General features: G+C 66.3%; 47 protein-coding genes, 1 tRNA gene and 1 pseudogene. 26 read left to right on the top strand and 23 right to left on the bottom strand.

All coding sequences use genetic code 11. The annotated features are described in order from the left end of the window. Positions 1 to 291: 291 nt before the first annotated feature. From M9979_RS02575 to M9979_RS02585, 3 genes are all read right to left on the bottom strand, one after another. Entirely contained in the window at positions 292 to 702 is a 411-nt protein-coding gene (locus M9979_RS02575) for a Rossmann-fold NAD(P)-binding domain-containing protein (protein WP_254287779.1), read from the bottom strand. 205 nt (positions 703 to 907) lie between these two features. After that, the gene (locus M9979_RS02580) at positions 908 to 1360 is read right to left on the bottom strand and encodes a hypothetical protein (RefSeq protein WP_254287780.1); all 453 of its coding nucleotides are present in this window, start codon (positions 1358 to 1360) and stop codon (positions 908 to 910) included. 205 nt (positions 1361 to 1565) lie between these two features. After that, on the bottom strand, positions 1566 to 4040 hold the full coding sequence (locus M9979_RS02585) for a PhoX family protein (RefSeq protein ID WP_254287781.1): 2475 nt from the start codon (positions 4038 to 4040) through the stop codon (positions 1566 to 1568). Between the two features lie 627 nt (positions 4041 to 4667). Here M9979_RS02585 and rplJ point away from each other — a divergent pair. Next, a complete protein-coding gene (gene rplJ, locus M9979_RS02590) occupies positions 4668 to 5183 on the top strand; it encodes a 50S ribosomal protein L10 (RefSeq protein WP_254287782.1) in 516 nt (171 codons plus the stop codon). Positions 5184 to 5258: 75 nt separating this feature from the next. After that, positions 5259 to 5633, top strand: a complete 375-nt coding sequence (gene rplL, locus M9979_RS02595) for a 50S ribosomal protein L7/L12 (RefSeq protein ID WP_254287783.1) — start codon at positions 5259 to 5261, stop codon at positions 5631 to 5633. Between the two features lie 281 nt (positions 5634 to 5914). Here the strand turns inward: rplL and M9979_RS02600 are convergent, their stop codons facing one another. After that, positions 5915 to 7036, bottom strand: a complete 1122-nt coding sequence (locus tag M9979_RS02600; protein WP_254287993.1) for a hypothetical protein — start codon at positions 7034 to 7036, stop codon at positions 5915 to 5917. A gap of 380 nt (positions 7037 to 7416) precedes the next feature. Here M9979_RS02600 and rpoB point away from each other — a divergent pair, with 380 nt between their 5' ends. From rpoB to M9979_RS02625, 5 genes are all read left to right on the top strand, one after another. Next, complete coding sequence (rpoB, locus tag M9979_RS02605) at positions 7417 to 11571, top strand: DNA-directed RNA polymerase subunit beta (RefSeq protein WP_254287784.1); 4155 nt, start codon at positions 7417 to 7419, stop codon at positions 11569 to 11571. A 200-nt stretch (positions 11572 to 11771) separates the two neighbouring features. Further along, positions 11772 to 16061: a DNA-directed RNA polymerase subunit beta' gene (gene rpoC, locus M9979_RS02610; RefSeq protein WP_254287785.1), complete on the top strand. Its 4290-nt coding sequence runs from the start codon at positions 11772 to 11774 to the stop codon at positions 16059 to 16061. A 357-nt stretch (positions 16062 to 16418) separates the two neighbouring features. Beyond that, positions 16419 to 16943 carry a DUF2975 domain-containing protein gene (locus M9979_RS02615; protein ID WP_254287786.1) on the top strand — a complete coding sequence of 175 codons (525 nt, stop codon included), beginning with the start codon at positions 16419 to 16421 and terminating at the stop codon, positions 16941 to 16943. Further along, entirely contained in the window at positions 16943 to 17155 is a 213-nt protein-coding gene (locus M9979_RS02620) for a helix-turn-helix domain-containing protein (protein WP_254287787.1), read from the top strand. The genes M9979_RS02615 and M9979_RS02620 overlap by 1 nt, the downstream gene beginning before the upstream one ends. Next, entirely contained in the window at positions 17152 to 17925 is a 774-nt protein-coding gene (locus M9979_RS02625; protein ID WP_254287788.1) for a hypothetical protein, read from the top strand. Before M9979_RS02620 ends, M9979_RS02625 begins: the two co-directional genes overlap by 4 nt. Here M9979_RS02625 and M9979_RS02630 read toward each other — a convergent pair. After that, a complete protein-coding gene (locus M9979_RS02630) occupies positions 17891 to 18673 on the bottom strand; it encodes a metallophosphoesterase family protein (protein WP_254287789.1) in 783 nt (260 codons plus the stop codon). The genes M9979_RS02625 and M9979_RS02630 overlap by 35 nt on opposite strands. Positions 18674 to 18693: 20 nt before the next feature. Then, positions 18694 to 19788: a catalase family protein gene (locus M9979_RS02635; RefSeq protein ID WP_254287790.1), complete on the bottom strand. Its 1095-nt coding sequence runs from the start codon at positions 19786 to 19788 to the stop codon at positions 18694 to 18696. Positions 19789 to 19939: 151 nt separating this feature from the next. Here M9979_RS02635 and M9979_RS02640 point away from each other — a divergent pair, with 151 nt between their 5' ends. Together M9979_RS02640 and M9979_RS02645 are read left to right on the top strand one after the other, a co-directional pair. After that, positions 19940 to 22114 (top strand): histidine kinase dimerization/phosphoacceptor domain -containing protein, encoded by a 2175-nt coding sequence (locus M9979_RS02640; protein WP_254287791.1) that lies wholly within the window; start codon positions 19940 to 19942, stop codon positions 22112 to 22114. A gap of 127 nt (positions 22115 to 22241) precedes the next feature. Further along, positions 22242 to 23435, top strand: coding sequence for a GGDEF domain-containing protein (locus M9979_RS02645; protein ID WP_254287792.1), 1194 nt, complete (start codon positions 22242 to 22244; stop codon positions 23433 to 23435). Here M9979_RS02645 and M9979_RS02650 read toward each other — a convergent pair. Further along, entirely contained in the window at positions 23415 to 24317 is a 903-nt protein-coding gene (locus tag M9979_RS02650; RefSeq protein WP_254287793.1) for a DeoR/GlpR family DNA-binding transcription regulator, read from the bottom strand. The genes M9979_RS02645 and M9979_RS02650 overlap by 21 nt on opposite strands. Before the next feature lie 72 nt (positions 24318 to 24389). Continuing rightward, the gene (locus tag M9979_RS02655) at positions 24390 to 24974 is read right to left on the bottom strand and encodes a biliverdin-producing heme oxygenase (RefSeq protein WP_254287794.1); all 585 of its coding nucleotides are present in this window, start codon (positions 24972 to 24974) and stop codon (positions 24390 to 24392) included. Between the two features lie 211 nt (positions 24975 to 25185). Here M9979_RS02655 and M9979_RS02660 point away from each other — a divergent pair. The 3 genes and pseudogenes from M9979_RS02660 to M9979_RS02670 form a co-directional block, all read left to right on the top strand. Beyond that, positions 25186 to 25830: pseudogene (locus tag M9979_RS02660) on the top strand (DUF47 domain-containing protein); the annotation flags it as partial. Continuing rightward, positions 25830 to 26831 (top strand): inorganic phosphate transporter, encoded by a 1002-nt coding sequence (locus M9979_RS02665; RefSeq protein ID WP_254287795.1) that lies wholly within the window; start codon positions 25830 to 25832, stop codon positions 26829 to 26831. The pseudogene M9979_RS02660 and the gene M9979_RS02665, both read left to right, overlap by 1 nt. Before the next feature lie 69 nt (positions 26832 to 26900). Continuing rightward, complete coding sequence (locus tag M9979_RS02670) at positions 26901 to 27530, top strand: hypothetical protein (protein WP_254287796.1); 630 nt, start codon at positions 26901 to 26903, stop codon at positions 27528 to 27530. Positions 27531 to 27702: 172 nt separating this feature from the next. Here the strand turns inward: M9979_RS02670 and M9979_RS02675 are convergent, their stop codons facing one another. The 3 genes from M9979_RS02675 to M9979_RS02685 all read right to left on the bottom strand — a co-directional run bounded on the left by M9979_RS02675 (position 27703) and on the right by M9979_RS02685 (position 33236). Continuing rightward, entirely contained in the window at positions 27703 to 29322 is a 1620-nt protein-coding gene (locus tag M9979_RS02675; protein WP_254287797.1) for an amidohydrolase, read from the bottom strand. A gap of 54 nt (positions 29323 to 29376) precedes the next feature. Then, positions 29377 to 32478 carry a TonB-dependent receptor plug domain-containing protein gene (locus tag M9979_RS02680; protein ID WP_254287798.1) on the bottom strand — a complete coding sequence of 1034 codons (3102 nt, stop codon included), beginning with the start codon at positions 32476 to 32478 and terminating at the stop codon, positions 29377 to 29379. A gap of 263 nt (positions 32479 to 32741) precedes the next feature. Next, the gene (locus M9979_RS02685) at positions 32742 to 33236 is read right to left on the bottom strand and encodes an Lrp/AsnC family transcriptional regulator (RefSeq protein ID WP_254287799.1); all 495 of its coding nucleotides are present in this window, start codon (positions 33234 to 33236) and stop codon (positions 32742 to 32744) included. Between the two features lie 53 nt (positions 33237 to 33289). On the opposite strand from M9979_RS02685, the gene M9979_RS02690 reads away from it, so the two are divergent. Continuing rightward, positions 33290 to 33505, top strand: coding sequence for a hypothetical protein (locus M9979_RS02690; RefSeq protein ID WP_254287800.1), 216 nt, complete (start codon positions 33290 to 33292; stop codon positions 33503 to 33505). Here the strand turns inward: M9979_RS02690 and M9979_RS02695 are convergent. After that, positions 33471 to 33544, bottom strand: a tRNA-Gly gene (locus M9979_RS02695). The two genes, M9979_RS02690 and M9979_RS02695, sit on opposite strands and share 35 nt — an antisense overlap. Positions 33545 to 33610: 66 nt before the next feature. Next, on the bottom strand, positions 33611 to 34369 hold the full coding sequence (locus M9979_RS02700; RefSeq protein WP_254287801.1) for a competence/damage-inducible protein A: 759 nt from the start codon (positions 34367 to 34369) through the stop codon (positions 33611 to 33613). A gap of 50 nt (positions 34370 to 34419) precedes the next feature. Here M9979_RS02700 and map point away from each other — a divergent pair, with 50 nt between their 5' ends. Then, positions 34420 to 35247, top strand: coding sequence for a type I methionyl aminopeptidase (gene map / locus M9979_RS02705; RefSeq protein ID WP_254287802.1), 828 nt, complete (start codon positions 34420 to 34422; stop codon positions 35245 to 35247). Between the two features lie 270 nt (positions 35248 to 35517). Here the strand turns inward: map and M9979_RS02710 are convergent, their stop codons facing one another. Together M9979_RS02710 and M9979_RS02715 are read right to left on the bottom strand one after the other, a co-directional pair. Further along, entirely contained in the window at positions 35518 to 37077 is a 1560-nt protein-coding gene (locus M9979_RS02710; protein WP_254287803.1) for an alpha-N-arabinofuranosidase, read from the bottom strand. A gap of 87 nt (positions 37078 to 37164) precedes the next feature. Next, complete coding sequence (locus M9979_RS02715) at positions 37165 to 37605, bottom strand: hypothetical protein (RefSeq protein ID WP_254287804.1); 441 nt, start codon at positions 37603 to 37605, stop codon at positions 37165 to 37167. Between the two features lie 305 nt (positions 37606 to 37910). Here M9979_RS02715 and M9979_RS02720 point away from each other — a divergent pair, with 305 nt between their 5' ends. Beyond that, positions 37911 to 38156 (top strand): hypothetical protein, encoded by a 246-nt coding sequence (locus tag M9979_RS02720; protein WP_254287805.1) that lies wholly within the window; start codon positions 37911 to 37913, stop codon positions 38154 to 38156. Positions 38157 to 38356: 200 nt separating this feature from the next. Here M9979_RS02720 and M9979_RS02725 read toward each other — a convergent pair whose 3' ends face one another. Both M9979_RS02725 and eno read right to left on the bottom strand, forming a co-directional pair. Further along, positions 38357 to 38692, bottom strand: coding sequence for an FtsB family cell division protein (locus tag M9979_RS02725; protein ID WP_254287806.1), 336 nt, complete (start codon positions 38690 to 38692; stop codon positions 38357 to 38359). Positions 38693 to 38723: 31 nt separating this feature from the next. Further along, complete coding sequence (gene eno, locus M9979_RS02730) at positions 38724 to 40001, bottom strand: phosphopyruvate hydratase (RefSeq protein ID WP_254287807.1); 1278 nt, start codon at positions 39999 to 40001, stop codon at positions 38724 to 38726. Between the two features lie 138 nt (positions 40002 to 40139). Here eno and M9979_RS02735 point away from each other — a divergent pair, with 138 nt between their 5' ends. From M9979_RS02735 to M9979_RS02755, 5 genes are all read left to right on the top strand, one after another. After that, positions 40140 to 40649, top strand: a complete 510-nt coding sequence (locus tag M9979_RS02735; protein WP_254287808.1) for a hypothetical protein — start codon at positions 40140 to 40142, stop codon at positions 40647 to 40649. Positions 40650 to 40657: 8 nt separating this feature from the next. Continuing rightward, positions 40658 to 41005 carry a phage holin family protein gene (locus M9979_RS02740; protein WP_254287809.1) on the top strand — a complete coding sequence of 116 codons (348 nt, stop codon included), beginning with the start codon at positions 40658 to 40660 and terminating at the stop codon, positions 41003 to 41005. Continuing rightward, complete coding sequence (locus M9979_RS02745; RefSeq protein WP_254287810.1) at positions 41002 to 41331, top strand: DUF3618 domain-containing protein; 330 nt, start codon at positions 41002 to 41004, stop codon at positions 41329 to 41331. The genes M9979_RS02740 and M9979_RS02745 overlap by 4 nt, the downstream gene beginning before the upstream one ends. A 20-nt stretch (positions 41332 to 41351) precedes the next feature. Next, on the top strand, positions 41352 to 41747 hold the full coding sequence (locus M9979_RS02750) for a hypothetical protein (protein ID WP_254287811.1): 396 nt from the start codon (positions 41352 to 41354) through the stop codon (positions 41745 to 41747). Between the two features lie 196 nt (positions 41748 to 41943). Beyond that, the gene (locus M9979_RS02755) at positions 41944 to 42174 is read left to right on the top strand and encodes a DUF4170 domain-containing protein (protein WP_254287812.1); all 231 of its coding nucleotides are present in this window, start codon (positions 41944 to 41946) and stop codon (positions 42172 to 42174) included. A gap of 231 nt (positions 42175 to 42405) precedes the next feature. Here M9979_RS02755 and greA read toward each other — a convergent pair whose 3' ends face one another. The 5 genes from greA to carA all read right to left on the bottom strand — a co-directional run bounded on the left by greA (position 42406) and on the right by carA (position 48203). Further along, on the bottom strand, positions 42406 to 42882 hold the full coding sequence (gene greA / locus M9979_RS02760) for a transcription elongation factor GreA (RefSeq protein ID WP_254287813.1): 477 nt from the start codon (positions 42880 to 42882) through the stop codon (positions 42406 to 42408). Between the two features lie 73 nt (positions 42883 to 42955). After that, a complete protein-coding gene (gene carB / locus M9979_RS02765; protein ID WP_254287814.1) occupies positions 42956 to 46279 on the bottom strand; it encodes a carbamoyl-phosphate synthase large subunit in 3324 nt (1107 codons plus the stop codon). Beyond that, the gene (locus tag M9979_RS02770) at positions 46279 to 46641 is read right to left on the bottom strand and encodes a hypothetical protein (RefSeq protein ID WP_254287815.1); all 363 of its coding nucleotides are present in this window, start codon (positions 46639 to 46641) and stop codon (positions 46279 to 46281) included. Before M9979_RS02770 ends, carB begins: the two co-directional genes overlap by 1 nt. Then, a complete protein-coding gene (locus M9979_RS02775) occupies positions 46634 to 47017 on the bottom strand; it encodes a hypothetical protein (protein WP_254287816.1) in 384 nt (127 codons plus the stop codon). Before M9979_RS02775 ends, M9979_RS02770 begins: the two co-directional genes overlap by 8 nt. Beyond that, on the bottom strand, positions 47010 to 48203 hold the full coding sequence (carA, locus tag M9979_RS02780; protein WP_254287817.1) for a glutamine-hydrolyzing carbamoyl-phosphate synthase small subunit: 1194 nt from the start codon (positions 48201 to 48203) through the stop codon (positions 47010 to 47012). Before carA ends, M9979_RS02775 begins: the two co-directional genes overlap by 8 nt. Positions 48204 to 48347: 144 nt before the next feature. Between carA and M9979_RS02785 the strand changes: the two genes are divergently transcribed. The 6 genes from M9979_RS02785 (at position 48348) to M9979_RS02810 (ending at position 55196) form a co-directional block, all read left to right on the top strand. Then, positions 48348 to 48800, top strand: a complete 453-nt coding sequence (locus M9979_RS02785; protein WP_254287818.1) for a GatB/YqeY domain-containing protein — start codon at positions 48348 to 48350, stop codon at positions 48798 to 48800. A gap of 49 nt (positions 48801 to 48849) precedes the next feature. Continuing rightward, entirely contained in the window at positions 48850 to 49224 is a 375-nt protein-coding gene (locus M9979_RS02790; RefSeq protein ID WP_254287819.1) for an endonuclease domain-containing protein, read from the top strand. Then, positions 49221 to 51071, top strand: a complete 1851-nt coding sequence (gene dnaG / locus M9979_RS02795) for a DNA primase (protein ID WP_254287820.1) — start codon at positions 49221 to 49223, stop codon at positions 51069 to 51071. Before M9979_RS02790 ends, dnaG begins: the two co-directional genes overlap by 4 nt. Next, on the top strand, positions 51071 to 53107 hold the full coding sequence (gene rpoD / locus M9979_RS02800) for an RNA polymerase sigma factor RpoD (RefSeq protein ID WP_254287821.1): 2037 nt from the start codon (positions 51071 to 51073) through the stop codon (positions 53105 to 53107). The genes dnaG and rpoD overlap by 1 nt, the downstream gene beginning before the upstream one ends. A gap of 116 nt (positions 53108 to 53223) precedes the next feature. Beyond that, the gene (locus M9979_RS02805; RefSeq protein ID WP_254287822.1) at positions 53224 to 54864 is read left to right on the top strand and encodes a Na+/H+ antiporter; all 1641 of its coding nucleotides are present in this window, start codon (positions 53224 to 53226) and stop codon (positions 54862 to 54864) included. Positions 54865 to 54887: 23 nt separating this feature from the next. Further along, positions 54888 to 55196 (top strand): hypothetical protein, encoded by a 309-nt coding sequence (locus M9979_RS02810; protein ID WP_254287823.1) that lies wholly within the window; start codon positions 54888 to 54890, stop codon positions 55194 to 55196. Positions 55197 to 55202: 6 nt separating this feature from the next. Here the strand turns inward: M9979_RS02810 and M9979_RS02815 are convergent, their stop codons facing one another. Beyond that, positions 55203 to 56612 (bottom strand): glycoside hydrolase family 47 protein, encoded by a 1410-nt coding sequence (locus M9979_RS02815; RefSeq protein WP_254287824.1) that lies wholly within the window; start codon positions 56610 to 56612, stop codon positions 55203 to 55205. Between the last annotated feature and the right edge of the window lie 459 nt (positions 56613 to 57071).

Here is a 57071-nt window from a genome sequence, read left to right on the forward strand (position 1 = left end):
GTTCCCCAGGGAACCGGACGAACCCGATCCGACAGCCGGCCGCCGGGGTGGGGGTGGCCACCCCCACCCCGGCTCCGCATCCTACGCGGCAAACCAACTCTACGTCATTCCACTAAGACGAGGACGAACGGTGGAGCGGTGGGTCGCGCCGACCTCCCATTCCGCCGTCACCCCGGACTTGTTCCGGGGTCCACCCCTCCTTGCGCGCATAGCTCGAACCTATTGCCGTTACGCTCGCCGCACGGTGGACCCCGGAACAAGTCCGGGGTGACGAGGGAGCGAGACACCCCCCTATCCCGAAAAATCCGCCCCCAGCGATTGCTCCCGCCGGCCCTCGATCTCCGCCAGCCGCTCCTTGAGCTTGGCGGTGACCGTCTCGAACCCGAACTTCCCCAGCACCAGATGCCGGGGCGGGTTGGGCTCCTGCGTCACCGCGATGATCGCCTCGCCCGCGCGCACCGGATCGCCGGGCTGTTTGCCGCTGTAGCCCTTCGTACTCGCCAGCCGCTTCCCCGCCGTCTCGGCATAGTCGGTGATCCGCACCGGCGTCTGCTGGAGCGAACGCCCTGCCCAGTCGGTGCGGAACGGCCCCGGCTCGACGCAGGTCACCGCGATGCCGAGCGGCCCGACCTCGGCGGCGAGCGCGTCCGACCAGCCCTCGACCGCATGCTTTCGCCAGCGCCAGCGCGTGATCCTGCGCACCCTCGACCAGATCGGTGACACGATCCGCATCGCGCGCGGTAACGACCACGCGCCAGCCGCGCTGCCGGACCGGCCGGGCGAGGTCGCGGCCGAAGCCGGTGGAACAGCCGGTGACGAACCATACCGGCGAATCGGGAAGCGCCATGATCGACAGCCTTGCAGGGAGGAATATCCGCTGCAATGCGGCGAGCCGGTGCGGGTTCCGTCAGTTGCCGTCCAGCTTGGCGCCGATCGTCGCGAACGGCCGCGACAACAGGCCGAATACGCCTTCCGCCACGAACACCGCGCTTCCCCCCAGGACAAGGGCCATTACCACGAACTGGAAACGGGCGGCGAAACGGCGACTGCGCGCCTCGCGCTCGGCGATCGGGACGACGCGCCGTTCGCCGCGCCGATCCGGCCCGGTCGCGCCGGGTTCGCTGCCCGGCTTGTGCGCCGGCGGCTTGGCGGACACGACGCCGTCGATATCGATGCGGTCCTGCGTCCGGACGCCGAAATAGGGGCCCTTCTGCCACACCACCCGGCCGACGATGATATGGTGGATGCGGCGGATCTCGATGATCGTGCCCGTCGGCTGTTCGGTGTCCGCGGTCGCCAGCAGTCCGCGCGACGACATGTTGTGGATCAGCACGTCGCCCCAGTCCGCGCCCGACCGCATGCGGGCCCTCACCAGCACCTTTCGCCGCGGCTCGCGCTGCTTCACCATGAGCGGTACGGACACGCTGGCAGGAGGACCGGAGGCTTCATTCCACCGTCCTGCCCGATCAACGTTAAGAGTCGGTAATTGACCGATCTTGACCGGTCGCCGTGCACGCGAATGCCGGCGGCCCTCACCGCCGGCACTCGCGTGCATCGACCGACGGTTACAGGCCGACGATGCCGCCGTCCGTCTTGGTGATGACGATCGTCGCCGAGCGCGGACGGCCGCTGCCGGTGCCCGTCGCCTGGCTCTGCGGCCAGTTGCTGGTGATGCTGGCGGGGCTGCCATTCTCGCCGGGATGCTGGATGTTGACGAAGATCGCGCGGCCGTCCGGCGTCGAATCGATGCCGGTGATCTCGCATTCCTTGGGCCCCACGAGGAAGCGTTTGAGCGTCGTGCCCGGCGCCTTGCCGATCCGCGTCGTCTGGCTGGCGGTGGCGCCGCCCAGGCTGTTGGTGATCGTACGCGCGGCCCCGTCGCCGACGCTGCCCGGGATCGCCGCGAGCAGCATGCAGTTGGTGACGTCGGTGTAAGCGCCGTCGTCGGTCTCGATCCACATCAGCGGCGTCCCCTGCCCCGCGACGTTGCTCGGCCGCGCGAACCACAAGCCGTCGGGCGAGGAGAAGTCGTTGGTCGCGTCGAGATTCGACAGGTTGATGTTGGCGGGGTTGAGGTCGCTGCCCGCGCCGAAGGCGTAGATGTCCCAGGTGAAGGTCAGCGATTCGCTGCTGTCGCCGGTCTCGCGGAAGCGGATGATGTGGCCGTTGGCATTGCCGTTGGTGGCGCCGCCGGTGGTCTTGGGATCGGTATAGGCGCGCGGGTTGGCGGCGTCGGTGGTGGCGACGGTGCGCGACGCATTGTTGGTCAGCGTCAGGTACATTTCGCCGTTGACCGGATTGACCGCGGTCCATTCGGGGCGGTCCATCCTGGTCGCGCCGAGCGCGTCGCCGGCGAGCCGCGCATGCGTCAGCACGTCGGCCTGGCTGGCGAAGGCATAGGTCGCGTTGCTCGCGGCCAGCGGCCCCTGCCCGAACACCAATGGCAGCCACTGGCCGCTGCCGTCGGCGTCGAGCTTCGCGACATAGAGCGTTCCGGTGTCGAGATATTTGTCGCCGATCGCGAGGCGGTTGGTCGCGGTCGCATCCGCCGCCGCCCAGGTCGCCGACGAGACGAACTTGTAGACGTACTCGTTCTGCGCGTCGTCGCCCATGTAGAAGGCAGGACGGACGCCGGGAACCGTGCGGCCGACGACGCAGCCTTCATGGTTCATGCGGCCGAGCGCGGTGCGCTTGCGCGGGACCGAGGCGGCGTCGAACGGGTCGATCTCGACCACCCAGCCGTACTGGTTGGGTTCGTTACGGAAATCCTCGATGCCGTTCGCCGCCTTGGTCGGATCGATCGTCGCGTTGAACTTGGCGATGCGCGTGTCCCCGGCGGCCGGCGCGGCGGCCGTCGTCCAGCCGTAATTGCCGGTGCGCTCGCTTAGGCCGTAGCGGGCGAAGGCGACGGTCGACTTGGCGCCGACCGCGGCGGTGCGGCGCGCGTTGTCGCCGGTGTCGCGGCGGAAATAGCCCGCCCAATTCTCTTCGTTGGTCAGATACGTGTTCCACGGCATCGTGCCGTTGGCGCAGTTGTTGATCGTGCCGCGCCCGGCGACGCCGGTCGGCGAATAGGCGGTGAACAGCAGCGAACTGCCCGCGACCGGCCCCGAGAAGCTGGTCGGCGTGAACGGCGTGATGCGGCGGTTGAGGCTGCCGGTAGCGACGTAGCTCCAGCTGCCGGTGCCGCGCGTGATCTCGATCACGCTGACGCCGTGGCATTCCATTTCCTTCAGCACCTCGGCAGTCGGGCGGACGCCGCCGCTGCTCGTCGCGCCGTTCGGGTGGAGATAGGCCTGGGTGATGTTCTCGTGGTTGAGCACCAATAGCCCCCGGCTGCTGTTGCCGGCGTCGGGCGCGTTGCCGCTGGCGGCGAGGCCGAAATAGCTCATGCCGTCGTGGTGGTCGCCGGCACGCGCCGAATAGGTCGTGTCGGTGCCGTCGTTGGCGAAGGCGCCGACGGTGCCGTTGATCGGATCGCCGAGCCGGTACAGCACGGTCACCTGATAACCCGACGGCACGGCGACGACGTCGGCGAGGCTCTTGGGCACCGCGGTGAAGTCGAGCGTCGCGGGGGTGACGGTGACGGTCGTGTCGGCGACCGAGCGGAGGCCGTCGGTCGAGGTGCTGGTGAACTGGAAGCCGAGCACGGTCGAGGCGGTCACCGCAGGCGCGGTGAAGCTGGCCGTGGTGGTGGCGGCATTGGCGAGGCTGACTATCGGGCCGCTGGTCTGCGTCCACACGGTCGCGCTGGCGGCGGCGCCCGTCACGGTGCCGTTGAGCGTCACGGTCTTGCCGGTCGAGGTGGTGACCGCGCCACCCGCGGTGACGGTGGCGGCGCGGCGCGTATCGTCCTTGTCGCAAGCCGTCAGCATCGCGCCCCCGAACACCGCCGCGGTCATCGCCGACAACCCGCCGCGCAGCGTCTGCCGCCGCGAATAGCGCGACGCGATCAGGTCGCCGATGTGCGGATTGCCGCTGGTGTTGGTGTCGATGTCGCCATCGTCGTAGCCGATCGTGGACAGGCTCTGGATCGTCATGCGTGTTCCCCCCGGGTAGGCGGCTACCGCGCCGCGATGCGCCGGCTTTGGCGGGGAAAAGCGGCAGCGGGGTTGCAGCGGAGTGACGGGGGGATGAAAGCCGCATGACGGAATGAAGTCGGGCGTTGGGGGGTGCTGCGCTTTCCCCAATATATCCGTCACCCCGGACTTGTTCCGGGGTCCACCGGGCCGCAAGCGTCGCGCTCGTGCCTCCAACCTTGCGCCTCGCCGCAGAGTGGACCCCGGAACAAGTCCGGGGTGACGGAGTATGTGAGGCGGTGGCGTACTCCGCATCACCCGCCACCGCCCGCCATTGACTCCACCCCCCGTTCCGCTATGAGCGCGCCCTTGCCGGCGGGTCCGCCCGCCGTGCATCCGTCCGAGACAGCAGGTGCCGCGGGATTCGCCCCGGCTTAATGTCCTGCCGAGACGGGGACAGGAATTCGAACGATCGGTTCGCGTCAGCGCGCCAGTCTGCCGCCCTTCACGGGTGCCTTCCCCATCGATGGACAACCCCGGCGGGGTTTTCCCCTCCGGTTTGTAACCGGACACGGCGTTTACGCGCCATGTTCATCCGGGTCCCATCAAAGTATTACTTTGATGGGTGCCCTAAACGTGGAGAATGGCATGGATCGTGCTCAAAAGGCCGCGGCCGTTGCCGAGTTGAATCGCACCTTTTCCGAAGTCGGCGTGGTAGTCGTTACCCGCAACAACGGAATGACGGTTGCCCAGTCGACCCGACTGCGCAACGCGATGCGGGACGCCGGCGCGACCTACAAGGTCTCGAAGAACAAGCTTGCCAAGATCGCACTCGATGGCACCGATTACGGCTCTGTGGGCGACATGCTCACCGGTCCGGTCGGCCTCGCCACCTCGATCGACCCGGTCGCCGCAGCGAAGGTTGCGGTCGAATTCGCGAAGACGAACGACAAGTTCGAAATCGTGGGCGGTGCGATGGGTGCGACCGCTCTCGACGTCGCCGGCGTGCAAGCGCTCGCCACCCTGCCCTCGCTGGATGAACTCCGGGCGAAGATCGTCGGCCTCATCGTGGCTCCCGCCACGAAGCTCGCGACCATCACCCAGGCTCCCGCGGCGCAGATCGCGCGCGTGCTGTCGGCCTACGCCGAGAAGGAAGCCGCCTGACCTTCAGGCGCGCTTGGACAAGCGAATTTCAACTGACACTGTGGGGCGCCTGCCCCGACATATGAAGGAAGTACCATGGCAGACCTGAACGCGCTCGTTGAGAGCCTGAGCGAACTGACCGTCCTCGAAGCCGCCGAGCTGTCGAAGCTGCTCGAAGAGAAGTGGGGCGTTTCGGCCGCCGCTGCCGTCGCCGCTGCCCCGGCAGCCGGTGGCGCCGCTGCGCCGGCCGCCGAAGAGAAGACCGAGTTCGACGTGATCCTGACCGGCGACGGTGGCAAGAAGATCAACGTCATCAAGGAAGTCCGCGCGATCACCGGCCTGGGCCTGACCGAAGCGAAGGCTCTCGTCGAGGGCGCGCCGAAGGCCGTCAAGGAAGGCGTGAACAAGGACGAGGCCGAGAAGGTCAAGAAGCAGCTCGAAGAAGCCGGCGCGACCGTCGAGCTGAAGTAAGCCGCAGGATCGGGCCCGCTTGCGCGGCCCCGATCCAAGGCCGGCCGGCGCGGCCATAAGCCGCGTCCGACGTCATGGGCTTCGCCCATGACCGGCCCGGTTCAAGCGACAAGAGAAAGGGCGGCTCCCCGCGAGGGAAGCCGCCCTTTTTCGTGCGCGAGACCTACGCAACTCACGTCACCCTCACCCTTCCACGCCTGCGGCGCTCCCTCCCTCTCCCGTCGGGAGAGGGAAAAGACGCCGAAGGCGGCGAAGGGTGAGGGTGCGCGCGATGGCCCTGCCTAGCGCTCGATCGCCGTCCCATACGGCCGCACGCCGAGTTGCTCGTGCATCCGCGCCGGCTGGTCGAGCCAGAAGGGCGCGAGCTTGGCGCTGTCGACGCGCTCGACGCCCACCGCGAACGCCGCGGCGCTCTGGCCCGGAACGTCCGTGCCCACTTCGTAGAGCGCGTTGACCGCGACGACCGGCACGAACATCGCCCGGCCACCGGCGGCGAGCGGCGCGATGTCGGTACGCGGCAGCGCGACGACGAGGCGGACGCGGCGTTCCTCGCCGGGCGCGAGCGCGAACGGCGGCGTCGCCGGGCGCACGACCGGTTGCGCGAACAGCGGCGCGACATCGCCCCCCTGCCCCGCCGCGGCGCCGATCAGCGCCGCACCGATGCGGATCGCGGCGGCGGGCGCCGACCCATCGTTGCGGACCAGCAGTTCCGCCTCCACCGTCGCGCTGAGCAGGTTCAGGCCGGCCCGCCGCGGCGACAGCGCCAGCGTCAACCGCCCCCGCTCGCCGACGACCGGCGCGGGATCGGGCAACACTGGCGGCGCGGGCGCGGGCACCGGACGCGGGACGGCGGCGACCGGCACCGGCTCTTCGCGATCGTCCGTTTCGTCCGGACGGCGGCGACGCCACCACCACAGCCCCGCGCCGCCGGCGATCGCGACGAGCACCGCGCCGATCGTCCAGCCGTCTCCCCATCCGTTATCCGCCGATGGCGTGGTCGATACCGCTGTCGGTGCCGGTGTCGGCGTCACGACCGGTGCCGGCGCGAGGGTCGGCGTAGCGACGGGAGTGGTGGTCGCGGTCGGGCTCGGCGCCGGTGTGGCCGTTTCGACCGGCGTCGGCGTCGCCCGTGGGGTCGGGGTTGCCTGCGGGGTCGGCGTCGCCCGTGGCCGCGGAGTCGCGCTGGCCGCAGGGGTCGGCGTCGCGGTCGGCACTATGACGGGCACCGGCGTCGGTGTCGGCACGGGCGTCGGCCGCGACGACGGCAGGCTAAAGTTGTCGAGCCCCGGCAGCGTCTGCGGCACCGTCGTATTGCCCGTCTGGGCGGCGGCGGGCAGCGTCGCGGTGCCGGCCAGCAAAAGCGCGACCGCGCCGAACCGCGCGCGCGGCGATATGTTCGTCAACCTTGTTCTCACCCGGAAAGCCTTGCGCGCTCCTGCGTGAACCGTCTACGACCGCCACCCGCGCTGCGACGAACCGCCCCGTCGCGGCGGCGGGGCGAAGCGGGCGGCGGGCGCAATCGCTGTTGGAGCGGGGCTGGCGCCTGCCCCTTTGACAGGAAGCGACGGCTGTCCTATATCGGCGCCTCACCACAGCTTTCGGGACATGATGCGCCGTCGCGCAGCGCATCGTACGAATAGGGGGCTGCGGTTTCATAGACGCTCAAGGCCGACGCACGAAGGTTGCGATCGGCTTTTTTGCGTCGCTTCTCGCGTCCCGCTCCGGGGGTTCCCGGGCACGACATTCGGCTGACGCCAGCCGCGACTGAGGGCAGATAACGATCATGGCCACCAAGGCGATCCAGGGCAGCACCGCCAAGCGGCGCATCCGCAAGATCTTCGGGGACATCCACGAAGTCATCCAGATGCCGAACCTGATCGAGGTTCAGCGCGAGAGCTACGAGCAGTTCCTGCGCTCGGACAAGAGCACCGGCCACGTGTCGGGCCTCGAAAAGACGCTGCGTAGCGTCTTCCCGATCCAGGATTTCGCCGGCACCGCCTATCTCGACTTCGACGATTACGTGCTCGAGCCGCCGAAGTTCGACGTCGAGGAATGCCGCCAGCGGGGCATCACCTATGCCGCGCCGATGCGCGTCACGCTGCGCCTGACCGCGTTCGAGGTCGATCCCGATACCGAGGCCAAGTCGGTCATCGATATCAAGGAGCAGGACGTCTACATGGGCGACATGCCGCTCATGACCGAGAACGGCACCTTCTTCATCAACGGCACCGAGCGCGTCATCGTCAGCCAGATGCACCGGTCGCCGGGCGTCCTCTTCGACCACGACCGCGGCAAGACGCATGCCTCGGGCAAGTATCTCTTCGCCGCGCGCGTCATCCCGTATCGCGGCTCGTGGCTCGACTTCGAGTTCGACGCCAAGGACATCGTCAACGTCCGCATCGACCGCAAGCGCAAGCTGCCGGTGACGGCGCTGCTCTACGCGCTGGGCATGACGAGCGAGGACATCCTCAACTATTTCTACAACCGCGTGACCTATGTCCGCGGTCAGGGCGGCTGGATCATCCCGTTCGCCGCGGAGAACTGGCGCGGCGTCAAGCCGCTGTTCGACATCGTCGATGCCTCGTCGGGCGAAGTCGTGTTCGCCGCGCAGCAGAAGATCAGCCCGCGCGCCGCGAACAAGGCAGCGAAGGACGGCCTCACCCAGCTGCTGATCCCGACCGAGGAGATCTTCGGCCGTTACTCGGCGTACGACCTCATCAACGAGACGACGGGCGAGATCTACGTCGAGGCCGGTGACGAAATCGGGCCTGACAACCTCGAGGCGCTCGACAAGGCGGGCATCGACACGATCGAGCTGCTCGACATCGACCACGTCTCGACCGGCGCCTGGATCCGCAACACGCTGAAGGCCGACAAGGCCGAAGAGCGCGAGCAGGCCCTCAGCGACATCTATCGCGTCATGCGCCCCGGCGAGCCGCCGACGCTGGAGACGGCGGAGGCGCTGTTCGCCGGCCTGTTCTTCGATCCCGACCGCTACGACCTGTCGGCCGTCGGCCGCGTCAAGCTGAACATGCGCCTCGACCTCGATGCCGAGGATACGGTGACGACGCTGCGCAGCGAGGACATCCTCGCGGTCATCAAGACGCTGGTCGGCCTGAAGGACGGCAAGGGCGAGATCGACGACATCGACAACCTCGGAAACCGCCGCGTGCGGTCGGTGGGCGAGCTGCTGGAGAACCAGTATCGCGTCGGCTTGCTGCGCATGGAACGCGCCGTGAAGGAACGCATGTCGAGTGTCGACGTGTCGACGGTCATGCCGAACGACCTCATCAACGCCAAGCCCGCGGTGGCCGCGGTGCGCGAGTTCTTCGGCTCGTCGCAGCTGTCGCAGTTCATGGATCAGACCAACCCGCTGTCCGAAGTGACGCACAAGCGTCGCGTGTCGGCGCTCGGGCCGGGCGGACTTACTCGGGAAAGGGCTGGCTTCGAAGTCCGCGACGTCCACCCGACCCACTACGGCCGCATCTGCCCGATCGAGACGCCGGAAGGCCCGAACATCGGTCTCATCAACTCGCTGGCGTCGTTCAGCCGGGTCAACAAGTACGGCTTCATCGAGACGCCGTACCGCAAGGTCGTCGACCACAAGGTCACCGACGACGTCGTCTATCTGTCGGCGATGGAAGAGGCCAAGCACACGATCGCGCAGGCGTCGGCCGAGCTGACCGCAGACGGCGGCTTCGCGGAGGAGCTGGTGTCGTCGCGTCAGGCGGGCGAGTTCCTGATGGCGCTGCCCGACAACATCACGCTGATGGACGTCAGCCCGAAGCAGCTGGTGTCGGTCGCCGCGTCGCTCATCCCGTTCCTGGAGAACGACGACGCCAACCGCGCGCTGATGGGTTCGAACATGCAGCGTCAGGCGGTGCCGCTGGTCCGCGCCGAGGCGCCGTTCGTCGGCACCGGCATGGAAGAGACGGTCGCGCGCGATTCGGGCGCGGCGATCTCGGCCAAGCGTGCCGGCATCGTCGACCAGGTCGACGCCAGCCGCATCGTCGTGCGCGCCACCGGTGAGGTCGATTCGGCCAAGTCGGGCGTCGACATCTACACGCTGATGAAGTTCCAGCGGTCGAACCAGTCGACCTGCATCAACCAGCGTCCGCTGGTGAAGGTGGGCGACGTGGTCAACGCGGGCGACGTCATCGCCGACGGCCCGTCGACCGAGTTCGGCGAGCTGGCGCTGGGCCGCAACGCGCTCGTCGCGTTCATGCCCTGGAACGGCTACAATTACGAAGACTCGATCCTCATCAGCGAGCGGATCGTTAAGGACGACGTGTTCACGTCGATCCACATCGACGAGTTCGAGGTGATGGCCCGCGACACGAAGCTCGGGCCGGAGGACATCACGCGCGACATTCCCAACGTCGGCGAGGAAGCCCTGCGCAACCTCGACGAGGCGGGCATCGTATACGTTGGTGCCGAGGTCGAGCCGGGCGACATCCTCGTCGGCAAGATCACGCCGAAGGGCGAAAGCCCGATGACGCCGGAAGAAAAGCTGCTCCGCGCGATCTTCGGCGAGAAGGCCAGCGACGTGCGCGACACCTCGCTGCGTCTGCCGCCGGGCGTTGCCGGCACGATCGTCGACGTCCGCGTCTTCAATCGCCACGGCATCGACAAGGACGAGCGCGCGATGGCGATCGAGCGCGAGGAGATCGAGCGGCTGAAGAAGGATTCGGACGACGAGCGCACCATCCTCAACCGCGCGACCTGGTCGCGTCTGCGCGAGATGCTGCTCGATCAGGTCGCCACGGCGGTGCCGAAGGGCCTGAAGAAGGGCGCGACGATCGACATGGACCTGCTCGACAGCGTCGACCGCCACGAATGGTGGAAGTTCGCGGTTGCCGACGACAAGGTCCAGGGCGATCTGGAAGCCGTCAAGCAGCAGTATGACGAGGCCGCCAAGCGGATCACGGACAAGTTCCACGACCGTCGCGAGAAGCTGGAGCGGGGCGACGAGCTGCCGCCGGGCGTGCTCAAGATGGTCAAGGTCTTCGTCGCGGTGAAGCGCAAGCTGCAGCCCGGCGACAAGATGGCCGGCCGTCACGGCAACAAGGGCGTCATCAGTCGCATCCTGCCGCAGGAGGACATGCCGTTCCTCGCCGACGGGACGCCGGTCGATCTGGTGCTCAACCCGCTGGGCGTGCCAAGCCGCATGAACGTCGGGCAGATCTTCGAAACGCATCTCGGCTGGGCCGCCCGCAATCTGGGCATGCAGGTCGCAAGCGCGCTCGAGGACTGGCGCGAGGCCAATCCGGACGCCAAGGCGGGCGAAATGCCCGACGCGGTCAAGGCGCGCCTCGTCGAGGTCTATGGCGATCATTATGCCGAGGACATCCAGAGCCGCGAGCCCGAGGAGATCGTCGAGCTGGTGCACAACATCCGCACCGGCATCCCGATGGGCACCCCCGTGTTCGACGGCGCGCGCGAAGCCGACGTGTCGGCGATGCTGGAGCTGGCGGGTCTCGACACGTCGGGCCAGTCGGAGCTGTTCGACGGACGCACCGGCGACAAGTTCGACCGCAAGGTGACGGTGGGCATTATCTACATGCTCAAGCTGCACCACCTCGTGGATGACAAGATCCACGCGCGTTCGATCGGGCCGTATTCGTTGGTCACCCAGCAGCCGCTGGGCGGCAAGGCGCAGTTCGGCGGCCAGCGCTTCGGCGAGATGGAGGTCTGGGCCTTGCAGGCCTATGGCGCCGCCTACACCTTGCAGGAAATGCTGACGGTGAAGTCCGACGACGTCGTCGGCCGCACCAAGGTCTACGAGGCGATCGTCAAGGGCGACGACACGTTCGAGGCCGGCATCCCCGAGAGCTTCAACGTGCTCGTCAAGGAAATGCGCAGCCTCGGCCTCAACGTCGACCTCAAGACCATGCAGGACGTGGACGACGAGGGCGGCATCGCGATCGCCGCGGAGTAAGCCACCACTCTCCCTCTCCCAAAGGGTTCCCATCAAAGTATTACTTTGATGGGTTCCCTGGGAGAGGGAGGGAGCGGCCGAAGGCCGCGGAAGGGTGAGGGTGATCCGTCACTCGCCCTCACCTTCCCACTCGGCTTCGCCGAGCGGGCCCCTTCCTCTCCCAGCGGGAGAGGAGAAAGATTTGAAAGAGGTTCATCCCCATGAACGAACTGACCAACTTCGCGAACCCGATCGCCAAGCCCGAGACTTTCGACCAGATTCAGATCGGCATCGCATCGCCCGACAAGATCCGTTCGTGGTCGTTCGGCGAGATCAAGAAGCCCGAGACGATCAACTATCGCACGTTCAAGCCCGAGCGTGACGGCCTGTTCTGCGCGCGCATCTTCGGTCCGATCAAGGATTACGAGTGCCTGTGCGGCAAGTACAAGCGCATGAAGTACAAGGGCATCGTCTGCGAGAAGTGCGGCGTCGAGGTCACCGTGTCGAAGGTCCGCCGCGAGCGGATGGGCCATATCGAGCTCGCCGCCCCGGTCGCGCACATCTGGTTCCTGAAGTCGCTGCCGAGCCGCATCGGCCTGCTGCTCGACATGCAGCTGAAGCAGCTGGAGCGCGTGCTGTACTTCGAGGCGTATATCGTCATCGAGCCGGGCCTGACCCCGCTCGAGAAGTTCCAGCTGATGACCGAGGACGAGCTCCTCGAGGCGCAGGACCAATATGGTGAGGACGCGTTCTCGGCCGGGATCGGCGCCGAGGCCGTGCGCATCATGCTCGAAAGCCTCGATCTCGAAGGCGAGAAGGTCGCGCTGCTCGAAGAGCTGGCGACGACCAAGTCGGAACTGAAGCCCAAGAAGATCATCAAGCGCCTGAAGGTCGTCGAGAGCTTCCTGGAATCGGGCAACCGTCCCGAATGGATGATCCTCGAAGTCGTGCCGGTCATCCCGCCCGAGCTGCGCCCGCTGGTGCCGCTCGACGGTGGCCGCTTCGCGACGTCGGATCTCAACGACCTGTATCGCCGCGTCATCAACCGCAACAACCGCCTGAAGCGGCTGATGGAGCTGCGCGCGCCGGACATCATCGTCCGCAACGAAAAGCGCATGCTGCAGGAAGCGGTCGACGCGCTGTTCGACAACGGTCGTCGTGGCCGCACGATCACCGGCGCCAACAAGCGTCCGCTGAAGTCGCTGTCCGACATGCTGAAGGGCAAGCAGGGCCGCTTCCGCCAGAATTTGCTCGGCAAGCGCGTCGACTATTCGGGCCGTTCGGTCATCGTGACCGGGCCGGAACTCAAGCTGCACCAGTGCGGCCTGCCGAAGAAGATGGCGCTCGAGCTGTTCAAGCCGTTCATCTACGCGCGCCTCGACGCCAAGGGCCTCAGCATGACCCTGAAGCAGGCGAAGAAGTGGGTCGAGAAGGAGCGCAAGGAGGTCTGGGACATCCTGGACGAGGTGATCCGCGAGCATCCCGTGATGCTCAACCGCGCCCCGACGCTCCACCGCCTCGGCATCCAGGCGTTCGAGCCGGTGCTGATCGAGGGCAAGGCGATCCAGCTCCACCCGCTGGTCTGCTCGGCGTTCAACGCCGACTTCGACGGCGACCAGATGGCCGTGCACGTCCCGCTGAGCCTCGAGGCGCAGCTGGAAGCGCGCGTCCTGATGATGTCGACCAACAACATCCTGAGCCCTGCGAACGGCAAGCCGATCATCGTGCCGTCGCAGGACATGGTGCTGGGCCTCTATTATCTGTCGATGCTCAAGGAAGGCGAGCCGGGCGAAGGCATGCTGCTCGGCGACATGGCGGAAGTGCATCAGGCGCTCGAAGCCAAGGCGGTGACGCTGCACACCAAGATCATCAGCCGCGTTCCGCAGACCGATGAGGCGGGCAAGCAGTACCTCAAGCGCTACGAGACGACGCCGGGCCGCATGCTGCTCGGCGAGACGCTGCCGAAGTCGTCGAAGGTCCCGTTCGAGACCGTCAACCGCCTCCTCACCAAGAAGGACGTGGGCGACGTGATCGACGAGGTCTATCGTCACACCGGCCAGAAGGAGACCGTGCTGTTCGCCGACGCGATCATGGCACTGGGCTTCCGTCACGCCTTCCGCGCCGGCATCTCGTTCGGCAAGGACGACATGATCATCGCGCCCGACAAGGACGTGCTGGTCGACGAGACGCGTGATCAGGTGAAGGACTTCGAGCAGCAGTATCAGGACGGCCTGATCACGCAGCAGGAGAAGTACAACAAGGTGATCGACGCCTGGAGCCGTTGCGGCGACCAGGTCGCGAACTCGATGATGAACGAGATCAAGGCTGTCCGTCATTACGAGGACGGTCCCAACAAGGGCCGCGAGAAGGACATCAACTCGATCTACATGATGGCCCACTCGGGTGCCCGCGGTTCGCAGGCACAGATCAAGCAGCTCGCCGGCATGCGCGGCCTGATGGCCAAGCCGTCGGGCGAGATCATCGAGACGCCGATCATCTCGAACTTCAAGGAAGGCCTGACCGTCCTCGAATATTTCAACTCGACCCATGGTGCTCGTAAGGGTCTTGCGGACACCGCGTTGAAGACGGCGAACTCGGGGTATCTCACCCGCCGTCTCGTCGACGTGTCGCAGGACTGCGTCATCGTCGAAGAGGATTGCGGCACCGAGCGCGCGCTGGAGATGAAGGCGATCGTGCAGGGCGGTTCGACGATCGCCAGCCTCGGCGAGCGTATCCTCGGCCGCACGACGGCAGAGGACGTGGTCGACGCCAAGACCGGCAAGGTCATCATCCCGACGGGCACGCTGCTCGACGAGCCGATGATCGCGCAGATCGAGGGCCTGGGCATCCAGGGAATGAAGATCCGCTCGCCGCTGGTCTGCGAGAGCAAGATCGGCGTCTGCGGCAAGTGCTACGGGCGTGACCTCGCCCGCGGTACGCCGGTCAACATCGGCGAGGCGGTCGGCGTCATCGCCGCGCAGTCGATCGGCGAGCCGGGTACGCAGCTGACGATGCGCACGTTCCACATCGGTGGCGCGGCGCAGCTCAACGAGCAGTCGAACCTGGAGGCGCCGGTCGACGGCACCGCCGAGTTCCGCGACCTGCGCCTGATCGTCGACCAGCGTGGCCGCCGCGTGGTGCTGTCGCGTTCGGGCGAGATCGCGATCGTCGACATGGACGGCCGCGAACTCTCGACGCACCGCATCCCCTACGGCGCCTATGTGATGTTCGACGACGGCCATATGCTGTCGAAGGGCGATCGCATGGCCGAATGGGACCCGTTCACCATGCCGGTGATCACGGAAAACTCGGGTATCGTGAAGTACGTCGATCTGACCGAGGGCAAGACGCTCACCGAGCAGACCGACGAAGCGACCGGTATCGCCCAGCGCGTCGTCATCGAATATCGCACCTCGACCAAGTCGAAGGAGGATCTGCGTCCGCGCCTGACCCTCACCACGACCGAGGACGGCGAGGCGGCCCGCTACATGCTGACGACCGGCGCGGTGCTGTCGGTGGACGACAATGCGCAGGTCCAGGCCGGCGACGTTCTCGCCCGCGTCAGCCGCGAGTCCGCCAAGACCCGCGACATCACCGGCGGTCTGCCGCGCGTCGCCGAACTGTTCGAAGCGCGCATCCCCAAGGAAGCGGCGATCATCGCCAAGGTTTCCGGCCGGGTCGTGTTCGGCAAGGACTATAAGGCGAAGCGCAAGATCGGCATCCAGCCCGAGGACGGCGGCGACGTCGTCGAGTATCTGGTGCCGAAGTCGAAGGTGATCGACGTTCAGGAAGGCGACTACGTCAAGCGTGGCGACAACCTGATCGGCGGTTCGCCCAACCCGCACGACATTCTGGAAACGATGGGGATCGAGCCGCTGGCCGAATATCTCGTCAGCGAAATTCAGGAAGTCTATCGACTGCAGGGCGTGAAGATCAACGACAAGCACATCGAGACGATCGTTCGTCAGATGCTGCAGAAGGTCGAGATCACCGACGGCGGCGACACCACGCTGCTGAAGGGCGAACAGGTCGATCGCGAGGAGATGGACGCGACCAACGAGAAGCTGGAGAAGAACCAGCAGCCTGCGCACGGCAAGCCCGTCCTGCTCGGCATCACCAAGGCGTCGCTGCAGACCCGCAGCTTCATCTCGGCGGCGTCGTTCCAGGAGACCACCCGCGTCCTCACCGAGGCAGCGGTCCAGGGCAAGCAGGACACGCTGATGGGCCTGAAGGAGAACGTCATCGTCGGCCGCCTGATCCCGGCGGGCACCGGCGCGGGCATGAACCGCCTGCGCGTCGCGGCCTCCAGCCGCGATGCGGCGCTGCGCGCGCAGCAGCGTTCGCTGGCGGCGGCGATCGTCGCCCCCGCCTCGGCCGCGGAACTCCGCGCCGCCGAGGAGCAGCGCTCGAAGCGCGAGGACACCGGCACGGGTTCCGACCCGCTCGCCGAGGTCGTCCCCTCGGGCGACGGCAGCGACGAGGCCGCGGGCGAGTATCTGAACCAGGAGTGATCCTCCGGTTCGGGTTCAGGCCCGATGAGATGAAGAGCCGCCGTCCGGGTCACCGGGCGGCGGTTTTTCGTTGGGCGGAGGCGGCGCGGCGATGGTCGCTCCCGGCTCCCTCGTCATTCCCGCCACCTCACTAGTCATCCCATGCCAAGTCGCCCGTCTTCCTGCCCCCTCCCCTCGTCATCCCCGCGAAGGCGGGGATCCATAGTCCTCGACGTTCATGGGACCCATGACCCTTCGTGATTATGGATCCCCGCCTTCGCGGGGATGACGAAGGTTGCGCGACAATATCGAATAACAACGAATCACTTGCCGTTTATCAATAATTCTATACATCTCCCACCCATGGGAGGACCACGCATGACCCGCTCCGATCGGCTGCTCAAAGCCTCCATCCTGGTGGTGCAGGCATTCCGCATCGCCAATGCCGCCGCGGTGTTCCTGTTCGTCGCGGCGCTGATCGCCACGCTCCCCGGCGCCGAATGGGTCGAGGCCGCGCTGCTGCGCAAATACCATCACAGCGTTGATCCGGGCGCCGTCATCGCTTTCATGCAGGTGACGATGCTGTTGTCGCTGCCGGTCGGCTATGCGATCGAGCGGCTGCTGGCGGCGCTGCGTGCGATGCTGCGTACCGTGCAGGACGGCGAACCGTTCGTCGGCACCAACGCCGCGCGGCTGCGCACGATCGGCTGGATGCTGCTCGTCGTCCAGTTCGCCGATCTCGCACTCGGCGGCGTCACCGCGGTCGCCGGCATGCTCCACATCGAGTTCCTGCCATGGCAGCCGAGCTTCACCGGCTGGATCGCGGTGCTGATCGCCTTCGTGCTGGCACAGGTGTTCGAGCGCGGCGCGGCGCTGCAGGCCGATCTGGACGGCACCGTCTGATGCCCGTCCGCGTCCATCTCGACGATGTGCTCCACGCGCGCCGCATGACGCTGACCGAGCTCAGCGAGCGCGTCGACATCACGCTCGCCAACCTGTCGATCCTCAAGACCGGCAAGGCCAAGGCGATCCGCTTTTCGACGCTGGAGGCGATCTGCACCGCGCTCGCCTGCCAGCCGGGCGACATCCTCAGCTTCGATCAGGAGACGTTATGATGCGGGCCATTCGCCGGTTCCTTGCCGATCTGTTCGGCGCCTATGCCGACGGCGCGCGCGTCGTCGCGGGCCTGCCGCTGCTGTTCGGCGCGATCATCGCATGGGAGTTCGCGCAGCACGTCGTCGAATATCGCATCGGCTTCTTCGACAGCAAGGAAATCGCCAAGGCGGTGTCGCTCGATCCGTCGCGTATGGCGCTCGGCTGGGTGAAGATGATCCTCGTCTATGTCGGCGGCTTCTTCGCGATCCGCTTCCTCGTGAACGGCAGCGCCAGAGGCGTGATGACGCCGCGCTGGGGCACGATGGTCCGCTACCTCCCCTATATCGCCTATGCGCTGACCATCTTCGCGCTGATCTTCTACGCCCGCGCGCTCGTGCCGGCGGAGCGGGTCACCGCTTTCCGCGGCACCGTCGGGCTGATCCAGATCGCGGTCGAGCCGCTGCTGATGCTGTGGATCGTCTCCGCAGCCACCGACGGCCCGGTGCGTACCCCGTGGCACTCGGCACGGCGGATCGGCAGCGGCTATGTCCGCGCGCTCGCGCTGTTCTTCATCGGACGGATGCCGATCGGTGCCGCGCATCAGTTCCTCGGCACCTGGGCGATCGGCCGGGCGACGCCGCTGCTCTGGCCGATGCTGGTACTGGACGCCGTGGTCGTCGGCCTGCTGATCGCGATCATCCCGGCGATCTACGTCCGCGTCGCCGCCCGCCGCGACCGGCAGGACGCCGCCCCCGTCACCGCACGCGCGGATGCTCCGTATCCGCGCTGATGACCTGTTGGGGTTCCTTCCCCATCGTCCGCGCGATCGTCTCGAACCTGCCGTCCACGATACGGATCTCGTTGAAGGCGGGCGGCGAATGGCGGGTGCGCTTGGACAATGTGCCCGCGCCGATCATCCGCACCGTCCGCCCGTTGCGCTCGACCGGCAGGTCGAAGGGATCGTGGACATGCCCCGACAGCACCGCATGCGCCCCCGCCTCCGCCAGCGCGGTCAGTGCGCTGTCGCCGTGGCGGGTGCGCCCCGTTCCCTTCGCGCCGCCATCGATCAGCGGATGGTGCGCGGCGACGAGGATCAGGTTCCCCTTGGGCGCAGCATCGATCATCGCCAGCGCGCGGCGTAGCGAGCCGCGGCTCACCCGCCCCTTCGACCAGTTCCACCGCCATTGCGCGCGCGCGATCGTCTTGAGCGGCACGATGGTGACGTCGGGCAGATCGAGCTCGCGCTCGATCATCTTCTCGATCGCGGCATAGCGCTGGTACGGCGCGAACAGGCGACGGAACGGGTCCCAGTAATAAGGGATGTCGTGGTTGCCGACCTCCAGCGTCACCGGCACGCCCAGGCTGCGCAGCCAGTCGCCGCCGCGCTGGAACTCGCGGCGCGTCGCGCGCATCGTCAGGTCGCCGGTCATGACGACCGCGTCGGGCGCCTCCGCCGCGACGCGTTCCCCGAACCAAGCGATCGCCGCCGGGTCCTCCGCTCCGAAATGCACGTCGCTGACGTGGAACAACCGTATCATGCCGGCGGTGCTAGTCCCCGTCACACCGGTTCGGCAAGCCGTGCGGGTTCGTGCATCGGGCAGCCGTTGAACTTGCTGCGGAAGTCCGACGAGAAGATATAGGTGTCCTTGCGCGCGCGATTGACGTTGCCGAGCGGCCGGTGCGCGGCGATGCCGTGCCAGATATTGTAGGACAGCGCCTCGTCCGTCTTCTCCGATTCCGCATCGGCCCAGCTGTTCTGCGCAGGCACCTCCAGCGTCGCGACGGTGATGAACGGGCTTTGCGCCTGATCCCATTCGACGCGCGGATCCTCGACCGGCATCGCGTCGAGATCGGTGTTGAGCTGCACGCGCAATTCCCAGATGCCGCCATGCGCGACCAGTTCCTCGCGCACCGCCGCCCGCAGCGCATCGGGATCCTTGCTGGTATCGACCGTCTCGTTGGTCAGCGCGAGCAGCTCGGACGACACCGGGAACAGCCCGATCTTGGCGATATGGTCGCCATAGCGATACGGCGTCTGGCTGTAATAGGTCTCACCCAGCGGATGGACGTGCGGCGCGCCGCCCAGCTGCTGCAGCGTCGGCGAGGGGTGGCCGATCGCCTCCAGCCCCGCCTCGACGCCGCGCAGCACCTTCGACAGCACCGTCTTGCCGCCCTCCGCCTTGTCGGTGGTCTTGGCGAGCAGCTTGAGGTTCTTGAGGAACGCCTTGGCATCGGGTGCGGTGAACACCGGGCCGTTGACCATGATGAAGTCCTGCGTCGCGTCGCCTTCCGATCCCGGCAGGCGCTCGCCCTCGACGCCGATCACCTTGAGCGCGAGGCCGCGCGGCAGGCCGATCGCATCGGGCAGGATATCGCCGGCGTTGGTCGACAGGCGGATCACCGCTTCGTAGCGGCCAGGCCGCGCGAAGATCCCCTGCGCCAGTTCGGCGGGCAGGTCGCCCGCGACCGTCAGCGTGCCGCGCGCCAGGCCATGCGCCTTGGCATGCACCGATCGCACCGCGCGGCCATAATCCTTCGACGTCGTCTCCAGAATTTCGCGAAACGCGTCTTTCAATTGCGCGATCGTCTCGCCCTCATCGGCTTCGATCTGTTCGACGTCGGGCGAGTAACGAACCGGCATGGTGGCGAGCATGTCGAACAATCCTTCATAGTTCGCCGCTCCCAACCCCCGGAAGCGGGATCGCGTTCCCGGCCGGTCGTGCGCTTGATCCATGATATCGTGGCGTGGATTGTAAATCCGGTGCGGCGGGCGCATGCTGGTCCGAACCGATAAAAGAGAAACGATGGCGATCTCTCATTCCAGCGAATCCCCCGCCGCGCCGACCATCGCGGGCGGGGCGCCGCTCGATCTCAGCGCGTGCGACCGCGAACCGATCCACATCCCCGGCGCGATCCAGCCGCACGGGCTGCTGCTGATCGCCGATGCCGAGGGCGAACATCGCGTGCTGGCGGGTGCCGGCGACCTCGAGGAGCGGCTGCGCGACGACTGGCTGGGCCAGCCGCTGGCGGTCCTGCTGGGGCAGGACGTCGCCGCCCTGCTCAACAGCCTGCCGGGCGGGCCGAACGCCAGCGTCCCCGCCCCGGTCGCGGGCGTAGACGAACGCTTCGCGGTGACGCTGCACCGCGCCGGCGGACAGCTGCTCGTCGAGCTGGAACCGATCGGCGCCGAACCGATGACCGCGGCGAACGCGCTCGCCTGGATCGATGCGGTCACCGGCAGCTTCGAACGCGCGGGCGACAAACAGGCGCTGTTCGATCGCGCGGCCGTCGCCTTCCGCGCGCTGACCGGGTTCGACCGGGTGATGATCTACCACTTCCTCGACGACGACGCCGGCTGCGTCGTGGCCGAGGATCGCGTGCCCGAACTGGAGACCTTCCTCAACCATCACTTCCCCGCCTCCGACATCCCGAAACAGGCGCGCGCGCTGTACGTGCGCAACCGCACCCGCACGATCCCGCTGGTGGACTATACCCCTGCCCCGCTGCGCCCGGCGGGGTTCGCCACGAGCGACCTCAGCGACGTCGCGGTGCGCCACGTCTCGCCGATCCACCTCCAGTATCTGCGCAACATGGGGGTGGGCGCGTCGGCGTCGATCTCGATCGTCAAGGACGGGCTGCTGTGGGGCCTCGTCGCGTGTCACCACCGCACCGCGCGGCTGCTGCCCCCCGACATTCGCAGCGCCGCGGCGACGCTGGCCAGCGCGCTCGCCCGCCAGATCCGCGCCAAGGAAGAGGCGGCGGCGTATCGCGAGCGGCTGACGCTGCGCGCGATGGAGGACAAGGTCGTCCCCCGCCTCAACAGCGAGGAACCGCTGCGCGCCGCGGTGCAGGCGGTGAAGACCGAATTGCGCGACATGCTCGACGCCGACGGCTTCGCGCTCGTCTCGCGCGACGATGTCGAGGTGATCGGCCATTGCCCGCCCGCCCCCTTCCTTGCCGATATCGTCCGCTGGGTGCGCGACCGCGGCAACGAACCGGTCGCGACGCACGAACTGTCCGCGCTGTTCGCGCCCGCGCGCGATCACCTCGCGCAGGCCAGCGGGCTGCTCGCGCTGCCGCTGCACGACGAGGATGCGACGCTGGTGTGGCTGCGCGCCGAACGGATCGAGAAGATCGCCTGGGCGGGCAATCCGCACAAGGCGACCGCGCTCGCCACCAACGAGACGCTGACCCCGCGCGCCTCGTTCGCCAGTTTCTCGGAAACCGTGCGCGGCCGCTCGCGCCGCTGGACGCTGGAGGAGATCGAGGCGGCGCACCGCCTGCGCCGCCGCTTCCACGAGGCGCACCAGCATCTGCAGGTCCGCTTGCTCAACCGTGAACTGACCCGCACGCTGCGCGAAAAGGACGCGTTGCTGGCGCAGAAGGACGTCCTGATGAAGGAGGTCAACCATCGCGTGCAGAACAGCCTGCAGCTGGTCGCCTCGTTCCTGCGGTTGCAGGCGAAGACCGCGGGCGCCGGCCCGGTCGCCGATCATCTGGCGGAGGCGCAGGCGCGGCTCGCCGCGGTCGCGCTGGTCCACCGCCGGCTGTATCGCGACGATCAGGTCGAGAGCGTCGACCTGTCGCGCTACATCGACGAACTGGTCGCCGACATGCGCACCTCGCTCGGCGCGGAATGGGGCCGGCATATCCGCCTCGACCTCGCGCCGATCCTGGTGCCGACCGATCGCGCGGTGAACATCGGGCTGATCCTCACCGAACTCGTCATCAACGCGACCAAATACGCCTATGACGGCGGTGCCGGCCCGCTGGCGGTGGTGCTCGAACAGCATGGCGGCAAGCTGCGCCTGATCGTCGCCGACGAAGGACGCGGCAAGGGCACGCCCGGCGCGACACGCGAAGGCTTCGGCAGCCGGATGATGACCGCGATGGTCCAGCGCCTGTCGGGCACGATCGAATACGGCGACAACCAGCCCGGCCTGCGCGCGATCATGACCGCACCGATCGCCGAGGACTGATCCCGCCGGATACGCACTGACCCAATATGGGGAGTTGTTTTTCAACCGAAATGAGTTTCCCCTAACAGAAGCTTCATGGGTCGCGGTTATACCGCCTCGCGAACGACGAGAATGCGAGACGCGACCCATGACTACGCCCTCCTACGACGGTGAACGGCACGCCCCCGGCGGCACCCGTTCGGGCCAGGGCATGGTCGCGACCGTCGCATCGCTTGCCGCGCCGTCGCGGTTCGCACGGCTGTCGTCGTGGCTGGGCAGCGGTGCCGGCCACACCGCCGAACGCGCCATGCCGCTGCGCACGCCCGCCGCCGAGGCCCGGCGCGATGCCGCGCGGCGCCTGTTCGCGCAGATCGGCGAATTCCTGGCAACGCACGACCTGTCGCCGACCACCGAAAATTTCCGCATTGCGCGCTGCTACGTCCTCGGCGAGGATCATCTGCTGACCCGCGCGATCGACCGCCAGTTGCTCGAACACGGGCGGCTCGACCCCGCCTTCGTCGACCGGCTGGTGGCGTGCGATACCGCCGACGCGCTCGATGCCGGGCGGATCGCGACGATGGCCGACACGCTCGCCGCGCGCCTCGCCGAATCCGAACGCGTCATCCGCCAGGGTCATGCCTCGACCCGCGATTACGAAAGCGCGCTGACCGCCGAGGCGGGGGCGCTGCGCCGCGATCCCGGCGGCACGCTCGAACGGCTGATCGACCTCACCGCCACCGCGGTCGCGCGCACCCAGCAGCTCGCCGACCGGCTCGAGGAAACGCATCGCGAGACCGCCAGCCTGCGCACCCATCTGCAGGAGGCGCGCCGGGCCGCGGACGAGGATCACCTGACCGGCCTGCCCAACCGCCGCTGCTTCGACACGCGGCTGCATGCCATGGAAACCGCCACGGCGGCGGAGAATGCCGCGCCTTGCTGCGTCGCGATCTGCGACATCGACGATTTCAAGGCGATCAACGACCGCCACGGCCACGACACCGGCGATCGCGTGCTCAAGCTGATCGCCGCGCAGCTGGTCCGCGATCTCGGCCGCGGCGTTCTCGTCGCGCGCCATGGCGGCGAGGAATTCGCCTGCCTGTTCGAAGCGCTGGGGCCGCAGGACGCGATCGATCGCCTCGATGCCGCGCGACAGAATCTCGCCGCGCGTATTCTGGTCAATCAGGTATCGGGCGAAGGGATCGGCTCGCTCACCTTCTCCGCCGGCGTCGCGCCGCTGTGCGGCGACCCCGGCGCGGCGATGCGTGCCGCCGACGAAGCGCTCTACCTCGCCAAACGCCGCGGCAAGAACCGCGTCGTGCTGTCAGACCAGGCTGACGACTGACGGTCGTCCGTCGAGGTAGACACTCGCCGGATCGTCGATCGGAAACCCCTGCGCGGCGGCATTGGCGACGATCAGGCGGATGTGCGCATAGGTCCGCTCCTGCGTCTCGGCCGCCTCGGGCCGTTCCAGCCAGCCGCGCGACACCAGATAGCCGTCGCGCACGCGGACCAGCGGGCCACCCCCGGCGATCAGGAGCTTCAACCGCCGCCGTACCGTCGTCTCGGGCAGGTTGAGCACGCGCGACAGCACCCCCGGCCGCACCGCATGATCCGGGCCGACGGGCACGCCCGCATCGCCGCGACGCTGCAGATTGGCAGCGAGCACGGTCGAGAACAGCACGAGGTCCAGCCAGTTGCGATGCACCGCCCGGTTGCTGTCGGCGGTCGCCAGCATCACGTCCACCGCCGCGGCGATCCCGACATGCCGGTCATAGGGTCTGGCCGGGGGGCGCTGCGACGGCAGTTCGCCCGACCGCGCCAGCGCCTCGACGAAGCGGACGAAACTGTCGTGCGACAGCCGCATCAGTTCGGCGACGTCGGGCTGTTCCAGCACCTCGGGCCGGACCATCACGCCGCCGCGGCCGCGCACGCACAGCCCCTGTTCGGTCAGCGCGATGACGTGGCGCCGCACCGTCTCGAACGACCGCGACAGCGAGATCGCCAGCGAATGGGTCGAGATCGCCTTGTCGCGGGAACTGCGCTGCAGGCTTTCGCGGACGATCAGCGAAAAGATGGCGAACCGATCGACGTCGCCATCGAAACTCCGCATGCCCGCGGCGTTGATGCTGGTCTGCATCTCGGCCAGCAGATGCGTGATTTTGCCGAGCGCCAATCCCATGCGTTGCAGCCCCCTTCCCCGCGCCAAACGCAGATGGCAGGTCATGCCACGAAAGCGTAGCATTGTTAGGCGATCGACCGCCAAAATGAGTAATCGCGTGGCCGCGCGGACGGCATGTCAGTCGCCGCCCAGCTCGATCTCCGCCGCTCGTGCGTAGAGCGCGAACGTCGCCCGCGCGCCCGCGATCGCCGCCTCGCACCAGCCGGCACCCGCCGTGCCCGCCCGCGCCTCGATCGCGCCGAGCAGCGCGCGCCATTCGCCCGGTTCGTGCCGCGACGACAGATAGGCGACCGGAAAGCCCGCCGCGACCGACCGCGCCAGCAGCTGCCCACCCAATCGCGAACCCTCGCCGACGTACAGCGCGCCCCAGCGTTCGGCATCGCCATCCGCCGCGAACGGCAATGCGTCGGGCAGCGCCAGCCCCAGCGCCGCCAGATCCTCCGCCAGCGCCGGGCTCCGCGGCCGCCAGCCGGGCAGCTCGCCCGTCCCTGCTCCCGCCAGCGCCGCCTCGACCGCAGGCAGCGCGCGGCCATGCGCGAGCAGCACGCGGCGATAGCCCGCCGGATCGTCCAGCGCGACGCGGCCGAAGCGCGCGTCCACCATCTCGTGATCGGCGGCGGTGGCGGCGCGGAGTGTGGCGACGAAGGACATCGCGCTTCCGTGGCGCGGCGGGCGGCGGATGTCGAGGCCGTGCGTCGCCATCGTTCGGCACGATCGATCCGCTATCGATAGCCATGCCGCCCACCGTCATGGTATCGTCATCTATGCACGCCATGGCCAGCGCCTGTCCCCCGGATCGATCGGGCCTGCCGGCGCGGCCGTTCCGTCCCGGTACGGCGCGACGGACAGATTCGGCTTGCTTGCCGCATCGCCCGGCCCCATGCGCGCCGCGCCATCAACGAAAGGTCTTTTCATGGTTGCCTGGTTCCAGGCGCTGATGCCGAAGCAGGGTCGCTTCTTCGACCAGTTCGAGGCGCATGCCTCGACTCTGGTCGCGGGTGCCGACGCTTTGCAGAAGCTGTTCAGCGGCGACGGCGCGATTGCGCAGCATATCGCCGAGATCGTCGACCGCGAGCACGAGGCCGACGACATCACCCGCGAGGTGCTGCAGGACGTGCGCCGCGTGTTCGTGACGCCGTTCGACCGGTCGGCGATCACCGACCTGATCGGCGTCATGGACGATTCGATCGACCAGATGAACCAGACCGCGACCACCATCGCGCTGTACGAGGTGACCGAATTCGCCCCCGACATGCGCGAGATGGTCAATCTGGTGGTCGAGGCGGCGCGCGTGACCGCGGAGGCGATTCCCCTGCTGCGCAAGCTCGACGCCAACGCCGGCCGCCTGCACGACCTCACCGCCCGGCTGGTACAGCTCGAAGGCCAGGCCGACGACCATCACGCCCAGGGCCTGCGCACGCTGTTCAAGGCGTGCGGCAACGACCAGCCGATGCGCTTCATCGTCGAGCGCGAGATCTACAGCCACCTGGAGCGCATCGCGGACCGGTTCGAGGACATCGCGAACGAGATCCAGGGTCTCGTCATCGATCACGCCTGATGACCATTTCCTTCACGCTGCTGGTCGCGCTGATCGGCGTCGCGCTGCTGTTCGACTTCCTCAACGGCCTGCACGACGCCGCCAATTCGATCGCGACGGTGGTGTCCACCCGCGTCCTCAAACCGCATCACGCGGTGCTGTGGGCTGCCTTCTTCAACTTCATCGCCTTCGCCGTCTTCGGCCTCCATGTCGCGCAGACGGTCGGCAAGGGCATCGTCGATGCGCAGATCATCGATCCGCAGGTGATCTTCGGCGCGCTGATGGGCGCGATCGCGTGGAACGTCATCACCTGGCGCTACGGCATCCCGTCCAGTTCCAGCCACGCGCTGATCGGTGGCCTGCTCGGCGCGGGCATCTCCAAGGCGGGGCTGTCGAGCGTGGTGTGGAGCGGCGTCGGCAAGACCGTCGCCGCGATCTTCCTCTCCCCCACCGTCGGCCTCGTCCTCGCGCTGCTGCTCGTCCTCGTCGTCGCGTGGAGCTCGCTCAAGCTCACGCCGATGGGCGTCGACAAGCGCTTCCGCAAACTCCAGCTGATCTCCGCCGCGCTCTACAGCCTGGGCCATGGCGGCAACGACGCGCAGAAGACGATGGGGATCATCACCGTCCTCCTCTATTCGCAAGGCATGCTCGGCGGCGAATTCCACGTCCCCTTCTGGGTCGTCCTCTCCTGCCAGGCGGCGATGGCGCTCGGCACGATGTCGGGGGGCTGGAAGATCGTCCACACGATGGGATCGAAGATCACCCGCCTCACCCCGGCGCAGGGTTTCTGCGCCGAAACCGGCGGCGCGATCACGCTGTTCATGGCGACGATGGGCGGCATCCCCGTATCCTCGACGCACACGATCACCGGCGCGATCGTCGGCGTCGGCTCGGCACGGCGCCTGAGCGCGGTACGCTGGAACGTCGCCAGCCGCATCGTCGTCGCCTGGGTCGTCACCCTCCCCGCCGCCGGCCTGATCGGCGCGGCCTTCTACGAACTGGCGGCGCTGCTGTCGCGCTGACGGCACGGCAGCCCGCCATCGCTCGCATCCGGTAAAATGTGATAGCCCTCCCCGCAGGGGGACACGGCCATGCTCAAACCATTCTTCGACGCGTTCGGCGGCAGCGCCACCGCCGCCACGATCCTGGTCGCTGGCATCGGCCTTGCCGGTGTGCTGGGCGGCGCCTTGGCGAGCTATCTGACCAGCCATCAGACCGCTTATGTCAACGCCATCACCACCGAGCGGATGAAGTGGGTCAACACGCTGCGCACCAATATCGCGCAGGTCGTCGCGCTGATGTTCGCGGTCAAATCGTTCGACGGCGATGACGACTATCCGCGCGACGCCTTCATCAAGGATCTGCGCGAGGCCAACGTTCTGGCCAATACGGTCACCCTGCAGCTCAATCCGCGGTCTCTGGTCGATCGCAACATCATATTGATCCTGTTCGCCATCCAGGAATGCGGGACCGCAGTTGCATGGCGGGAAAGTCTCGACGCCATGGCCAATGCGCTCGGCGAACACGCCCAGTGGCTGCTCAAGATGGAATGGGAACGCGTCAAGGTCGAGGCCCGTTCACCACTCGGCAAATGGCGCCACCGCAAGAGCTACCAGCGCATCGTCGACGAATACGAACAATTCGCCCGTCGCGGCAACGGCCTGCCACAGGCGCGCCACCTCACCCGCCATGCCAGGCTACCGGAATATCTGCGGAGCTGACGGATTGCAGAATATCTGGATTTTGGAGCGGGTGAAGGGCACACGCCTTTGCCGTAAGTGGCTGACGGCATCGATATGACGCCGATATGGATCATCGACCGACGCCGTGGCGCGTCTTCCGAACGTGCGGCCTCGGTGCACACATATCGGATGCCCTTCCCCGCGTTCCCAACTATTTGGTCGCAACGTCCAAAGTGGGATATTTAATGCCGAGCTGGTCCAGATAGGTCGGATATTTCTTGGGATCGTAGTAATATTTGGCCATCTTCGGGCGCAGGCGATCCATGACCTCCTTGTTCAGCCAGATCGCCGGGGTGTCGGTGGCCGAGATTACGGGATCGTATTTCTGATCCTTGAACTGGACGTTCTGCTGATAGGCCTTGGCGTCGGCGATCAGTTGCGGCGTGGTCATCAGGTCGATCACCGTCATCGCCACCGCCTTGGCTCCGGCAACGGCACCCTTGTGTGCGATCGGCGTCGCCATTGCGATCGCGGACGTCTTGTTGTGGCCGATCATGTTCGGGATATTGGACGGATAGCGGATGGTGATCGTCGGCACCGTCCACATGATATCGCCGATATCGTCCGATCCGCCACCCGTCGGCACCTTTGCTTCGTACGGGCCGTTGAGTTCGCCGATCGTCGTCGCGAGCGGCTTGAGTGGGCGCTGGACCCCGGTTTGCACCGCCTTGGCGAAGGCCTGATCGTCCGCGCTCCATGCCGGCATCCCGACCGCCTTGATATTGGCATAGGCCGCGTCGGCCATCGGCTTATTGCCGAAATTGGGGGCGGCGTAACCCAGGATGCGGTGCGTAACCGTGGTGTCGCTCGCCTTCGCAGCAGCCTCCGCGATCGTGTTGCCGGTTTCGAACAGGTCGCGGACCGGCTGGAAACCAAACTGGCGGAAGTAATACCAGACGCTCGCGGTGTCGGGCACGACGTTGGGCTGGCCGCCGCCGTTGGTGATGACGTAATGCGAACGCTGCGAGATCGGCAGGTGCTCGCGACGCATATTCCAAGCATTGTCCATGATCTCGACGCCGTCGAGCGCCGACCGCCCGTCCCAAGGATCGCCCGCGGCATGGGCGGTGCGGCCATGGAAGGTATATTCGACCGACACCAACGCGTTCGATCCGCCCGCGCCCCAGCCAGTCGCAAAATCGCTCGATACATGGGTGAAGATATTGGCATCGACGCCCTTGAAGAGCCCGTCGCGCACATAATAGGCCTTGGTGGCCAACAGCTCTTCAGCCACGCCGGGCCACAACATCAGCCGGCCCTTGATGCCGTTCTTCTGCATGATCTGCTTGACCGCGATGGCCGCGGCGATCTGTAGCGGCATACCCGAATTATGCCCTTCGCCATGGCCCGGCGCGCCGTCGACCAGCGGCTTGAGGTACGGCACGCCGGGCGTCTGCGACGTGCCGAGCAGGCAGTCGACGTCGCTGCCGAGCGCGATCAGCGGCCCGCCGCTTCCCCACGTTGCGGTCCACGCGGTGGGGATGCCCGCCACGCCCTTGGTGATCGTGAAGCCGTTTTTCGCGAGGATACCGGTCAAATACTCCATCGTCTGGAATTCCTGGAACCCCGGCTCGGCGAAACTGAAGACGCTGTCGACCATCTGCTGAACCAGCTTGGCCTGGGCATCGACCGCAACGACGGCGTCGGCCTTGAGCCTGGTCTTGTCGATCGCCGCGGCGGCTGGGGCAGGTGCAGGTTCGGCCGCTGCGGCAACCGATGTGGTGACGAAGCTCAGCGTGGCGACGCTGGCCAGCAACTTGGCAAGTTTCATATCTTCTTTTTCCTGTTGGTTGGTATGGGACAAAGACACGAAGCGAACGCAAAGTTAGATGCCGACGCGGATTCCCATCCGAAATACGCGGCCCAGTACGTCGTAGAGGGCGCGATTGGTCTGCGGGTAGGCTGGAGTATTGTTCCCCGTCGGTCCGTTGCCGACCAGCACGGGATCACGATTGGTAAGGTTACGGATCGCGACGAATATTTGCGCCTTCGCGTTCTGGACCGAAAAATCGTAGTTCGCATTGATGTCGAGGAAAAAGGCGCCGCCAATGCGATTGGTGTTCACCGTCCGCCGGTCTGCGGTCGAGGCCGGGCAGTCGGTGGTGCAGACGATATAATTGTTATTGTACACCCCGGCGGACACACCGCGCCCGATGATCTGGAACCCCAGTCCCGACGGGATGTCGTAGCCAGCGGTCAGGCGATAGGTCCAGTCGGGCAGCCCCCCGGTATTCTGGCCCGCGGCATCGGTGGTCAACGTCGCGCCATTGTTCGTTTTGAGGTCGATCGCGTAGCTTGCCAGCCCGCGTAGCGTGACGGTGCCGGGGCCGATCGCGCGGCGATAGCTCGCCTCGAAATCGATGCCGCTCGTCTTGGTGCTGACAAAGTTGAACGGCTTGATCTCGATCGACGTCACCGCGAGGCCGGGCGTGACGACCCCCCGCCCCCCGGTCGTCGAGATGAACGCGCACGCACTGGCGATCGTCTGCTGGTAGCATTGGTCGATCAGCGTCTGCGCGGTCAGCACGTCGATCGCGTCGCTGATCTTGATGTTGTAATAATCGACCGACGCCGCGAAGCCGGGCAGGAAGGTCGGCGTGAACACCGCGCCCGCGCCATAGGTCTTTGCGACCTCCGGCTGAAGACCGGGGTTGCCGACGGTGGATTCGTTGAACTGATAGGTCGCCGTGCTGCCGTTGGTTTGGATAACGTTCACCGTGTTGGTCCGGCCCGTCCCCGGCGCGAACAGTTCGGCAAGGTTCGGCGCACGAATGTCGCGGCTGACGGTGCCCCGCAACTTGACGTCGGGAATGACCTGCCACGTCAGCCCGGCTTTCCACGTCGTCACGCTGCCGCTGGTCGAATAGTCGGTGACGCGCGCCGCGCCGTTGAAGTCCGCACCGGCGAACAGCGGGATGATCGTTTCGACGAACGCTTCCTTGACGGAGTATTTGCCGGTCGTCGCCAGATAATTTCCGTAGATCCATGTGCCGGTGGTGACGCCATTGGCGACGATCGGCTGATATTGCGCATCGACGTCGCCACGAACCGATTCCCGACGAATTTCGCCACCGAACGCAAGCGAGATCGGCCCCGCCCACAGGTTGAGCAGATTGTTGGTCGAAAGGTTGATCGCCGCGACCTGCTGTTCCAGATGCTGGGTGCGCAGCGGCTGCGCCCCGTTACCCAGGACATAGGCAATCGCTTGCGGCGTCGCCCCGCCGATGCCGATGCGATTGAACGGCACGCATCCGTTGCTCGGGCTGGTCAGCGTCGATCGACATACGATCGTCCCCGCGGCGATCCCAGCCGCATTGCCGGCGGTCGCGACGACCGCATCGGTCGCCAGGGCCATCCGCGACAGGTTCCAGGCGTTGGTCAGCTGTTCGCGCGTGTCGGTCTGGCCGAGCTGATAATAGCCGTCCCACTTCCAGTCCTTGCCGAGCATGCCGAAGCGGCCACCGGCCCCCGCGACGTAGCGGCGGACGTTGCGCTGGTTGTCGCTGCCCTGGGGCGGCAGATTGATGTTGCTGGTCCCGATCTGCACCGACGTCAGGTTGTTGGCGGCCATCGCCTGGCGTACCGAATCGGGTAGATAGGCGTTGTCGCGCTGGATCACGACGCCGGTGGTCGGGGTCTGCTGGTAAAAGCTCTGACCGCGATAATAACTGTGCGAAAACTGGCCGAACAGCTCCAGCCAGGGCGCGATCTCATAAGACAGTCGTCCGAACGCCGATGCTCGCCGCTCTTCGGGCAACAGCGTCGCGCTGCCGCGATGACCGGCCGTGGTGACGTCGAGGTCACCCCCGATCATCCACTGGCCACTGGTGGTGCCGAAGGTCAGCTGATTGACCGACGCCTTGCCGGTCGCGGGGTTGACCGTGCCGAAATAGGTGCCGCGCAACGGGCCGGTGCTGATGAGGCCGCCCGGGGTGAACTGGCCGGTGCCGATATTCGACCCGACGACATATTCGGGTGCGCATCCCGTGATCGGCGTGCCCGCGCTATACCCCGTCGGCACGCGGCAATTGCCCGTCGCGCTATAGGCGGGATTGTTGGCGAGAAAAAAACCGCTGTCGTTCCAGTCGCGATCGATCGACTGGATTCCGGTCTGGCTGAAATATTCGCCCGACAGCAGGATATGGCCCTTGCCGTCGGCAAAGGATTGTCCGCCCGCGACGGACACCTTGTGGTTCGGTCCGTCGCCATAGGTGGTGACGCCATATTCATAGCTGGCCTTGAAGCCTCTGAAGCCGCGATCGAGGATGAAGTTGACCACCCCGGACACCGCATCCGACCCATAGGCGGAGGACGCGCCGCCGGTGACCACTTCGACCCGCTCGATCAGCGCCTGGGGGAAGGTGTTGACGTCGACCTGCCCCGTCGTGGTCGAGGCAACCGAGCGTTGGCCGTCGAAGAGCACCAGCGTACGCGCTGGCCCGAGCGAACGGAGATTGACGCTGTTGATCCCGGCTGCGCCGTTTGACAGCGACCCATTCGAATTCGCCGCGGTGCCGCTGCCCCGCACGGCTGGCAGGGTGTTGACGAAATCGGTGATGTTCGCGGGTGCCTCGGCCTTCAGTTCCTCGGCGCTCACGACGCTGACCGGGGTCGGTGCGCTATAGCCGTCGCGGACGATGCGGCTGCCGGTGATGACGATGTCGCCGGACGCCGCTTCCGCATCGGAGGGCACGCCGGACAGCGGGTCGGTTTCGACCTGTGGCTTGCCGCCGGGAAGGTTGACCGGCTCCTGACTCGTACCGGCCGACTTGGTCGGGCCGGTGACGACCTGCCCCGCAGCGGGCTGGACCGGAGGCGTCTGCGCCAGGACGGGCGGCGCGGCCGCGACCATGACGGCCGCCGTCGCAAGCAATCGCGCACGCCGACCGTTCGAGCTGGCGGCGGCAGCGGTGGTACGAACAAACATGGATCCCCCTCTTGTTCCCCAGTCGAGGCCTGACGGGCGATCCTCTCCGCGTTATCGTTATTGTCGTTCGTTCGGTCCTGCGGTTCCTGTTTCAGCGTCGGCCGGTTTCCGGTCTCGTCCGCCGCTGAAGATTATCAGAAGCATCGTAGGGCTTCCTCGCTATCTGCGGCGGGACGCGCGGCTTTATTGATGGAAAGCGGCGCTCGTCGCGCATTTCGTGGCGGAAATCATCATGGCGGCCACGGCTTTCAACGAAAGCCGAATCACCGTTCGTCCAGCAGCACCGCCGGCGCGATCAGGCGCTGCGCGACCTCATGCATCATAAAACTCGACCGAATACGGGCAACGTGCGGCAAACGGGACAACTCGCTGCGATACACACGGTCGTAATCCTCGAACGATCGGACGTGGACGATCATCAGGAAGTCGGTCTCGCCGCTGACGAAGGTGCAAAAGGACATCGACGGACAGTCGATCACCGCTTTCTCGAACTCATTCAGGACGGTCTCGGCCTGGCTGGAAAGCTCGATCGAGACGAGCACGACCATATGGAAGCCCAGCTGCGCAATATCGAGGTTGGCGGTGTAACCGGTGATGATACCGCGATCCTCGAGTATCTTGCGTCGGCGGGCGGTGGCGGTGCTCGACAAATTGATCCGCTCGCCGAGCGTGACATCGGTGGCGCGGCCGTCCCGCATCAACTCGCGAAGGATACGATAGTCGGTCGCGTCGACGACGCGCGTGTCGAATTCGGTCATGCAACAGCGTCTCCCGTGCTGCATTCCGGCATCCTCTGCGCCAAAGCTGCCGGATGATGGCGGAAACCGCAAGCGGGCTGATGGGCGAGGCCATGCCGGCGGCGCCGGGGGGCGACGGTTTCACCCTAACGCCGGGATACCCGGTAACGTCAGCATGCGCGCGCGTGGCAGCAGGATTGGCGGGGTTCGACCGCGACAACATGATCGCCGAACGGCGACAGGGGCGGAAATCCATGGAGCGGGTGAAGGGAATCGAACCCTCGTCGTAAGCTTGGGAAGCTTCTGCTCTACCATTGAGCTACACCCGCTCGGGCAGCGTTCGACTAATCGTAGCGGCGTTGCGATGCAAGCACGGATCGCGCCGGCGGTGGCGGTCAGATGCCGTCGGCAAAGACCGCGCGGCCGCCCGCTTGGAGCTCGCGGGTCAGGTCGGCGAGGCATGCGGCGACCAGATCCGCATCCGCGCTGCGCACCACGAAATTCGCGCCGGTGCGGCCTTCGCGGAAGAAGGGGTAGCTGCCGATCGAGACGCCTTCGTGGCGCTTTTCCGCCTCGCGCAGCAGGTCGGCGACCTCGCTCTCCGCGACCCAGCAGCCGATCGTGCCCGAGACGACCGGGCGACCGCCCTCCAGCGTACCGGTCAGCGCATCGAGCATGCCTGCGGTGATGTGAGGGACACCCGCCATGATAAAGACGTTGCCGATGTGGATGCCCGGCGCGCCCGAGACGCGGTTGGGGATCAGCCCCGCCCCCGCCGGCACCCGCGCCATCCGCGCGCGCACTTCGGTCAGGCCACCGCGCGTCGCGTAATAGCGCTCGAGCACGGCCAGTGCCTCGGGGTGATGCTCGACGCCGACGCCGAGCGCTGCGGCGATCGCGTCGACGGTGATGTCGTCGTGCGTCGGGCCGATGCCGCCGGTGGTGAACAGATAGTCGTTGCGCGCGCGCAGGATATTAACCGCCTCGACGATCGCCTCCGTCCGGTCGGGCACCACGCGCACCTCGGCGAGGCGGATGCCCTGTACGTTGAGCCAGCTCGCCAGTTGCGCGACGTTCTTGTCCTGCGTGCGGCCCGACAGGATTTCGTCGCCGATGACGACCAGCGCGGCGGTCCAGATGCGTTCCTGCTCCATGGACCCGCCATAGCCTCGCAAAAGGCCGCCGACCACGCTATATCATCGCGATGACCGAATACGTGACCGTCACCTCCGACGCGCCGGAAGGGCGCACCGGCGCCATCAAGCTCCACGGCCCCGCCGCCTTCGCCGGCATGCACAAGGCCGGGCGGCTCGCCGCCGAGACGCTCGACATGCTGGTGCCGCACATGGTGCCCGGCGTCGCCACCGCCGAGCTCGACAAGCTGATCTACGACTTCATCGTCGCGCGCGACGGCGTGCCGGCGACGCTCGGCTACCGCGGCTATGCGCATTCGACCTGCATCTCGATCAACCACGTCGTCTGCCACGGCATCCCGAGCGAGAAGACGCTGAAATCCGGCGACATCGTCAACGTCGACGTGACCCCCATCGTCGATGGCTGGCATGGCGATTCGAGCCGCATGTATCTGATCGGCGACGTGCCGCTGAAGGCGCGACGGCTGGTCGAGGTGACCTACGAATGCCTGATGCTGGGCATCGAGCAGGCGCGGCCGGGCAACCACATGGGCGACGTCGCGCATGCCATCCAGCGGCATGCGGAAAAGCACCGCTACGGCGTGGTGCGCGATTTCTGCGGCCATGGGCTGGGGCGGCTGTTCCACGACGCGCCCGAGGTGGTGCATGTCGGCAAGCCGGGCACGGGACCCGAACTGAAGCCGGGGATGATCTTCACGATCGAACCGATGATCAACATCGGCCGGCCCGACGTGAAGCTGCTCGACGACGGCTGGACCGCGGTGACCCGCGACCGGTCGCTGTCGGCGCAGTTCGAACATTCGATCGGGATCACCGAGGACGGCTGCGAGATCTTCACGACCTCGCCGGCGGGGTATCACCAGCCACCTTACGCGTAGCAGCCTTGTCCGGGGGTGGGGAGGCCCACCTGCCCTTCGACAGGCTCAGGGCGAACGGTTTGCTTGCGGCGGTCGGGCTGTCGCGCGATCGGTCATGCATCCGGCGTCGGCTGGCGTCGGCGCGATCACCAAGCACCGTTCCGTTCGTGCTGAGCCTGTCGAAGTACGATGAGTCTCAATGCCCTTCGACAGGCTCAGGGCGAACGGTCGGGGGGATGGCGGTCTGACAAGAGGGGGCGGCGCGACATTGCCGGTGCCGCCCCCCTTCCCTCACTTCACGTCGAGCATCACCACCGATTTCGCCGGCAGAGTCACCGACAGCGTGTCGTTCGCCAGCGTCGCGCCGGTGAACGCCTCCGGGCGCACCACGTCGGGCGCGTCGAAGGTGTTGTGCGCGTCCATCGTCGGCGCGGTCAGGATGCGGCCGGTGACGCTCGTCCCCGTGATCCCCGCCAGCTGCACCGTAACGGTCGCCGGGCGATTGGGATCGACGTTGGTCAGCCCGACATGGACGACGCCGTCGGTGCCACGCACCGCGCTGGCGCTGACCGCGCGCAGTTCGTTGGCGCCGCGCCTGTACCAGTGCGAACTCACCTCGACCGGCAGGACAATGCCGTCCTGATAGTCCTTGTACATGTCGAACACCCAATAGGTCGGGGTCTTCACCATGCGCGCGCCGTCGGTTAGCAGCATCGCCTGCAGCACGTTGACCATCTGCGCGATATTGGCGCCGCGCACGCGGTCGGCGTATTTGGCGAAGATATCGAGGTTGAGGCTCGCGACCACCGCGTCGCGCAGCGAATTCTGCTGGTAGAGGAAGCCCGGATGCGACCCCGGCTCCTGATCGTACCACGTCCCCCATTCGTCGACGAGCAAGGCGACGCGCTTCTTCGGATCGTATTTGTCCATGATCCGCGAATGGCCCCGGATCAACTCGTCCATCTTCATCGTCTTGACGAGCGTCGTCGCCCAGGCGTCCTCGTCGAAGCCGGTCGCGGCGCCCTTTTTGCTCCAGGTGCCGGGGACCGTGTAATAATGGACGCCGATCCCGGAGAAGACGGTGCCCGCCTTCTTCATCATCACCTCGGTCCAGTTATAGTCCTCGGCATTGGCGCCGCTCGCCACCTTCATGATCGGCACGCCCTCGGGCGTCTTGACGAAGGTCGCGTATTTGCGCGTCTCGTCCGCGGCATAGTCGGCGAGCATGTTGCCGCCGCAGCCCCACAATTCGTTGCCGATGCCGAACATCGGCACCTTCCACGGTTCCTTGCGGCCGTTGGCGGCGCGTTCCTTCGCCAGGCTCGATCCGGTCGGCGAGGTCATGTACTCGACCCATTCCGCCATCTCGCGCGGCGGCGCCGAACCGACGTTGCCGGACACATAGGCCTCGGCACCGAGCAGTTCGGAATAATCCATGAATTCGTGCGTGCCGACCGCATTGTTCTCGGTCACGCCGCCCCAATGGGTGTTGATCTTGACCGGGCGTTTGTTGCGCGCGCCGATGCCTTCACGCCAGTGATATTCGTCGGCGAAGCAACCGCCCGGCCAGCGCACCACCGGCACGCGGATCGCCTTCAGCGCGGCGAGCACGTCGTTGCGGTAGCCGCGGGTGTTGGGGATCTTGCTGCCCGGCCCGACCCAGATGCCGCCGTAGATGCCGGTGCCAAGATGCTCGGCGAACTGGCCGAACAGACGCTTGTCGTATTTGGGGCCGGGATGGTCGCCGCGCACCGACACGATGTCGGGCGTGGTCACCTCCTGCGCGGCCACACCCGTGGGCAGGATCGCGACCAGCGCGGTGCACAGCAACAGCTTCAGCGACGTCTTCATCCATCTCTCCCGGACGCATCCTCGTGCGTGTGGAGCGATGACTATCCCGCCAGCTCTGACCCGTCAATTTGCCAGACAAATAGCGGATCAGCGCCGGCCGCGCCGCGTCTCGGCCAGTCGCGCCGCCGCGATCGTATCGACGACCAGCTCGTAATGGCCGGGCGAATAGCCCGCGGCGACGAACGCCTTCACCTCGGCCGAGGCGATCGAATAGCCGCGCTTCCAGCTCAGCACCGCGATGCGGCGCAGCGCCTCCAGCCGCGGATCGGCGAGCTGCGGGCTGATCCGCACGCCGAACAGCAGCCCCAGCCAGCGCGACAGCCGCCCCGGCTGGCGCAGCGTCGCCATCCCGTCCGACCGCGCGAGGCCGATGACGGAGCGTTCCAGTTCGGTCAGCACAAGCGTCTCCTCGCTGGCATCGTCGCCGGGGCGGGGAGCGAAACCACGCGGGCCCGCCGGCACCGGCGATGCCGCGGACGCGCGCGCATAACCGGCATTGCCCGGTTCGGCGAAAGCGAGAAAAGCCATGGTGTCACTCCCTTGTCGAACCGCAGGCAGCCCGGCGGCATCGGTGGCGATGCCGCGTTATGACCTTGGTTTGTTGCGACCGGTTTGCAGCCGTTTGTCGACGTGCATCCGGTGGTATTCGAAGACCCGCGGATCGCCGCGGGCACCTTCTATACTGGACGGTATAAAAGCGACGGATGGTGCCGTCAACGCCTTTCATACCGGTCGGTAGCAAAAATATGGATCAAGCCGATCGATCGTGTCGGGAGGGCGCGGGGACCGTCCGCCGCGCCCGAACGTTGATCCCGTCCCACAGGAGGTTTGCGATGCCCGATACGCCCCCTATCGACCCCGACGCCGCCATCCCGCCCGACAACGGCCGCCGCGCCACGATCGACCCGAAGACCGGCGAGGTCCATGGCAGCGGCAGCGGGGCCGGCGGCGGCAATCCCGGCGAGGATTTCGACAGCGATGCCGCGACGGGGGACGGTTACCCGATCACGGGTGGCGAAGGCCTGGCGAAGGGCGGGAAGCACGATCCGGGGCCGACGCACCATGAGGGTGAGGGCTGATCCAACAGGAGGAGGATTTACTGAAACCTCTCCACACACACTCCGTCACCCCGGACTTGTTCCGGGGTCCACTCCGCGGCTGGGCGTATCGTGCGAGCCTCTTGCCGTTCGGCTCGCCGCCTGGTGGACCCCGGAACAAGTCCGGGGTGACGGAGGAATGGGGCGGCCGGTCGGGTACACCCGCAGCCGACGCCCGCCCCTCACTTCAACGGCACGATCACCTCGTCGGGATGCGCGACGTTCAGCTCCTTGCGCACCATCTCGTCGACCATGTCCGGATTCGCATGATCCGGGTCGAGCAGCGCCACGCGGTTCCTGAGCACCGCCCGCTTCTGGTCGAGCGCGGTGAACTGCTTCTCGCGCCGTGCCAGCTGCTTCTTGTAATCGCCGTAGGCGAGGATGCCGTTCGGCCCGAGCACCGCATAGGCGCCGAAGAACGCCATGATCGTCAGGCCCAGCGCGGGCAAGGCGGCGCGGCGCATCACCTTGCCGAACGCCGACGACCTGGTCGTCCTTACCCTGCTCGCGCCTGCCATGGCCTCATCCTCGCTTGCAACCCGCGGTGGATCAAGCCTTCAGAACGTCCCGCCCGGCATAACGTGCCGAATCGCCCAGCTCTTCCTCGATGCGGATCAGCTGGTTGTACTTGGCGAGCCGATCCGAGCGCGCGAGGCTGCCCGTCTTGATCTGCCCGCAATTGGTCGCGACGGCGAGGTCGGCGATCGTCGCATCCTCGGTCTCGCCCGAACGATGGCTCATCACCGCGGTGTAGCGCGCGCGCTGCGCCATCGTCACCGCTTCCAGCGTCTCGGTCAGCGTGCCGATCTGGTTGACCTTCACCAGCAGCGAATTGGCGTAGCCGCCCTCGATCCCGCGCGCCAATCGCTTGGGATTGGTGACGAACAGATCGTCGCCGACCAGCTGCACCTTGTCGCCGATCAGGTCGGTCAGCGCCTTCCAGCCCTCCCAATCGTCTTCGCTCATGCCGTCCTCGATCGAGAAGATCGGGTAGCGGCGCGTCAGGTCGGCGAGATACTCCGCCATCGCGCCGCTCTCGAGCACCTTGCCCTCGCCCGCGATATTGTAGCGGCCGTCCTTGTAGAACTCCGTCGCGGCGCAATCGAGCGCCAGCATCACGTCGTCGCCCGGCGTGTAGCCCGCCTTCTCGATGCTCTGCATGATGAAGCCCAAAGCTTCCTCGGTGCTGGCGATGTTGGGCGCGAAACCGCCCTCGTCGCCGACGCCGGTCGCCAGGCCCTTGTCGTGCAGCGCCTTCTTGAGCGTGTGGAAGATCTCCGACCCGCAGCGCACCGCCTCGACGATGTTCGCCGCGCCGACCGGCACGATCATGAATTCCTGGAAATCGATCGGGTTGTCGGCATGTTCGCCGCCGTTGATGATGTTCATCATCGGCACGGGGAGGACATGCGCCGAGACGCCACCGACGTACTTGTACAGCGGCATGCCGCGCACTTCCGCCGCGGCCTTGGCGGCGGCAAGGCTGACGCCGAGGATCGCGTTGGCGCCGAGGCGTCCCTTGTTCTCCGTTCCGTCCAGCTCGATCATCGTGCGGTCGAGATCGGCCTGATCCTCGGCATCCAGCCCGATCAGCGCCTCGACCAGCTCGCCGTTCACCGCCTCGATCGCATCGTCGACCCCCTTGCCGCCCCAGCGGCTCTTGTCGCCGTCGCGCTTCTCGACCGCCTCGTGCGCGCCGGTCGAGGCGCCCGACGGCACCGCGGCGCGGCCGAAGCTGCCGTCCTCAAGCAACACGTCGACCTCCACGGTGGGGTTGCCGCGGCTGTCGAGGATCTGGCGGCCATGGATGTCGATGATTGCGGTCACGTAACGATGCTCCTACCTCTGGGGTCTGATGCGGCGGCCTCTACCCTGCGCAGGACCATGCGGCAATCTCCCCGGCGGGCAGGGAACCGTGCGTCATGGGCCGGGGTTGAGGGTGTCGAACCAACGAAAGGGCGAGTCATGGCCGATACCGACCTGAAACCGATCACCGATGGCGACATCACCCCGCCGCCCGCCGGCACCGATTTCACCCCCGCCCCGCCGCTCAAGGATGCCGGCGTCGACTTCGATGCGGACGCCTCGGGCAGCCGCACCGATCAGGCGAAGCAGACGGTGAAGGACTATTCGTCCAAGTACGGCGCGCAGGCGACCGACAAGATCCGCACCCTCGCCGACACCGGCAAGGAACGCGCGGTCGGCGGCCTCGATCAATTGTCCCAGCTCATCACCGATGCCGCCGGCCAGGTCGACGACAAGCTCGGCGCGCAATATGGCGAATATGCCCGCTCGGCCGCCGGCGCCGTCTCCAACTTCTCCGAACAGCTCAAGGGCAAGGACGTCGACCAGCTGATCGGCGAAGCGCGCGACTTCGTCCGCAAGAGCCCCGGCGTCGCGATCGGCGTCGCGGCCGCACTGGGTTTCGCGGTCGCGCGGATCGTCCAGTCCGGCATCGACGGCGACAAGGCGTAAGGCGCGGGATGACGGCGGTGGGTCCGGTGGTGGAAGACGAGGGGATCGCCACCCTCGTCGGCCAGCTCGTCGAGGATGCGCGCGGGCTGGCGAGCGCCGAGGTTGCGCTGGTCAAGGCGCGGGTCGGCGAGCGGGCGAATGCCTATAAGAACGCGGTGATCTTCTTCGCGGTGGCCGGCGTGCTGGCGCTCGCGGCGCTGATCGCGCTGCTCGTCGGGCTGATCCTCAGCCTCGCGACGCTGATCGGCCCCGGCCTCGCCACCGCCGCGGTGGTGCTCGCGGTGCTGGCGATCGCCGGCATCCTCGCGCTCGTCGGCAAGAGCCGTCTGGCGCCCGCCGCGGAGGTGCAATCGTGAGCGATCCCGCCACGCGCCTTGCCGCCGCGGAGGTAGAAGCGGCGCTCGCCCGCAACCGCCTGTCGGCGACTCTCGGCAAGCTGCAGGTGCGGCTCAACCCGCGCACGCTCGCACGCACCGCGGCGCGCGACGTCGCCGACAAGGGCAGCGCCGCGGCGCAGGCCGGGCTCGACACCGCCGTGCGCAATCCGGGCGCGGTGGCCGGCGCGACGGCGCTCGCCGGACTGTTCCTTGCCCGCCATCGCATCGCCCATCTGTTCCGCCGCAAGCCCAAGCACAAGCCTGGCCATCGCGACCACGAACCCGGCCTTGGTCCTCAGGACTGATTTCACGAAGGACGAACCCCATGCCCAACACCCATGACGCCAACACCAAGCCCCACGACCGCCTCGAAGACGCGAAGCACGCCGCGACCGACGCCGCGCGCCGCACCGCCGATGCGATCGAATCGAACCCGCTGGCGATCGTCGCCGGCGGCCTCGCGATCGGTGCGCTCGCCGGCGCGCTGATCCCGCGCTCGGCCAAGGAAAAGGAGCTGCTCGCGCCGCTCGGCCGCACGCTCGGCGAACGCGCCCGCGGCGCCTTCCAGGCGGCACGCGAGGCCGGCACCGGCGAACTCGCCAACGCCGGCCTGTCGAAGGACGCCGCCAAGGATCAGATCAAGTCGCTGCTCCAGGGCGTCGTCAAGGCGGCGACCACTGCCGGCTCTGCCGCGGCGAAGACGGCAGCGAACAAGGGGTGACCGAATCCGTCCGTGCTGAGCCTGTCGAAGCACGTTGAGTCTCGAGCGCTTCGAGGCCCAACGCCCTTCGACAGGCTCAGGGCGAACGGATCGGTTGGATGATTAGCCCTTGCAATCCCGGACGGGATGCGGGGTTCAATATTGCAGCGCAACACGCTAGGACGCGGGCTCGACCCTCCCACCCCAGGAAAAGCGTATGAGCAAGCTCCACCTCGTCTTCGGCGGCCGCGTCCAGGACCCCCGCACCCTCGACTTCGCCGACCCGTCGCAGCTTGAGGTCGTCGGCATCTTCGCCGATTATGCCAGCGCCGAAAAGGCCTGGCGTGCCGCCGCCCAGCGCACCGTCGACGATGCCGAGATGAAGTTCGTCGTGGTCCACCTGCACCGTCTGCTCGAGCCGGAATTGCTGGCCCCGCCGGCGGCATAACGCCCCACCCTCACCATCGCCATTCCCGCGAAGGCGGGAATCCATAGTCGCCACGGCGGCAATAGAAGCGCACCGTTCTGGCATATGGATCCCCGCCTCCGCGGGGATGACGATGTCGAGGTACGGACACGCCCCCATCCATCATCCCGGCGAAAGCCGGGATGACGGTGCGATCGGCGTGGACAGTATAGGCGGGGCGGCGGGCGAAAGCCCCCGCCCCCTCTCTCGAAATCAGATGAACTCGACCTTCGACACCACATAATAGCGGTCGCCCGCGGGCACCGACACCTCGACCTCGTCGTCGACCCGGCGTCCGATCAGCGCGCGGCCGAGCGGCGAATTGTACGAGATGCGACCGGTCTTGGCATCCGCCTCGGTCTGGCCGACGATCTGGTACTTCACCGGCTTGTCGTCGTCGTCGAGCAGCGTCACCGTCGCGCCGAATACCACCTTGTCGCCCGACAGGTCGCGCGGGTCGATGATCTGCGCACGGGACAATTTGTCCTCGATGTCGCTGATCGTCGCCTCGTTCTGGCCCTGCTGTTCCTTCGCGGCGTGATATTCGGCGTTTTCCGACAGGTCGCCGTGCGCGCGCGCTTCCTCGATCGCGTCGACGATCAGGGGACGCTCGGCTTTCAGACGCTTCAGATCCGCGGTGAGCTTCTCATAGCCCTCCTGGAGCATCGGCATCTTTTCGACGGTCGCCATATCCAAGTCCCCAATTCACTCATTCCCCGCGCGAACCATGACGGCCCGCCCGCACACATCCATTATGTCGGGATCAGTTGTGCGACTGCGAATAATAGGATTGCAAGGGACGTACTTCAAGAGAAGTGACCCCGATTGCCGCCGCGGCCTGCACGCTCGCGGGTGCGGTGGTGAAATAGGGGATCTTCTGCGCCAGCGCCGCCTGGCGGATCGGCTTCGAATCCTTGAGGCTCTGCCACCCTTCGGTGGTGTTGAAGATCAGCGTCACCTCGCCGTCCATGATCCGGTCGAGGATATGCGGCCGCCCCTGCGCGACCTTGTTGACCTTCTCCACCGCGAGGCCCGCGGTTTCGAGGTAATCGGCGGTCCCGCCGGTCGCCAGCACCTTGAAACCGTGCGCGAGCAGCGCCTTCACCGCCGGCACGATATGCGGCTTGTCACCGTCTTTGACGCTGACGAACGCGGTGCCGCCGGTCGGCAGCACGGTGCCCGCGCCGAGCTGCGATTTCGCGAAGGCAGTGGTGAAATCAGGATCGATTCCCATGACTTCGCCGGTGCTCTTCATTTCGGGCGACAGCACCGGATCGATGCCGGGGAAGCGGTTGAACGGGAACACCGCTTCCTTGACCGCATAATAATCGATGTGACGGTCGATCGGCGGCAGGTCCTTGAGCTTCTCGCCCGCCATCACGCGGGATGCGATCTTGGCGATGGGCACGCCGATCGCCTTGGCGACGAAGGGCACCGTGCGACTGGCACGCGGGTTGACCTCGATGAGGTAGACCTCGCCGTCCTTGACCGCGAACTGGATGTTCATCAGCCCCTTGACCGACAGCGCATGCGCCAGCGCCACCGTCTGCCGCTCGATCTCGGCGATCGTCTCGGGGCTCAGCGAATAGGGCGGGATCGAGCACGCACTGTCGCCCGAATGGACGCCCGCCTCCTCGATATGCTGGAGCAGGCCGGCGACGACGACCTCCTCGCCGTCGCAGATCGCATCGACGTCGACTTCGATCGCGTCGCGCAGATACTGGTCGATCAGCACCGGCGAATCGCCCGACACCTGCACCGCGGTCTGGATGTAATCGTCGAGTTGCTGGAGCGAATCGACGATCTCCATCGCCCGCCCGCCCAGCACGTAGCTCGGCCGCATCAGCACCGGGTAACCGATCCGCTCCGCCGCCGCGACCGCCTCGTCGCGGCTGCGCGCGAGGCCGTTGGCCGGCTGCTTGAGGCGAAGCTTGTTGACCAGCGCCGCGAACCGCTCGCGATCCTCGGCGAGGTCGATCGCATCCGGGCTGGTGCCGAGGATCGGGATCCCCGCCTTCTCCAGCGCACGCGCGAGGTTGAGCGGCGTCTGCCCGCCGAACTGGACGATCACCCCGACCAGCTCGCCGCGGCTCTGCTCGACGTGCAGGATCTCCAGCACGTCCTCGGCGGTGAGCGGCTCGAAATACAGCCGGTCGGACGTATCGTAATCGGTGCTCACCGTCTCCGGGTTGCAGTTGATCATGATCGTCTCATAGCCGACGTCCGCCAGCGCGAAGCAGGCATGGCAGCAGCAATAGTCGAATTCGATCCCCTGCCCGATCCGGTTCGGGCCACCGCCGAGGATGACGACCTTGCGGCGGTCGGACGGCATGCTCTCGTCCTCGGGTTCGCCGAACGACGGCGCCTCGTAGGTCGAATACATATACGGCGTCTTGGCGTCGAACTCCGCCGCGCAGGTGTCGATGCGCTTGAACACGGGCCGCACGCCGAGCCGGTGGCGCAGCGCGCGCACCTCGTCCTCGGTCACGCCGCCGGTCATCGCCACCACCGCATCGTGGATCAGTCCCGACCCGCGCGCGATGCCGCGCTCCATGCCGCGCAGATTGGCGGACTTGAGCGCGAGATAGGCGAGGCGCTTGTCGCTGAACCCCATCGACTTCAGCCGCCGCAGACCCGCGGCTTCGATCGGCAGGCCGCTGCTGCACACCTCTTCCTCGGCCGCGACGATCTCGGCGAGGCGTTCGAGGAACCACGGATCGAACTTGGCGATCGCGTGCACTTCGGCGACGGTGAAACCCTCGCGCAGCGCCTGCGCCGCGACCAGCAGCCGGTCGGGTGTCGCCACCGCCAGCGCCGCCTCGATCTCCGCGCGCGGCGCGCCGACGAGGCGCTCGACCGCATTGAAGCCCGACAGGCCGGTCTCCAGCCCGCGCAGCGCCTTCTGCATGCTCTCGTGGATATTGCGGCCGATCGCCATGACCTCGCCGACCGACTTCATCGCGGTGCCGAGCACGGATTCAGCGCCCTTGAACTTTTCGAAGGCGAAGCGCGGGATCTTGGTGACGACGTAATCGATCGTCGGCTCGAACGACGCCGGCGTCGCGCCGGTGATGTCGTTGGTGATCTCGTCGAGCGTGTAGCCGACCGCCAGCTTGGCGGCGACCTTGGCGATCGGGAAGCCGGTGGCCTTCGACGCCAGCGCCGAGGAGCGCGACACACGCGGATTCATCTCGATGACGACGAGGCGGCCGTCCTTCGGATTGACCGCGAACTGCACGTTCGAACCACCTGTTTCGACGCCGATTTCCCGGAGTACCGCGATCGATGCGTTGCGCATGATCTGATATTCCTTGTCGGTCAGCGTCAGCGCCGGCGCGACGGTGATCGAATCGCCGGTATGGACGCCCATCGGATCGACGTTCTCGATCGAACAGATGATGATGGCGTTGTCGTTGCGATCCCGCACGACCTCCATCTCATATTCCTTCCAGCCGAGCAGCGATTCCTCGATCAGCACCTCGGTGGTCGGCGACGCGTCCAGTCCCTTGCGGACCATGTCGACGAATTCGGACCGGTTGTAGACGATGCCGCCGCCCGACCCGCCCATGGTGAAGCTCGGCCGGATGATCGCCGGCAGCCCGGTGATCTCCAGCCCGGCGAGCGCCTCCTCGACGGTATGCGCGATCGCGGAGCGGGCGCTGTTGAGCCCGATCTTCGTCATCGCGTCCTTGAACTTCAGGCGATCCTCGGCCTTGTCGATCGCCTCGGCATCCGCGCCGATCATCGTGACGCCGAACTTCTCCAGCGTGCCGTCGTGGAACAGCGCCAGCGCGGTGTTGAGCGCGGTCTGCCCGCCCATCGTCGGCAGGACGGCGTCGGGCCGCTCCTTCTCGATGATCTTCGCCACCACCGCGGGCGTGATCGGCTCGACATAGGTGGCGTCGGCCAGTTCGGGATCGGTCATGATCGTGGCGGGATTGGAGTTGACGAGGACGATGCGATAGCCCTCCTCCTTCAACGCCTTGATCGCCTGCGTGCCCGAATAATCGAACTCGCACGCCTGCCCGATCACGATCGGCCCCGCGCCAATGACGAGGATGGAGGAGATGTCGGTGCGTTTTGGCATTATTTCAGCCTTTTCTTATTAGCCTGGAATTCAGTCATCATTTTGACGAATTCCTCTTCTTCGTTTCCAGACTTGTTCAAAAGCCAAGACCAAGCGTGGATTGGCATCCGACCTTTGAAGCTCTCTCGATCCACCCGCATCAAAAAGCAGGATATACGTGGAAAGCGCTCATAGAAATAGTTTGTTATTATTTCTTCGTTTGCATTCACTTGTATGAAATATACACCTGGAAAATAATTCCACCAAGCGGATATTATTTTAGAGTTCTCTATGAACCGGTGAATGTCATCAGCGTTTTCATCTTTGTCATTAACATCAAAGATAAATATATAGAGATTTTCTCGCTCGATCAGGCTAACCATTAGATCGATCCCCAATTTGATGGGCAACCTGCGCGCTTGTTATCAATGCTTTTCCATCGATAATTTGCCCCAGCTCCGCGCCAGAGCTTTCGCTATCACCGTAAATACGAAGAGCATGGTCCCGAAGCCGAAACTCCTCGGATTGCAAAACTTCTACTTTGCTGAACATAAAATACAGAAAAGCAACACAGCTGATTAACGCTGGAACGCAGGCCACTATAAAAAAATAAAATTTGTAAGGCTCGTCAGAGAAATAGCTGAGGATGAAAAGTGGCAATGACAATATTGCACACTGAAACAGCGAAGGGTTCATCGCGCTTTTAGTAGCCACGGAAGACGCAATTCTGCGAATTTCAGTAGGGAGACGATTATTCACCCCCTCCTCCCAGAGACCCGACGAACTTCTCGAATAGATACAAACTATCCTGCGGCCCGGGGCTCGCCTCGGGGTGATACTGCACGCTGAACGCCGGGCGATCGGTCAGCTCCAGCCCCGCATTGCTGCCATCGAACAGCGACACATGCGTCTCGCGCACGTTCGCCGGCAAAGACTCCCGTTCGACCGCGAAGCCGTGGTTCATACTCGTAATCTCGACCGCGCCGTCGGACAGGCGCTTGACCGGGTGGTTGGCGCCGCGGTGGCCCTGGAACATCTTGGTCGTGGTCGCGCCGACCGCGAGCCCGAGCAGCTGGTGGCCGAGGCAGATGCCGAACAACGGCTTACCCGTATCGAGCAGCTGCCGGATCACCGGCACCGCATACTCGCCGGTCGCGGCGGGGTCGCCGGGGCCGTTGGACAGGAAGATGCCGTCCGGTGACAGCGCCATCACTTGCTCGAACGTCGCCTCGGCCGGCAGCACCGTCACCTTCGCACCAGCGTGAACAAGGTTGCGGAAGATGTTGTGCTTGCTGCCGTAATCGATCGCGACGACATGCGGGCGGTCGGCGCCGTCGCCGGCGCCGTACCCGAAGCCCAGCCGCCACGGCCCGCCCTCGCGGCCCTCGCCCCAGGCATAATGCGTCTCGGTCGACACGGTCCTGGCAAGGTCCATGCCCTCCAGCCCGGGCCACGCCTGCGCCATGGCGAGCAGCGCATCGAGGTCGAACACCCCGTCCGCGGCATGCGCCACCACGCCATTGGGTGCGCCACCGCTGCGGATGCGCCACGTCAGCGCACGGGTGTCGATCCCCGACAGGCCGATGCGGTTGTGCCGCTGCATCCAGCCGTCCAGCCGCTCGACCGCGCGGAAGTTCGACGGCGCGGTCACGTCCTCGCGCACGATCATGCCCAGCGCGTGGGGTGCGTCCGCCTCGATATCGTCGGGATTGGCGCCGACGTTGCCGATATGCGGGAAGGTGAAGGTGATGATCTGCCCCGCGAACGACGGGTCGGTCATGATCTCCTGATAGCCCGTCATCGCGGTGTGGAAGCACACCTCGCCGACCGCCGCGCCTTCCGCGCCGAAGCCGCGGCCCCAGGCCACCTCGCCGCTCGCGAGGACCAGAACGCCCGTCGCGCCGTCAGGCTTTGCGGGCATGGCAATGGGCTTAGGCTCGGCCATGGCTTGGCGGGCACTCCTACGGGTTTCGTCTATGTCGCTAAGTGCCGCCCGCTAGACCCCCGCCCCCGTCAGGTCAACCGGTTCACGGGGCGCCGTTCCTCCGCTACGGCAGTCCGCTTCACGTATACCGACGAGAGTGTCCCCATGATTCGCGACGACATCAAGGCCGCGCAGGTCACCGCCATGAAGGCCGGCGACAAGGAATCGCGCAACGCGATCAGCCTGATCCAGGCCGCCATCAAGAACCGCGACATCGAACTGCGTACCAGCGGCTCGACGCCGGACGACGATGCATTGGTGGTCGAGGTGCTGCAGAAGATGGTCAAGCAGCGCCGCGAATCGATCGCGATGTACGAAAGCGGCGGGCGGCAGGAACTGGCCGATGCGGAAAAGGCCGAGGTCGCGGTGATCGAACGCTTCCTGCCGGCGCAGATGAGCGAAGACGAAACGCGCGCGGCGATCGAGGCGATCAAGGCGGAGATGGGCGCGAGCGGCATGAAGGACATGGGCCGGGTGATGGCCGAGCTGAAGGCGCGGCATGCGGCGAGCCTCGACATGAGCAAGGCGAGCGGGTTGGTTAAGGCGTCGTTGGCTTAAACTCCCCTCCCGCTTGCGGGAGGGGTCGGGGGAGGGCAGTATCCACAGCATGGAGCAGCGCACGAAAGCCCGCCAACTCCGCGCCAACGCCACAGACGCCGAACGCCGCCTGTGGCAGTATCTCAGCGCTCGACAGATTGCGGGCGCGCGTTTCAACCGGCAGGTGCCAGTCGGACCCTTCATCTGCGATTTCGTAGCTCGGTCTGCAAAGCTGATCGTCGAAGTGGATGGCGGACAGCATTCGTGGCAAAGTGAGCAGGACGCAGAGCGCACGCGCTATCTGGAAGGCTTGGGTTTTACGGTGCTGCGGTTCTGGAACAACGATGTGGTGGAGCACACCGAAGGCGTCGTTGATGCGATTGCCTCGGCGTTGGCGCGCCTGCCCTCCCCTAGCCCCTCCCGCGAGCGGGAGGGGAATACGTGAGTCTCTCGCCCCAATTTCTGGACGAACTCCGCGCCCGCACATCCTTGTCGGCGCTGATCGGCAAGACGACGAAGCTGACCAAGGCGGGCCGCGAGATGCGCGGCTGTTGCCCGTTCCACAACGAGAAGACGCCCAGCTTCTACGTCAACGACGACAAGGGCTTCTACCATTGCTTCGGCTGTTCGGCGCATGGCGATGCGATCCGCTGGATGACCGACCAGCGCGGCCTGCCGTTCATCGACGCGGTCAAGGAACTCGCGCAGGCCGCCGGCATGGAGATGCCCGCGCAGGACCGCGCGTCGGCCGCCAAGGCCGAACGCGCCAAGGGCCTGCACGAGGCGATGGCCGACGCCGCGAGCTGGTTCACCGAGCAGCTGAACGGCATCGGCGGTGCCGAGGCGCGCGGCGTGCTGGCCAAGCGCGGTATCTCCGCCGACACCGCGCGGACGTTCGGCATGGGCTTTTCCCCCGACAGCCGCGGCAAGCTCAAGACCGCGCTGAAGGAGTACGGCGACCCGGTGCTGGTCGAATGCGGCCTGCTGATCCAGGTCGAGGGCAAGGATCCCTACGACCGCTTCCGCGGGCGGCTGATGATCCCGATCCGCGACGCCCGCGGCCGCACGATCGCCTTCGGCGGGCGGGTGATCGGTGATGGCGAGCCCAAATACCTTAATTCCCCCGACACGCCGCTCTTCGACAAGGGCCGCACGCTCTACAACCTCGACCGCGCCGCGCCCGCCGCGCGCAAGGCGAACCGCGTGCTGGTGGTCGAGGGCTATATGGACGTCATCGCGCTGGCGCAGGTGGGCATACAGGAGGCGGTCGCGCCGCTCGGTACCGCGCTGACCGAGGCGCAGCTGGAGCGATTGTGGCGGATGGTCGACGTGCCGATCCTCTGCTTCGACGGCGACAGCGCCGGGCAGAAGGCGGCGTTGCGCGCCGCACAGCGAGCGCTGCCGCTGCTGGGCGATGGGAGAAGTTTGCGCTTCATAACTCTCCCTGATGGTCAAGATCCCGACGATCTTGTTCGCAGCAAAGGTATTGGAGCATTTGAAGCGCTAGTCGCAGATGCTGAGCATCTCGTAGATCGCATTTGGAAGCATGAACTGGCTGCAGAACCGCTTGTTACCCCCGAACAACGGGCCGCGCTCGGTGCCCGGCTACGGTCCCATGCAAAAACGATACAAGATGCGGACGTTCGCGCAGAATATCTCGCAATGTTCAATAAGAGGGTGTGGGATTATTTTCATCCCGAACGCCCGGCCGACTCGTTCAAAAGTTTTCGAAAATCGGACAAGCCAAAACAGCCGATCTCACCAAGACTGATTGCCATTTCTCAATTTGGCATTGATCAAGTCACTATACTGCCCGCCTTGATTAGCGGATTGATCCGCTTTCCCGATATGATTGCTCCTTTAGCGGAGACGCTTGTCCGACTGCCAATCAACGCCATCCAACTCCGGCAGACGCGCGAACGCCTGCTAGACGTTGCGCTGCGCGATCAGAACCTTGAAACGCCCACGGTTATTACCACGTTACGTGAAGACGGACTCGGCGGCGTTTTAGCCAAGCTCAAAGAGGTGACGCTTGCCTTTTCCTTTCTCGCCCATAAAGCCGACCCTGAGCAAGCTCGTCGGGATCTGGCTTTCGTGGCGGAAAAGCTGGACGTTGGGCCAGCGCTCGATGTTGAACTGAAGGAAGCCAATGATCGGTACGTTTCCAATTGGGACGCATCGGACTTTGAGGAATATGTGCGCTTGCTAAAAGCTAAGCAGCGCATGGAGCAAATTTTCATGGACGCGCTGTCGCCGGATGACATGCCGGTTGAAGCGAGTGAGGGCAATTGATGGCGAAAGTTAACGGCAACGGTGGCGACGAGGGTGCGGACGTGACCGATGCGCCGCTGATCGACCTCAATGATGCCGATATCAAGAAGCTGGTCGCCCGGGCGAAGAAGCGCGGCTACATCACCTACGACCAGCTCAACGAGGCATTGCCGCAGGATCAGATGTCCTCCGACCAGCTCGAGGACATCATGTCCGCGCTCAACGAGATGGGCATCAACATCGTCGAGAACGACGAGGCCGGCGACGACGGCGACGAGAAGGAGCAGCCCGAGGACGACGAGCCGGAGGTCGCGGAGGTCGATGGCGACGGCACCGCCGCGCCCGCGCTGGAGACGAAGAAGAAGGAAACCGTCGATCGCACCGACGATCCGGTCCGCATGTACCTGCGCGAGATGGGCGCGGTCGAGCTGCTGAGCCGCGAGGGCGAGATCGCCATCGCCAAGCGGATCGAGGCCGGTCGCGACACGATGATCCTCGGCCTCTGCGAATCGCCCATCACGTTCAACGCGATCATCGACTGGTCGACCGCGCTCAACGAAGGCACGATGCAGCTGCGCGAGATTCTCGATCTCGACGCGATGCTGTCCAAGGGTCCGTCGGCCGAGCAGGTCGAGGGCGCCGAGGAAGACGACAACGGCGAGATCAGCGAGAAGACCGCCGGCGCCAGCTTCAAAGAAGAAGCGGAGCCAGAGGAAGCGTCTGCCGATGACGAAGACGAATCGGGCGAGCCGCGCATCCCCCGCCCGTCCGACGACGAGGACGAGGACAACACCCTCAGCCTCGCGCAGATGGAGGAAACGCTCAAGCCGCAGGCCTTGGAGCGGTTCGCCAGCATCACCGCGCTCTACAAGAAGTTCAGCAAGCTCCAGCAGTCGCGCCTCGACGCGATGCAGGCGGGCGGCGAGCTGTCCGGCGCCGACGAGCGCAAATACCAGAAGCTGCGCGAGGAGCTGACCGCCGAGGTCGAGAGCGTCCAGTTCCACAACGCCAAGATCGAATATCTCGTCGACCAGCTCTACGCGTTCAACCGTCGCCTGACCGCGCTGGGCGGCCAGATGCTGCGCCTCGCCGAGCGTCACAAGGTCAGCCGCAAGGACTTCCTCGACCGCTATGTCGGCCACGAGACCGACGATACGTGGCTGCAGTCGGTCGGCAAGCTCGACAAGAAATGGACCGCCTTCGCCACGAACGAGGGCGATGCGGTCGATCGCATCCGCGGCGAGATCAGCGAGATTTCGCAGCAGACCGGCATGGCGCTCACCGAATTCCGCCGCATCGTCAACATGGTGCAGAAGGCGGAGCGCGAGGCGCGCATCGCCAAGAAGGAGATGGTCGAAGCGAACCTGCGCCTCGTCATCTCGATCGCCAAGAAATACACCAACCGCGGCTTGCAGTTCCTGGATCTGATCCAGGAGGGCAACATCGGCCTGATGAAGGCGGTCGACAAGTTCGAATACCGCCGCGGCTACAAGTTCAGCACCTATGCGACGTGGTGGATCCGGCAGGCGATCACCCGCTCGATCGCCGACCAGGCGCGCACGATCCGCATCCCGGTGCACATGATCGAGACGATCAACAAGCTGGTCCGCACCAGCCGCCAGTTCCTGCACGAGCAGGGTCGCGAGCCGACCCCGGAGGAGATGGCCGAGCGCCTGAGCATGCCGCTCGAGAAGGTGCGCAAGGTGATGAAGATCGCCAAGGAACCGATCTCCCTCGAAACGCCGATCGGCGACGAGGAGGACAGCCACCTCGGCGATTTCATCGAGGACAAGAACGCGGTCATCCCGGTCGATGCGGCGATCCAGGCGAACCTCAAGGAAACGGTCACCCGCGTCCTTGCCTCGCTCACCCCGCGCGAGGAACGCGTGCTGCGCATGCGCTTCGGCATCGGGATGAACACCGACCATACGCTCGAAGAGGTCGGCCAGCAGTTCAGCGTGACGCGCGAGCGTATCCGCCAGATCGAGGCGAAGGCGCTGAGGAAGCTCAAGCACCCGAGCCGCAGCCGCAAGATGCGCAGCTTCCTCGACCAGTGACGAACCCAAGCGGCGGCCCGATGGGGTCGCCGCTTTTCCAAGGGCGCCGCCCCGTCGCGGCCGGCGGTGCCGCGATCCTGTCCCGACGTTCCGTCGGACACCGCCGGGAGTGCCAGTTGGAATCCGTATCGATCGTCCTGTTCCTGCTGCTCGCGGTCGTGCTCAGCGGATCGATCTCACGCATGTTGCCGATTTCGGTGCCGACGCCGCTGGTGCAGATATTGCTCGGCGCGGGAATCGGCCTGTCGACCTCCTACCGGGTCGATCTCGACCCCGAGCTGTTCCTGCTGCTCTTCCTGCCGCCTTTGCTGTTCCTCGATGGCTGGCGCATCCCCAAGGATGAGCTGCTCAAGGATTTGCCGACCGTCGTCGAACTGGCGCTCGGCCTCGTCCTCATCACCGTCATCGGGATGGGCTGGTTCATCCACTGGATGATCCCGGCGATGCCGCTCGCGGTCGCCTTCGCGCTCGCCGCGGTCGTGTCGCCGACCGATCCGATCGCGGTGTCGGCGATCGCCGCGCGCGTGCCGATTCCCAGGCGGATGATGCATATCCTCGAAGGCGAATCTTTGCTCAACGATGCGTCGGGCCTCGTCTGCCTGCACTTCGCGATCGCCGCGGCGCTGACCGGCAGCTTCTCCGCCCCCGCCGCCGCCGCGAACTTCGTCTGGGTCGCCGGCGTCGGCCTGGCGGTCGGCGTCGTCGTGACGCTCGCCGCGACGCGCGCCAAGGCGTGGGTGTCGCGGCGCTTCGGCGAGGAATCGGGGTCGCAGATCCTCGTCAGCCTGCTGATCCCGTTCGGATCCTACCTGCTCGCCGAGCATATCCATGCCTCCGGCATCCTCGCCGCGGTGTCGGCGGGCGTGACGATGACCTTCGCCGAAATCTCGCGACAGGCGCTGGCGACCACGCGGATGCGGCGCAACTCGGTGTGGGACACGCTGCAATTCGCGCTCAACGGCATCATCTTCGTGCTGCTCGGCGAGCAATTGCCCGCGATCCTCGCCGGCGCGCGGGCGACGGTGCTGCTGACCGGGCATCACGGCACCGGCTGGCTCGGCCTCTACGTGCTCGCGATCGTCGCCGGCCTCGCCGCGCTGCGCTTCGGCTGGGTGTGGGTGTCGCTGCGGCTGACGCTGCTGCGGCGGCGGGCGGGTGGTGCGGAGACGCTGCACAGCCCCGACTGGCGGCTGGTCGCGGCGATGTCGATCGCCGGGGTGCGCGGCGCGATCACGCTGGCGGGCGTGCTGACCATCCCGCTGGCGCTGGCGGACGGATCGCCCTTCCCCGCGCGCGACCTCGCGATCTTCCTCGCCGCCGGCGTCATCATCGTGTCGCTGCTGCTCGCCAGCATCGCGCTGCCGATCCTGCTCAACGGCCTGACCATGCCCGCCGAACCCTCGCGCCAGGCGGAGGAGGACGGCGCGCGCGTCGCCGCGGCGGAGGCGGCGATCCGCGCGATCGAACGCGCGCAGCACGACCTCGCCGAACGCGAGGGCAAGGCGGATTTCTACGCGGCGGCGGGCACGCGGGTGATGGACCTGTACCGCGACCGGATCGAGGCGCGCAGCGGATCGGCCAAGGCCTCCGCCGAGGCGCGGTTGCAGGACCGGCTGGAACGCGATTTCCGCCTCGCCGGCATCCAGGCCGAACGCGCCGCGATCATCGACCTTGTCCGCGACCGCGCGATCGGCAGCGCGATCGCGCAGAAGCTCGTGCGCGAACTCGACCTGCTGGAAACGCGTTACCGCGTGTGAACACGAGACGTGCAGCACCGCCGGTGACCCCTGACGGCCGCTATATCGTCGTCCGCGGCCGGCTGTGGCGGCGGGCGAACCCGCATTTGCCGGAGGCCGAACGCACGGCGTATGTCGCCGCGCTGATGACCGCCAGACGCGCGGTTCGCGCGGCGCTCGCGGCAAAGGACCCCGCCGCACTCGCCACCGCGCGTGCCGCGGTCGATGCCGCCAAGATCGCGCTCGGCGAACGCGGCCCCGTCTGGTGGCCGGGGGACGAGGACCTCAACCGGCATCTCGCCAAGAACACGCGCTACGCCGACTGGTATGCCGCGCTCGATCCGGCGGAATGATAAGCGTCAGGCCGACGGCGCCGTGACGGCGGACTGCCGGAACCCGAGCAGCACGTTGCCCTCGGTCGTCAGATAGTTCTTCGCATAATCGAATCGCGGCGTATCCGAGAAGATCAGATAATAATATTTCATCTGTTCCGACCACCAATAGCCCGGACAGTGATCGGCCTGCCGCTTCGGCGTCGCGGTGACGTCGGCGAGATCGGTGTAGCCGTAGCGCGCCTTGTTCCAGCGCAGCATCGCGGCGAAATGCCGCGCCGCGATCTCACGCCAGCGCGGCGACCGGTCGATCAGCCACAGGTTGAACGCGGCATCGACGAGTTCGGGGCGCAGCGCATTGCCGGGTGCGGTCGGCGTGCCGGTCGCATAATCATACCCTTCGGGCAGCACCCCGAAGCGGTCCTGCAGCGCGGCCCAGGTCTCGGTCACCGCCGCCCCTTCCTTCGCCGCGCCGCCTTGCGCCAGCAGCCCGCCGTAGAAGGACGCGAGCTCGTCCTGTTCGGTGCTGACCACCGCGCCGGTGCGAAAATCCACATCGGCGATCCACAGCCGGCCGTTCCGCCAGACCTGCTGGTGGCGCAGGATCGCGGCGGTGCAGACCTCGTACATGCGCCGGCATTCGGCATCGCCGAACAGCTGCCAGCTGTCCCACAGATATTCGTAATAGCTGTCCGCATAGGAGCCGACCGTCGCGCGCGAATCGAGCCATTCGCCGCTCAGCGCATCGATCCTGACCGCCAGCAGGTCGAGCCGCGAGCGCCTGGCGAACAGCGCCACCATCGCGCGGCGGGTGACGTCGCGATAGCGCGGATCGCCGGTCAGCCGGCTCAGCGTCCCCCATTCGGGCAGGAAGCTGCCGATCTCGGCAGGATTGGTCGCGGGATCGCGGCGGACGCCCGTCCTGAGGTTGATGAAGCGATAGGGAAAGCCGGTCGGCGTATCGAACGCGGGCAGCAGCCGATCCGCCAGATCGCGCGCCTTCGCCAGCAGCACCGGGTCGCCGCAGGCATGATGCGCGGACAGCAACCCGCCGACGAGCCGAATCGAGGTTTCGAACACCGACACCTCGCCATCGACGTCGAAGTCGAGCTCCGCCTTGATCCACGCGACGCCGTCGGCGAAGCGGCCGTCCAGCCCCATGACCCACAAGGTATCGAGCGCCTCGATCAGGCTGAGGCCGAGGTGGTGCCCTTTCAACGGAAAGCTGGAGACGGTGCCGCTGACCGGCCTGATCTCGTCCTTCCCCCAGGCATGCGCGCGATAGGCGTCCCACGCCCAGGCCATCTCCGCCTTGACCCTCTCGCCAAGCGTCCGCCACCGCGCCGCATCGCCGTCCGCCCCCGTGCGAGAACGACCGACCGCCGCCGCACCCAGGCTGGCGATCCCCCCACCCAACATCGCCCGCCGACCGATCATCACCGCCCCTCCCATCCGTGAGATCCGGGGATCAATAGCATGCGGCGTGCCGCAGGACAGATCGCATCCGTTCACGGGAGGGCACGCATCGACGGGACGCCGCTGCGCAGCGCACGGCGCGGTTCGATGACCCTGATAGTGGATTGGCTGGGGCGGCAGGATTCAGGGTTTTGTCGTATGATCCTGAATTCTCACACTATTGGCTCCGCCACCTCCCCTTCTACCATCATTTAGACCAACCATTTGATGGGCTGTTCCGAGACGTTCTTGGATGCAACTAATCTTAGGACCGACACCGGAAGCGCGACCAGCGGTCTCCCTCGACACCGTTTTTGGCAATCCGCGTGGCTGGCTTGCAAATGCGCAAGACGGCGCTGTCGGTGGTTGCGGGAACAGTACCCACAATCGTCCTTCGTGGCATCGTAAATGCCTGTAATCATTTGGCGTTTTCTGCGGGGT

This window comes from Sphingomonas liriopis (genome assembly GCF_024211255.1).
Lineage (GTDB): Bacteria > Pseudomonadota > Alphaproteobacteria > Sphingomonadales > Sphingomonadaceae > Sphingomonas > Sphingomonas liriopis.

What these genes read in the sequence shown, in the direction of transcription:
- M9979_RS02580 (WP_254287780.1), bottom strand. Translation starts at nt 1,360, where the DNA reads ATGCGGTCGGGCGCGGACTGGGGCGACGTGCTGATCCACAACATGTCG.
- M9979_RS02585 (WP_254287781.1), bottom strand. Translation starts at nt 4,040, where the DNA reads ATGACGATCCAGAGCCTGTCCACGATCGGCTACGACGATGGCGACATC.
- rplJ (WP_254287782.1), top strand. Translation starts at nt 4,668, where the DNA reads ATGGATCGTGCTCAAAAGGCCGCGGCCGTTGCCGAGTTGAATCGCACC.
- rplL (WP_254287783.1), top strand. Translation starts at nt 5,259, where the DNA reads ATGGCAGACCTGAACGCGCTCGTTGAGAGCCTGAGCGAACTGACCGTC.
- rpoB (WP_254287784.1), top strand. Translation starts at nt 7,417, where the DNA reads ATGGCCACCAAGGCGATCCAGGGCAGCACCGCCAAGCGGCGCATCCGC.
- rpoC (WP_254287785.1), top strand. Translation starts at nt 11,772, where the DNA reads ATGAACGAACTGACCAACTTCGCGAACCCGATCGCCAAGCCCGAGACT.
- M9979_RS02615 (WP_254287786.1), top strand. Translation starts at nt 16,419, where the DNA reads ATGACCCGCTCCGATCGGCTGCTCAAAGCCTCCATCCTGGTGGTGCAG.
- M9979_RS02620 (WP_254287787.1), top strand. Translation starts at nt 16,943, where the DNA reads ATGCCCGTCCGCGTCCATCTCGACGATGTGCTCCACGCGCGCCGCATG.
- M9979_RS02625 (WP_254287788.1), top strand. Translation starts at nt 17,152, where the DNA reads ATGATGCGGGCCATTCGCCGGTTCCTTGCCGATCTGTTCGGCGCCTAT.
- M9979_RS02630 (WP_254287789.1), bottom strand. Translation starts at nt 18,673, where the DNA reads ATGATACGGTTGTTCCACGTCAGCGACGTGCATTTCGGAGCGGAGGAC.
- M9979_RS02635 (WP_254287790.1), bottom strand. Translation starts at nt 19,788, where the DNA reads ATGCTCGCCACCATGCCGGTTCGTTACTCGCCCGACGTCGAACAGATC.
- M9979_RS02640 (WP_254287791.1), top strand. Translation starts at nt 19,940, where the DNA reads ATGGCGATCTCTCATTCCAGCGAATCCCCCGCCGCGCCGACCATCGCG.
- M9979_RS02645 (WP_254287792.1), top strand. Translation starts at nt 22,242, where the DNA reads ATGACTACGCCCTCCTACGACGGTGAACGGCACGCCCCCGGCGGCACC.
- M9979_RS02650 (WP_254287793.1), bottom strand. Translation starts at nt 24,317, where the DNA reads ATGACCTGCCATCTGCGTTTGGCGCGGGGAAGGGGGCTGCAACGCATG.
- M9979_RS02655 (WP_254287794.1), bottom strand. Translation starts at nt 24,974, where the DNA reads ATGGCGACGCACGGCCTCGACATCCGCCGCCCGCCGCGCCACGGAAGC.
- M9979_RS02665 (WP_254287795.1), top strand. Translation starts at nt 25,830, where the DNA reads ATGACCATTTCCTTCACGCTGCTGGTCGCGCTGATCGGCGTCGCGCTG.
- M9979_RS02670 (WP_254287796.1), top strand. Translation starts at nt 26,901, where the DNA reads ATGCTCAAACCATTCTTCGACGCGTTCGGCGGCAGCGCCACCGCCGCC.
- M9979_RS02675 (WP_254287797.1), bottom strand. Translation starts at nt 29,322, where the DNA reads ATGAAACTTGCCAAGTTGCTGGCCAGCGTCGCCACGCTGAGCTTCGTC.
- M9979_RS02680 (WP_254287798.1), bottom strand. Translation starts at nt 32,478, where the DNA reads ATGTTTGTTCGTACCACCGCTGCCGCCGCCAGCTCGAACGGTCGGCGT.
- M9979_RS02685 (WP_254287799.1), bottom strand. Translation starts at nt 33,236, where the DNA reads ATGACCGAATTCGACACGCGCGTCGTCGACGCGACCGACTATCGTATC.
- M9979_RS02690 (WP_254287800.1), top strand. Translation starts at nt 33,290, where the DNA reads ATGATGGCGGAAACCGCAAGCGGGCTGATGGGCGAGGCCATGCCGGCG.
- M9979_RS02700 (WP_254287801.1), bottom strand. Translation starts at nt 34,369, where the DNA reads ATGGAGCAGGAACGCATCTGGACCGCCGCGCTGGTCGTCATCGGCGAC.
- map (WP_254287802.1), top strand. Translation starts at nt 34,420, where the DNA reads ATGACCGAATACGTGACCGTCACCTCCGACGCGCCGGAAGGGCGCACC.
- M9979_RS02710 (WP_254287803.1), bottom strand. Translation starts at nt 37,077, where the DNA reads ATGAAGACGTCGCTGAAGCTGTTGCTGTGCACCGCGCTGGTCGCGATC.
- M9979_RS02715 (WP_254287804.1), bottom strand. Translation starts at nt 37,605, where the DNA reads ATGGCTTTTCTCGCTTTCGCCGAACCGGGCAATGCCGGTTATGCGCGC.
- M9979_RS02720 (WP_254287805.1), top strand. Translation starts at nt 37,911, where the DNA reads ATGCCCGATACGCCCCCTATCGACCCCGACGCCGCCATCCCGCCCGAC.
- M9979_RS02725 (WP_254287806.1), bottom strand. Translation starts at nt 38,692, where the DNA reads ATGGCAGGCGCGAGCAGGGTAAGGACGACCAGGTCGTCGGCGTTCGGC.
- M9979_RS02735 (WP_254287808.1), top strand. Translation starts at nt 40,140, where the DNA reads ATGGCCGATACCGACCTGAAACCGATCACCGATGGCGACATCACCCCG.
- M9979_RS02740 (WP_254287809.1), top strand. Translation starts at nt 40,658, where the DNA reads ATGACGGCGGTGGGTCCGGTGGTGGAAGACGAGGGGATCGCCACCCTC.
- M9979_RS02750 (WP_254287811.1), top strand. Translation starts at nt 41,352, where the DNA reads ATGCCCAACACCCATGACGCCAACACCAAGCCCCACGACCGCCTCGAA.
- M9979_RS02755 (WP_254287812.1), top strand. Translation starts at nt 41,944, where the DNA reads ATGAGCAAGCTCCACCTCGTCTTCGGCGGCCGCGTCCAGGACCCCCGC.
- greA (WP_254287813.1), bottom strand. Translation starts at nt 42,882, where the DNA reads ATGGCGACCGTCGAAAAGATGCCGATGCTCCAGGAGGGCTATGAGAAG.
- carB (WP_254287814.1), bottom strand. Translation starts at nt 46,279, where the DNA reads ATGCCAAAACGCACCGACATCTCCTCCATCCTCGTCATTGGCGCGGGG.
- M9979_RS02770 (WP_254287815.1), bottom strand. Translation starts at nt 46,641, where the DNA reads ATGGTTAGCCTGATCGAGCGAGAAAATCTCTATATATTTATCTTTGAT.
- carA (WP_254287817.1), bottom strand. Translation starts at nt 48,203, where the DNA reads ATGGCCGAGCCTAAGCCCATTGCCATGCCCGCAAAGCCTGACGGCGCG.
- M9979_RS02785 (WP_254287818.1), top strand. Translation starts at nt 48,348, where the DNA reads ATGATTCGCGACGACATCAAGGCCGCGCAGGTCACCGCCATGAAGGCC.
- M9979_RS02790 (WP_254287819.1), top strand. Translation starts at nt 48,850, where the DNA reads ATGGAGCAGCGCACGAAAGCCCGCCAACTCCGCGCCAACGCCACAGAC.
- rpoD (WP_254287821.1), top strand. Translation starts at nt 51,071, where the DNA reads ATGGCGAAAGTTAACGGCAACGGTGGCGACGAGGGTGCGGACGTGACC.
- M9979_RS02815 (WP_254287824.1), bottom strand. Translation starts at nt 56,612, where the DNA reads ATGATCGGTCGGCGGGCGATGTTGGGTGGGGGGATCGCCAGCCTGGGT.